This window comes from Thermoplasma sp. (assembly GCF_008709555.1).
GTDB lineage: Archaea > Thermoplasmatota > Thermoplasmata > Thermoplasmatales > Thermoplasmataceae > Thermoplasma.
Map to the genome: position 1 here is coordinate 1 of NZ_VYIJ01000012.1, position 42,549 is coordinate 42,549.

Annotated in this window: 37 protein-coding genes and 1 riboswitch; of the genes, 14 read left to right on the top strand and 23 right to left on the bottom strand. The window is 46.8% G+C overall.

The window, feature by feature from the left end:
- Nucleotides 1-78 precede the first annotated feature (78 nt).
- The 3 genes from F6Q11_RS05355 to F6Q11_RS05365 are packed head-to-tail and all read right to left on the bottom strand — an operon-like array spanning nt 79 to nt 4,329.
- Entirely contained in the window at nt 79-678 is a 600-nt protein-coding gene (locus F6Q11_RS05355) for an ArsR family transcriptional regulator (RefSeq protein WP_297026929.1), read from the bottom strand.
- Nucleotides 675-1,214, bottom strand: coding sequence for an archaeal heat shock protein Hsp20 (gene hsp20 / locus F6Q11_RS05360; protein WP_297026930.1), 540 nt, complete (start codon nt 1,212-1,214; stop codon nt 675-677). Before hsp20 ends, F6Q11_RS05355 begins: the two co-directional genes overlap by 4 nt.
- Nucleotides 1,215-1,269: 55 nt before the next feature.
- Complete coding sequence (locus tag F6Q11_RS05365) at nt 1,270-4,329, bottom strand: MMPL family transporter (RefSeq protein ID WP_297026932.1); 3,060 nt, start codon at nt 4,327-4,329, stop codon at nt 1,270-1,272.
- Between the two features lie 80 nt (nt 4,330-4,409).
- On the opposite strand from F6Q11_RS05365, the gene F6Q11_RS05370 reads away from it, so the two are divergent.
- Nucleotides 4,410-5,642: an adenosylhomocysteinase gene (locus F6Q11_RS05370; RefSeq protein WP_297026934.1), complete on the top strand. Its 1,233-nt coding sequence runs from the start codon at nt 4,410-4,412 to the stop codon at nt 5,640-5,642.
- Between the two features lie 2 nt (nt 5,643-5,644).
- Here F6Q11_RS05370 and serS read toward each other — a convergent pair whose 3' ends face one another.
- Together serS and F6Q11_RS05380 are read right to left on the bottom strand one after the other, a co-directional pair.
- Nucleotides 5,645-6,970 carry a serine--tRNA ligase gene (gene serS, locus F6Q11_RS05375; RefSeq protein ID WP_297026936.1) on the bottom strand — a complete coding sequence of 442 codons (1,326 nt, stop codon included), beginning with the start codon at nt 6,968-6,970 and terminating at the stop codon, nt 5,645-5,647.
- An 88-nt stretch (nt 6,971-7,058) separates the two neighbouring features.
- On the bottom strand, nt 7,059-8,270 hold the full coding sequence (locus F6Q11_RS05380; protein WP_297026938.1) for a YeeE/YedE thiosulfate transporter family protein: 1,212 nt from the start codon (nt 8,268-8,270) through the stop codon (nt 7,059-7,061).
- A 363-nt stretch (nt 8,271-8,633) separates the two neighbouring features.
- On the opposite strand from F6Q11_RS05380, the gene F6Q11_RS05385 reads away from it, so the two are divergent.
- Complete coding sequence (locus F6Q11_RS05385; RefSeq protein WP_297026940.1) at nt 8,634-9,539, top strand: AbrB/MazE/SpoVT family DNA-binding domain-containing protein; 906 nt, start codon at nt 8,634-8,636, stop codon at nt 9,537-9,539.
- Between the two features lie 17 nt (nt 9,540-9,556).
- Here the strand turns inward: F6Q11_RS05385 and F6Q11_RS05390 are convergent, their stop codons facing one another.
- The 4 genes from F6Q11_RS05390 to F6Q11_RS05405 all read right to left on the bottom strand — a co-directional run bounded on the left by F6Q11_RS05390 (nt 9,557) and on the right by F6Q11_RS05405 (nt 13,330).
- Nucleotides 9,557-10,117, bottom strand: coding sequence for a DJ-1/PfpI family protein (locus tag F6Q11_RS05390; RefSeq protein WP_297026941.1), 561 nt, complete (start codon nt 10,115-10,117; stop codon nt 9,557-9,559).
- 140 nt (nt 10,118-10,257) lie between these two features.
- Complete coding sequence (gene meaB / locus F6Q11_RS05395) at nt 10,258-11,223, bottom strand: methylmalonyl Co-A mutase-associated GTPase MeaB (protein ID WP_297026943.1); 966 nt, start codon at nt 11,221-11,223, stop codon at nt 10,258-10,260.
- Nucleotides 11,224-11,664: a cobalamin B12-binding domain-containing protein gene (locus F6Q11_RS05400; RefSeq protein WP_297026945.1), complete on the bottom strand. Its 441-nt coding sequence runs from the start codon at nt 11,662-11,664 to the stop codon at nt 11,224-11,226.
- Nucleotides 11,633-13,330 (bottom strand): methylmalonyl-CoA mutase family protein, encoded by a 1,698-nt coding sequence (locus F6Q11_RS05405; protein ID WP_297026946.1) that lies wholly within the window; start codon nt 13,328-13,330, stop codon nt 11,633-11,635. The genes F6Q11_RS05400 and F6Q11_RS05405 overlap by 32 nt, the downstream gene beginning before the upstream one ends.
- A gap of 152 nt (nt 13,331-13,482) precedes the next feature.
- On the opposite strand from F6Q11_RS05405, the gene F6Q11_RS05410 reads away from it, so the two are divergent.
- Complete coding sequence (locus F6Q11_RS05410; RefSeq protein ID WP_297026948.1) at nt 13,483-14,565, top strand: hypothetical protein; 1,083 nt, start codon at nt 13,483-13,485, stop codon at nt 14,563-14,565.
- A gap of 31 nt (nt 14,566-14,596) precedes the next feature.
- On the opposite strand, the gene F6Q11_RS05415 is transcribed toward F6Q11_RS05410, so the two are convergent.
- Complete coding sequence (locus tag F6Q11_RS05415; RefSeq protein ID WP_297026949.1) at nt 14,597-15,535, bottom strand: endonuclease V; 939 nt, start codon at nt 15,533-15,535, stop codon at nt 14,597-14,599.
- Between the two features lie 88 nt (nt 15,536-15,623).
- On the opposite strand from F6Q11_RS05415, the gene F6Q11_RS05420 reads away from it, so the two are divergent.
- Nucleotides 15,624-16,106, top strand: a complete 483-nt coding sequence (locus F6Q11_RS05420) for a DUF2240 family protein (RefSeq protein WP_297026950.1) — start codon at nt 15,624-15,626, stop codon at nt 16,104-16,106.
- Nucleotides 16,107-16,112: 6 nt separating this feature from the next.
- On the opposite strand, the gene F6Q11_RS05425 is transcribed toward F6Q11_RS05420, so the two are convergent.
- Together F6Q11_RS05425 and F6Q11_RS05430 are read right to left on the bottom strand one after the other, a co-directional pair.
- Nucleotides 16,113-16,844: a hypothetical protein gene (locus tag F6Q11_RS05425; RefSeq protein WP_297026952.1), complete on the bottom strand. Its 732-nt coding sequence runs from the start codon at nt 16,842-16,844 to the stop codon at nt 16,113-16,115.
- 310 nt (nt 16,845-17,154) lie between these two features.
- Complete coding sequence (locus tag F6Q11_RS05430; RefSeq protein ID WP_297026954.1) at nt 17,155-18,048, bottom strand: N-acetyltransferase; 894 nt, start codon at nt 18,046-18,048, stop codon at nt 17,155-17,157.
- Between the two features lie 112 nt (nt 18,049-18,160).
- Here F6Q11_RS05430 and F6Q11_RS05435 point away from each other — a divergent pair, with 112 nt between their 5' ends.
- From F6Q11_RS05435 to F6Q11_RS05445, 3 genes are all read left to right on the top strand, one after another.
- Nucleotides 18,161-19,507, top strand: a complete 1,347-nt coding sequence (locus F6Q11_RS05435) for an NADP-dependent malic enzyme (RefSeq protein ID WP_297026956.1) — start codon at nt 18,161-18,163, stop codon at nt 19,505-19,507.
- Entirely contained in the window at nt 19,488-19,976 is a 489-nt protein-coding gene (locus F6Q11_RS05440; RefSeq protein WP_297026958.1) for a GNAT family N-acetyltransferase, read from the top strand. The genes F6Q11_RS05435 and F6Q11_RS05440 overlap by 20 nt, the downstream gene beginning before the upstream one ends.
- A 98-nt stretch (nt 19,977-20,074) precedes the next feature.
- Nucleotides 20,075-20,623, top strand: a complete 549-nt coding sequence (locus F6Q11_RS05445; RefSeq protein ID WP_297026960.1) for a cysteine hydrolase family protein — start codon at nt 20,075-20,077, stop codon at nt 20,621-20,623.
- Here the strand turns inward: F6Q11_RS05445 and F6Q11_RS05450 are convergent.
- Nucleotides 20,608-21,867 carry a glycerate kinase gene (locus F6Q11_RS05450; protein ID WP_297026962.1) on the bottom strand — a complete coding sequence of 420 codons (1,260 nt, stop codon included), beginning with the start codon at nt 21,865-21,867 and terminating at the stop codon, nt 20,608-20,610. The genes F6Q11_RS05445 and F6Q11_RS05450 overlap by 16 nt on opposite strands.
- 201 nt (nt 21,868-22,068) lie before the next feature.
- On the opposite strand from F6Q11_RS05450, the gene F6Q11_RS05455 reads away from it, so the two are divergent.
- Complete coding sequence (locus F6Q11_RS05455) at nt 22,069-23,400, top strand: MFS transporter (RefSeq protein WP_297026964.1); 1,332 nt, start codon at nt 22,069-22,071, stop codon at nt 23,398-23,400.
- Between the two features lie 30 nt (nt 23,401-23,430).
- On the top strand, nt 23,431-24,531 hold the full coding sequence (locus F6Q11_RS05460) for a Cdc6/Cdc18 family protein (RefSeq protein ID WP_297026966.1): 1,101 nt from the start codon (nt 23,431-23,433) through the stop codon (nt 24,529-24,531).
- Here F6Q11_RS05460 and F6Q11_RS05465 read toward each other — a convergent pair.
- The 3 genes from F6Q11_RS05465 to F6Q11_RS05475 are packed head-to-tail and all read right to left on the bottom strand — an operon-like array spanning nt 24,497 to nt 26,956.
- Entirely contained in the window at nt 24,497-26,347 is a 1,851-nt protein-coding gene (locus F6Q11_RS05465; RefSeq protein ID WP_297026968.1) for a type B DNA-directed DNA polymerase, read from the bottom strand. The genes F6Q11_RS05460 and F6Q11_RS05465 overlap by 35 nt on opposite strands.
- Nucleotides 26,344-26,583 (bottom strand): hypothetical protein, encoded by a 240-nt coding sequence (locus F6Q11_RS05470; protein WP_297026970.1) that lies wholly within the window; start codon nt 26,581-26,583, stop codon nt 26,344-26,346. Before F6Q11_RS05470 ends, F6Q11_RS05465 begins: the two co-directional genes overlap by 4 nt.
- Nucleotides 26,558-26,956, bottom strand: a complete 399-nt coding sequence (locus F6Q11_RS05475; RefSeq protein WP_297026972.1) for a hypothetical protein — start codon at nt 26,954-26,956, stop codon at nt 26,558-26,560. Before F6Q11_RS05475 ends, F6Q11_RS05470 begins: the two co-directional genes overlap by 26 nt.
- 149 nt (nt 26,957-27,105) lie before the next feature.
- On the opposite strand from F6Q11_RS05475, the gene F6Q11_RS05480 reads away from it, so the two are divergent.
- Entirely contained in the window at nt 27,106-27,897 is a 792-nt protein-coding gene (locus tag F6Q11_RS05480; protein ID WP_297026974.1) for an ABC transporter substrate-binding protein, read from the top strand.
- Here the strand turns inward: F6Q11_RS05480 and F6Q11_RS05485 are convergent.
- Genes F6Q11_RS05485 through tuf form a run of 3 tightly spaced genes read right to left on the bottom strand, consistent with a single transcriptional unit; the run spans nt 27,882 to nt 31,713 of the window.
- Entirely contained in the window at nt 27,882-30,080 is a 2,199-nt protein-coding gene (locus F6Q11_RS05485; RefSeq protein ID WP_297026976.1) for an elongation factor EF-2, read from the bottom strand. The two genes, F6Q11_RS05480 and F6Q11_RS05485, sit on opposite strands and share 16 nt — an antisense overlap.
- A 39-nt stretch (nt 30,081-30,119) precedes the next feature.
- A complete protein-coding gene (gene rpsJ / locus F6Q11_RS05490) occupies nt 30,120-30,434 on the bottom strand; it encodes a 30S ribosomal protein S10 (protein ID WP_010900872.1) in 315 nt (104 codons plus the stop codon).
- Nucleotides 30,435-30,438: 4 nt separating this feature from the next.
- The gene (gene tuf, locus F6Q11_RS05495; RefSeq protein ID WP_297026980.1) at nt 30,439-31,713 is read right to left on the bottom strand and encodes a translation elongation factor EF-1 subunit alpha; all 1,275 of its coding nucleotides are present in this window, start codon (nt 31,711-31,713) and stop codon (nt 30,439-30,441) included.
- 252 nt (nt 31,714-31,965) lie between these two features.
- On the opposite strand from tuf, the gene moaA reads away from it, so the two are divergent.
- Nucleotides 31,966-32,937, top strand: a complete 972-nt coding sequence (moaA, locus tag F6Q11_RS05500) for a GTP 3',8-cyclase MoaA (RefSeq protein WP_297026982.1) — start codon at nt 31,966-31,968, stop codon at nt 32,935-32,937.
- 526 nt (nt 32,938-33,463) lie between these two features.
- A riboswitch (TPP riboswitch) is annotated at nt 33,464-33,569 on the top strand.
- A complete protein-coding gene (locus F6Q11_RS05505) occupies nt 33,558-34,781 on the top strand; it encodes an MFS transporter (protein WP_297026984.1) in 1,224 nt (407 codons plus the stop codon). Its footprint overlaps the riboswitch before it by 12 nt.
- 194 nt (nt 34,782-34,975) lie before the next feature.
- Here the strand turns inward: F6Q11_RS05505 and F6Q11_RS05510 are convergent, their stop codons facing one another.
- Nucleotides 34,976-35,551: a hypothetical protein gene (locus F6Q11_RS05510; RefSeq protein ID WP_297026985.1), complete on the bottom strand. Its 576-nt coding sequence runs from the start codon at nt 35,549-35,551 to the stop codon at nt 34,976-34,978.
- A 486-nt stretch (nt 35,552-36,037) separates the two neighbouring features.
- Here F6Q11_RS05510 and F6Q11_RS05515 point away from each other — a divergent pair, with 486 nt between their 5' ends.
- The gene (locus F6Q11_RS05515) at nt 36,038-37,105 is read left to right on the top strand and encodes an alcohol dehydrogenase catalytic domain-containing protein (protein WP_297026986.1); all 1,068 of its coding nucleotides are present in this window, start codon (nt 36,038-36,040) and stop codon (nt 37,103-37,105) included.
- Between the two features lie 69 nt (nt 37,106-37,174).
- On the opposite strand, the gene F6Q11_RS05520 is transcribed toward F6Q11_RS05515, so the two are convergent.
- Nucleotides 37,175-38,776: a fatty acid--CoA ligase gene (locus tag F6Q11_RS05520; RefSeq protein ID WP_297026988.1), complete on the bottom strand. Its 1,602-nt coding sequence runs from the start codon at nt 38,774-38,776 to the stop codon at nt 37,175-37,177.
- Nucleotides 38,777-38,976: 200 nt separating this feature from the next.
- Here F6Q11_RS05520 and F6Q11_RS05525 point away from each other — a divergent pair, with 200 nt between their 5' ends.
- The gene (locus F6Q11_RS05525; RefSeq protein ID WP_297026989.1) at nt 38,977-39,753 is read left to right on the top strand and encodes an SDR family NAD(P)-dependent oxidoreductase; all 777 of its coding nucleotides are present in this window, start codon (nt 38,977-38,979) and stop codon (nt 39,751-39,753) included.
- Nucleotides 39,754-40,299: 546 nt separating this feature from the next.
- Here F6Q11_RS05525 and F6Q11_RS05530 read toward each other — a convergent pair.
- Both F6Q11_RS05530 and F6Q11_RS05535 read right to left on the bottom strand, forming a co-directional pair.
- Entirely contained in the window at nt 40,300-41,346 is a 1,047-nt protein-coding gene (locus F6Q11_RS05530; RefSeq protein ID WP_297026991.1) for an acyl-CoA dehydrogenase family protein, read from the bottom strand.
- Nucleotides 41,330-42,463, bottom strand: coding sequence for an acyl-CoA dehydrogenase family protein (locus tag F6Q11_RS05535; RefSeq protein ID WP_297026993.1), 1,134 nt, complete (start codon nt 42,461-42,463; stop codon nt 41,330-41,332). The genes F6Q11_RS05530 and F6Q11_RS05535 overlap by 17 nt, the downstream gene beginning before the upstream one ends.
- Between the last annotated feature and the right edge of the window lie 86 nt (nt 42,464-42,549).

Below are 42,549 nucleotides of genomic sequence, written 5' to 3' on the forward strand. Positions count from 1 at the left end.
CTAAATCGAGACGTATTGAAAAAACGCTGAATCATGGATTGAATATTATCCGCAGCTTATCTTTTTGTAAATGAAAAATCATTCTTCTATACTGTCTTCAATAAGGCCCAGGCTGACAAGTATATCCATAACCTCAGATTCGTTCAATCCTGTATTCTTGGCCGTTTCGCTGACGCTCAGCGTGTCAAGGTATACGGTGACGATCTCCCTGATGAGTTCGTCGTCATCATCGATACTTTCCTTTATGGCACTTATAAGTCCATCCTTCTCCCTTATGAGATCCGTCCGTCTCCTGGTGAGATCATCGATCTGCCTGTTGATCTCCCTGAGGCGTCTCATGGCATCTGACAGCCCATCGATTTTTGCCTCCGTATTCTCAATAGGTAACCTCCTTATATCGAAGAAATTGCGGCCATAGTCGATGAAGACCGATGAGAAACCTGACGGCAGATAGACCTTCCGCTTGGCACCAAGATCACTAGGAACAAACCCTATACTGGTCACAAGGTTAGCCTTCTCTAGAAGTTCAAGCTGCTTGAGAATGGCCTGTTGACTCAAACCGATGCTCTTGCTCAGCTCAAGAGCATAGGATCTCTCGAGCTGGGTAAGCATCCTTATGATCTCTCGCCTGGTCGAATTTTCAATGGCAGATATAAAAAGATCTATGTCGTCCATCATTCTATCGAAACTTTCCTGCCACTGCCTTCCTTGCTGGTCGCCTTCTCAACAGTAACGTCGAGCAGACCGTTGTTGAATTTCGCTGTGGCTGTCTCTGGCTTGAGCTTGTAATCGAAGTCTATGCTCTTGTAGTATTTCCTCTGGTCCTCGTCCACGTTGAGCGTTATGTTGTATTCAGATATCTTGAGATCTATGCTGTCTTTGCTGACGCCAGGAAGCTCGAATGTCACGTAGACCTTCTTGTCATCGTCGTTAATGTCGGTTATCGGTTCCCTAACTCCGCGCTCTATAGGCCTCGCCCCCCTGGTTATACCAGGTACATTACCGAATTCCTGGAATATAGGTTTTCCGTCGGAGCCAATTCTGTATGTAAATCCGTACACGTATGGTTCAGACATGGTCATGTTCGGATCGTTAAGTATCCTGTTCCATATCCTCATGAGCCTGTTGTTCAGGGATTTTATGTCGATGCCGAAGTCCTTGAAGAACTCGTCAAACATGTCGTCCCAATCATCAAATTCATCCTTCTTCGCCATATTCACCACCCACTTGTCAACCTTTGGTTGACAACCTAATATTAAAAATTAGTATTTAAGCTTTTCTGATCTTCGATGGCCACCAGTTCCACTTCTTCATCAGGAGCATAACTGCAGGTACAAAGAATGGCCAGCTCAGGAAGGTATCTATGAGAACGCCTATGGCAAGGCCTCCTCCGATCTCCTCTATCAGCTGAAGATCACTGAAGTAAAGCGAACCAAATGTGACGAAGAGCAGCGAACCGAGCGTCACTATTATTCCACCGTTCTCTCTGATGCTGGTGGTTATAGCCTCCTCATCAGTCATGCCCTTCATTACGCCCTCTCTGGCACGGGTTATCATGAATATATCATAATCCAGGCCCACGGCCAGCAGTGTCACGAAGGTGAACATGGGCATGAATATTATTATGGGCAGATGATATATATAATACACGATCCAGTATATGATCATAAGGCCAACGATGACCGAGGCAAGGACCATAAGTATCAGCCTGAGTGGCGTGAATACGGAGCTCAGCTGTATCGCCAGTATCACAAAGATCGAGGCTGCAAGTATCGGTATCATCTCCTCAAACGTTCTCAGTGTATGGCTGTAGGCCGCATCCAGACCCGCTGTGAGTCCGCCAACGTAGAACGTGATCGAGTTCCCCATATATGATGAGATCTTTGACGGCAATGAATTTATGAAGGATGCTGCAGCGTTTGACCAGCTTATATTCGATAGCTCGAATTCAACCATGACGTAGTGCGGATCGCTGCCTATGTAGGTGTTTATCTGCGATCTGTACGTGGAAACATAGTTGGAAGGAAGTCTATCGATGTTGACGTACTGGCCGTATGGATACGTCGGCCCGTACACCTTGGCAACACCTCTCAGACCTGCCATCATGCTCTCCAACTTTGTGATCTGGTTCATCTCCGATACGTTGTAAGTGCCGTTAACGATCACTGGGCTGTTGAATTTCAGTATTACGAAGCTCTCAAAGAAAAGATCGCGATGGAAGCTCTGATTGACGACCACGGCAGACTGTATTCCGCTGCTTGGCGGTATCAGGCTGAACACGTTCATATTGGTCGGCGTTGATGCATAAACATAAAGTGCACCGAACGCCACGACAATGAATATTACAACGATCTTCTTCTTGTTCCTGAGTACGGTGTTTGATATTTTCTCCATGGTGCCTTCCATTGGTATCTTCTTGTTCCTTGCCGGCCAGAACGTGCGGTAGCCGAGCCTCTTGAACAATGCTATGAGGAACGTGTTTGCAAGCATTATGGAGACCACGACGCCGACAGCATTGGTTATACCAGCATCGCTGAATATTGGCACTTTGAAAAGGTAAAGCACTATGTATGAAAGTGCCACGGTTATACCGGAAGTGAACACGGCATGCCCAGCCCATTTAGATGATTCCGGTATCGGATCGCCGCCGTTTCTGTAGAGCTCCCTCCTATATCTTGACATGATGTAGACGACGTAATCGCTGGTCAAGCCGAGGAGAAGTATCAACAACAGCGTTGGCGTGACAAATGATACGGTGGCATGCAAAGCATAGCGGTACAGGAGATCATTCAGTCCGAATGATATTATGGATGACATGACGAAAAGACCGAATGGAAGGAACGCCGCAACCGGGGACCTGAAGAACAGCCCAACTATGAGTATGGAGAGGACGATGCCTATTATCAGCGCTCGGACAAGGCCCGTCATCACTTCCTGCTCTATCTGCTGGCTGAGAACGTCAGTTCCGGCCGTGTAGTATATACCATTTACCGGTTTAACAGCAACATACGAAGCTGCAATCTTGTTCACCGAATTCAGTGTCGATATGGTGTAATTTTTGTTGAGAGTAAAGGAAAATATCTCCGTTGTATTTCCGTACCCAACAAGTGATCCCATAACGTACTGCGATGGAAGAACAGGATACTGCAGAAAAGTCTCATCATAGATGGTGCTGTTTACCGTGCTGTTAATATACGAATCGCTCGTGTTTCCTGAATTAAGCAAATCGCTTAGATAAGGTTCAAGATATCTGAGGTTTAATGAAACAAGGGGATTTCCATTAAACTGGTATATGGTACCATTATAGACCTCCGTTGATGTCAGATGGGGGATAGCGGCATAATTTCCTGCGAACGAAACATTGACTATTGCGGTTACAAATCTATTTATGGTTGTATTGAGCCCAGAGATTAGGGAAGAATAGCTGGAGAGGCCTGGAGCTATCGTATTTACCGTGAATTGCTCTGCAAAGGACGTATATTTTGACAGATTTGAGAAATCCATTATGGTGAGATTGCTGTCTACAGCCAGTATCTCAGAGGAAAAAAGCTGATTGCTTGATGAGATGTATTTGGAAAGTGCAAGTGAAGTCTTATTGACGGCTGAATTTGCTATCTCAAGAGCATCTTTTATGTTAGTATTATTCAAGGTCTTATTCATGTAGGCAGAAAAATCGGATAGATAAACGGGAGAAAGAACCCCATAAGGTGTGCTTGAGAATTCTCCCTCTAAGAAGCTAGCGCTTTGGTACCCGGCTTCCTCTGCCCTTGATAAATTATATTCGCTCACTTTAAATTCATTACTGAAATTCTGGACATAGACCACTGCGGGCACAAACAGGAAACTCGCGGTTAGATACAGGCTCTGATTCAGCTTATTGCTCTCACCATAAAGATTGACATTGATCTTGTAGATACCGGAAAGCTCCTTTCCAAGGGATAGCGACACGGATCTGAGAGTATCATTCTCAATGGTGATTATGCTCGAGGCATTTGCACTGAAACCGTTTCTGTCGAGATATGATATTATTGCGCCTTGCATGCTCATCAATGCGTGTAGAGAGGTAAGAGTGTCAATGCTGGTATTGTTCGTAACGATGACAAAGGACGAATCATTCGATGAATTGAAGTACTGCGATTGCAGGTTTGACGCGATATTGGCAGGCGAATTTGGCGGCACTATATCACTCGCTATATTGTAACTGGTATCAGAAAACAATGCAGGCGCAAAGGGAGCAACAACGACGATAACTATGATCCAGGCAACAATGACCGCGGCGCTGTGCCTAGCTGAAAATGTACCGATCCTCCGGAAAGTATTCTCAAACACAACGCCTGAATTTCATTTAACTAATTAAGAATTTAGTCATAAAGATCAACCTTTATCAACGTCAGCGTTATATTCGATGCATGGCAGAGAGTAAGGGTTTTCTCAGACTGGCATGGGCAAGGGACCACATGCCAGTCATGGCGGAGATAAGGAAGAGATTTCAGGCTGAAAAACCGTTTAAGGGAATAAGGGTTGCAATGGCGCTTCATGTGGAAGCGAAGACGGGCATATTCGCGCTTCTGCTCAAGGAAGGCGGGGCCGAAGTCAAGATGGCTTCCTGCAATCCCCTAAGTTCAGATGATTCTGTCGTCCAGAGCCTCAAGGAAGATTATGGGATGCCCGTGTTCGCAAGGAAGGGCGAAACCAACGAAGAGTACTATGAATACCTTTACCGCACGCTTGATGTTCAACCCGATATAATAATAGATGATGGAGGGGATCTTACTAAGATCGTGCACACCGAGAGAAAGGATCTTGCGAAGAACATATTCGGCGGAAACGAAGAGACCACCACTGGCGTCCAGAGACTAAAGGCAATGGAGAGATCCGGTGTTCTGCTCTTCCCCATGTTCGATGTCAACGATGCAAACATGAAACATCTGTTCGATAACAGGTACGGAACCGGACAGAGCACGCTTGATGGCATAATGAATGCGACGAACCTTCTCATCGCTGGAAGAACCGTGGTTGTTGCTGGCTATGGCTATTGCGGCCGTGGCATAGCAATGAGGCTAAAGGGCATGGGGGCAAACGTGGTCGTCACCGAAATAGATCCGATAAAGGCAAACGAGGCTATAATGGACGGTTTCCAGGTCAGAAAAATGAATAATGCCATAAGGGACGCAGACATGGTCATCACTGCGACAGGGATGAAGGACGTCGTCAAATACGAGGATGCACTTGTTGCGAAGAAGAATGTGGTGCTCGCCAACGCCGGCCATTTCAACAACGAAGTCGCAGTTTCCGAAATAGAAAAGAGATCGCTGGAAAAGAAAGACGTTCGCGAATTCGTCAAGAGATACAGGCTTGAAAATGGGAATACCGTTGACGTTATAGCGGATGGCCGCCTGGTCAATTTGGCAGCTGGACAGGGCCATCCAGTGGAGATCATGGATCTCAGCTTCGCGCTTCAGGCCCTGACAGCCGAATACCTGGTGAAGAACCATGATAAACTGGAGCGGAAGGTTTATCCTGTCCCTGCCGACATAGACAGGTATGTTGCCGAAATAAGGCTGAAGCAGTTCGGAGGCGAACTGGATCAGCTTAACGAAGATCAGATAAGATACCTGAACTCATGGGATGAGGGAACGTAACCTCATTCCCTCTCTATGTACTGGAATCCTGTGTACGGTACCAGAACATCGGGTATTCTTATCCTGTCTCCTTCCTGGAAATTCTCCATTATAGCTACCAATATCCTGGTCGTTGCAATTGCGGTGCTGTTCAGCGTGTGAACGAATTTGTTACCTTCGCTTGTTCTGTACTTTATGTTAAGTGATCTTGCCTGATAGTCTGTATCGTTTGATGCCGATACAATCTCCCTGAACTTACCCTGCGCCGGGAACCACGCCTCTATATCATACTTCTTTGCCGCAAGCCTCCCGAGCTCACCAGAACATACGTTGACGATCCTGTATGGGATCCCGAGACTCCTGTATATTGCCTCAGCGTTGCCTAATATTTCCTCAAGGAAATCCCACGAATCCTCTGGCCTGCAGAATACGAACTGCTCTATCTTGTTGAACTGATGCACCCTGAATATGCCCTTTGTGTCCTTTCCATGTGCACCGGCCTCTCTCCTGAAGCAGGCCGATATACCGGCTACCCTCACCGGCAGTTCCCTCTCCTCTAGGAACTGATTCGAGAGCATGGCCGCTATTGAATGCTCAGATGTCGCGATGAGATAGAGATCTTCACCCTCTATCTTGTACAGCGTATCCTTGAACGTTTCCAGATCCGTAGCGCCACGCATGCTCTCCAGATTCAGCATGTACGGAGGTTCAACTATTGAGAATCCACGCTGCGATAGAAAATCAACAGCGTAGTTCTCCAGAGCCATCTCCAGCTTTAGCAATCTGTTCTTTATGAAGTAGAAGCGCGATCCTGATATACGCGCTGCGCTCTCAAGATCGATTATGTCCAGATCCTGACCGAGATCGACATGGCTCTTCGGCCTCTCATCCACTATTTCGTAATCATCGCTATTTCCTGAATTCTTCCTGAACTCCTCCAGGTCGTCTCTGAATACCTTCGCATGGCCGACGTACCTTACCAGCCTGTTGTTTTCATCGCCAAAGCATATAGGAACGCTTTCATGCACGAGATTTGGTATGGTCCACAGTATCCGGTCGCGTTCCTCCTCTATCTTTCTCAGCCTGTTTTCCAGATCCGCGATCCTGACATTGATCTCTTCAACATTCTTCTTTTCAGCTGAAGCGTCATTATTGCCCTTTATAAGATCTGCTATCTTCTTGGTCTCCTTATTTTTCTGTGATCTAAGGGTGTTCAGTTCCCTGTTGATACTTCTCCATTCCTCGTCAAGCCTGAAGAACTCCTCTATGGGTGCCTTATCTACACCCCTGTATTCACAGTTTTTTTCAAACAGTTCTCTATTGGACCTCAGGAGCTTTACGTCTATCATTGCAAACTATATTTGAATTATATATATAATGGAAATCGTCGGCCTCTCAATGAATAGTTCCGTCGGCTGCATCTTCAGTCCAAATATATCAGTGCACGATCTTTTCCGTCGACTCCTTCGATCTTTCCGAAGATCTGAAATTCGATCTTGGTTTCCTGTAGCCGAACACCAGAAGCCAGACCACGGGGAACAGATCAATGACCAGGGCGCCGGGAACCCCATACCTGTATATGGAGAACTGCCAGTATGGTGCCGGAGCGACAACCACAGGTATGAACGAATGCCAGAATGAATACGACACGGCGTATAGGGGCGCACCTATGAACGTGAGACCTACAAATGTTATCAGCGCCTGAACGTTGCCGGATCCCATCCTCCATTCCATGCTGTATGTGCAGTTAAAGGAAAGTCCCATCCCAATACCGAATATGAATCCACCGAGGATCTGATAGAGGACACTCTGATTCTGATCGAAGAAGAAGTTGGTGCGCATATGAAGTACGAGTATGGTAATCTGTGCGAGAATGGACACTGCGAGGAGTGATATGGCAATGGCTCTGATCATCTGCCTCTCCTTTGATACACCGATCGTTTCACGGAATGATGTCTGGAAACAAAGTGTTCCGAGATATCCGACAGATCCGATGATAAGGCCGAAGATGAGCCATATCCTGACCATCGCATCCTGAAAGAAGTAGATCAGTATCGCAACGACAATTATAACGCCGGAGAGAACGGCATATTGCGTCTTCCGAGATGGCCAGATGAAAGATGATGTTGGCTTCGCGGATATAAAGAATCCTGACGTGGGCCTGTATCTGGACAACTGAATCACTAGGTATATCCCTGAAACCATGGACAGAAAGAATGGAAAAGCCCAGAAACTTCCGGTAGCGAATCCTGTGTAGAAGTCACCTATGTTGCAGCCACCAGCCATCCTAGTTCCGTATCCTATGAGTATGCCACCCGCAAGGGCCTGTATGGCAAGATTGCGGTTCGGCACTTGCCTTATGGAGAACTCGCCCCTGGCAAGAGAAGCGGCGAAGGACCCAAGTATTATGCCAAAGACCAGAAACCATGTGAATGCACTTCCTATCTTCGGTATGGGATAAACATGGTAGTATGCCAGGTTGGAAACATGCAGGCCAAACAGGCTCCAGAATACCCCACCCATCTGGCTCTCTGCACCAGTGACACCCCACCATAGGGCCTGCCCGCTTACGATGTAAGAAATGACGGCAAGGGCGAAAGTCGCAACCGCCAGCGTGATCGCATAGAGGTATATCGTGTTGAATTTCATAAAGATAAATTCGAAACAAAGAGAACAATCTTTCCTTATATGCAAAAATTGCACAGATAATACTATTTTTATACGAAAATGATCACATCATACTGGACATATAGCGGAAATTCTCCCGATTATGATCTGATAGACATGATCATGAAGTCGCTATTTCTCCAGATTATATGATATATAATATAAAGCTATCCATAGCGCAATCTGCTTGAGAGATGCAACCCTGAATTGTAAATATCTTTATACTAAAATATTATAAATGGATCATTGATTATGATTTATTTCAAAAATTTAACTAATATTTCCTTACGAATTTCGATCAATGATGGCAAAAGGTTTATATAAATTATAAATCTCCCCATTGAAATGTCAACTAATCTCAGAAGAATTCAGAAGATAAAGGGAGGAAGCTACATAGTGTCTCTGCCTTCAGACTGGGTAAGAGACAACGGCCTCGACGTTACCAGGGAGGTCGAGGTCTTTGAGTCTTCAGGGATAATAAAGATAAGGCCGAAGAAGGATTTCAATTCAGAGAGGATTATAGAATATACAGACGAGGAGACAGCTGAATATCTAATCTCCGTTTACTATATGCAGGGCATGACAAAGATATCGCTGCAGTCGAAGGATGTGATCTCCAGAGATGTTAAGGACAGGATAAAGATGCTGCAGCTTGAGCTGCCCGGCCTGAACCTCAAGGAGGAAACCTTCAACTCTCTGATCTTCGAGGTGGATGAAGACATACTGAAGGTTCAGGATTCATTCTTCGATTTTTCTAACAAGGCGCTTTCCATACTCAAGGACGTCACAAAGGTGATAGAAACACCAAGGGAGGACATGAAGCAGGATCTCACGTCAAGATGCCTCGCGCTGAACTCGGATTACTACAAACTGATCAGGAGCATAGCCCTGACTGTCCAGCGTGACGACAAGTACAAGCTGGATGTCCCGATAAAGGACATAATCCTCTATGCCGTGGCCTCCAGGGACCTCGGAAGGTTCATAACACACACCAGACTGCTCATCAACAACATAAAGCAGGAAGATATGAAACTGAGGGATGAGATACTGCTGCTCATAAACACGATGGAAAACATCATAAGCATGTTCAAATCCGAGGACATCAACATGGCGCCGAGGATAAGAAGGAATGCACACGAGATCCTGCAGAACCTAAAGAGTTCATCAGAATCCAACAAGGAACTCGAGAGGATGACCGGCTACGCACTTGCTCTGATGGACGATGCAGTGCACAAGGCCGTCCATATATAAAAATATATATACTTTTTTTATTTTTTAACTTTCTCCTTTAGTAGCTTTATGAATGCCCTCATCCATTCCGGGTGATCGGGCCATGCACGTGCTGAAACTAGATTTCCATCTATGACCGCAGCTCCATCCACGAAACGCCCACCGGCACCGATGACGTCCGGTTCCAGCGCAGGATATGCCGCCGTCGTTCTTCCCTTCAGCACACCAGCAGCTGCAAGCGCAAGCGGGGCGTGGCAGAGCTCCGCCACTGGGCTATTCTTCTCAAAGAAGTATCTGACTATGCGGATGAAATCCTTATTGTTCCTGATGTACTCCGGCGCTCTACCTCCGGGAATTATGAGTGCATCGTACTTCGATGGATCGACATCCTTGAATGCCAGATCGGCCTGCAGCTTGTATCCCAGCTTCTCGGTATAGGTGTCGAAACCTTCTTCGAAGTCATGGACAACGAGCTGAATCTTCTTCTTCTCCGGCGCGGCAACATCCACTTCAAAACCCTCTTCCTTCATTCTCTGTAGGGGATACATGACCTCAAGCGATTCACCAGCATCTCCCGTAAGAATTAGAACTCGAACCATTTCTATCACTAAAGACATGGGACCACGTTATTTATAGATAGCGCTTGGTCCCAATCCATGTATCCAGTATGCTGACTATGGTGTAGAACAGAGGTGCGCTGACTAAAATACTAGCCATGGGAATGCTGATTGATTTATGATCAGAATTCTACTCTTCTTTCCACAGAATTTCCCTGGGACAAACCGTTGTTCTGCGCGAATATCTCGGTTGCGACGGTATTTGGATCCAGGTGTTCATCATAGTAGGAATCCATTTCCCCGCTCTCCAGAAGCTTTCCAAACTCCTTCCAGACATGCCTTTCAACGATCCTGGAGAGCGCAAGCCTGACCTCCTCCCTGTACCTTATTCTTCTCTTTCCACCATGTGCCACGGAAAAAGTGCGATGATCATCGATGGCCCTTATGAGATCATCGTAACCCTCACCCTTAAGCGAGTTTGTTCCCACGACGCGTGGCATCCAGCCGTTCCTCTCGTAAACGTTGTCCATGATGTCCTTGAGCGCGAAAAATGAGTCCTCGCGATCCATCTTGTTTATAACGAAGATGTCGCCGATCTCCATCATCCCTGATTTTATGGCCTGGATGCTGTCCCCGAGGCCAGGAGCCAAGGTCACTATGACTGTATCAGCTAGGTAAACGATATCTATGTCCGATTGCCCTGCACCCACTGTTTCGATTATTATGAAATCGCTTCCAGCTGCATCAAGCACCTTCACTATGTTCCATGTCGATCGTGACAGGCCGCCGGTCATGCCACGGTTAGAAACGCTCCTCATGTATATGCCATATCTTGACAGCGTATCCTGCATCCTTATCCTGTTTCCAAGTATCGTACCTCCGCTGAAGGGACTGCTGGCATCCACCGCGAGTATTGATACCTTCTTTCCCATCTCCGTAAGCTTTCTGGAGAGCACCCCGATCATCGTGCTCTTTCCGACACCCGGTGGACCAGTTATACCTATTATATGTGCGTGGCCAGTCATGCCGTATATCGATCTTATTATCTCGTAGGAGCGATCGTTGTCCTCCTCGATTATAGATATGGCTCTGGCCACTATCCGCTGATCGCCTGCAGTTATGCCCCTGACGATGGAAAGCGTGTCCATTCACATCTCCTTCTTCTTTCTTGCTTCCTCTCCACGCTTGCGTATGTGTTCTATTATGGTGGATAGAGGGGTTCCAGGGCCATAGTTGCCCGTGACTCCTATGGCTTCCAGTTTCGGCTTGTCATCGTCTGGTATTATACCGCCGCCAACGACTGCGATATCCTCCACACCCCGCTCCTTGAGCAGATCAACAACCTTCTTGAAAGCGGTCATATGCGCACCGTTGAGAAGGCTGAGCCCTATGACATCCACGTCCTCGCTTATGGCTATATCCACAACCTGCTCAGGCGTCGGGAGAAGACCAGCATAGATGACATCCATGCCAGCGTCCCTAAGCGCCCTCGCAAGCACGAAAATGCCCCTATCATGGCCATCTATAGCTGGCTTGGCAAGAAGCACCTTTATGGGCCTAGACGATGACAGGTTCTTTCCAGCTTCCAAATATCTCCCTCCCTACGTCTGATATCTCCTGAACAGTCGCGTATGATTCAACAGCCCTGATGTAGTAAGGCATCAGGTTCTCGTTATCGTCCAGCATCGCTCTCCTGAGATCCTCAAGCGCCTTCTTAACCTTTGCCTCGTCCCTTGTCCTCTTGATCTCCCTTAACCTGGCAATTTGAGCCTCCTCAGCCTTCTTGTCTATCTTCAGGTAATTGATTGGCTCCTCACCCTCCTCCACGTACTTGTTCACGCCAACCATTATCTCATCGCCGCTTTCAAGGCGCTTCTGTCTCTTGTATGAAGTGTCAGCTATCTCCTTCTGTATGTATCCCTTCTTTATGGCCTCTAATATGCCACCCATACTCTCTATCCTGTCGAAGTACCTGTATGCCTCCTCTTCCATTTTGTCCGTCAACCATTCAACGTAATATGATCCTCCAAGGGGATCTATCACATCCGGTATACCGCTCTCCTCAGCTATGATCTGCTGCGTCCTCAGAGCGACCTTAACGGCTCCGTCAGACGGAAGAGCCCATGCCTCGTCATACGAATTCGTGTGTAGGCTCTGCGTACCACCGAGGACTGCAGCCATGGCCTCTATGGTCGTGCGTATTATATTGTTGAGCGGTTGCTGCCAGGTGAGCGTGTAACCCGATGTCTGCGTGTGGAACCTGAGCATCATCGATCTCGGATTTTTTGCTCCGTATTTTTCCTTCATGACCGTGGCCCATATGCGCCTTGCGGCCCTCATCTTGGCGATCTCTTCGAAGAAGTTTATGGAAGAATTGAAGAAAAAGGACAGACGCGGCGCGAAGTCATCAACGTTGAGGCCGGCCTTGATACCCAGATCAACATAATAGAAGCCGTCTGCAAGCGTGAATGCCAGCTCCTGTACAGCGCTTGAACCAGCCTCCCTGATGTGATAACCGGATATACTTATGTAGTTCCATTTTGGAACGTTTTTTGTGCAGTAAACCATCATATCCCTTATTATCCTGATGTGCGCCTCAGGGGGATACATCCACTCCTTCTGGGCTATGTACTCTTTGAGTATATCCGCCTGAACGGTACCTGAAACCTTGTCGAAAGGTACACCCTGTTTCTTGGCAATTGCAAGGTACATGGCAGTTAAAATGGCCGCTGGTGCATTGATGGTCATCGATGTTGAAACTTTGCTCAGGTCGATGCCCTTGAAGATGGTTTCCATGTCCCTCAAAGTTGAAACGTTGACCCCGCATTTTCCTATTTCGCCCTCGGATCTGGGGTTGTCCGCGTCATAGCCGTAAAGGGTTGGCATATCAAAGGCTATACTGAGCCCGGTTTCTCCGTTTTCAATGAGATAATGCAGACGCCTGTTGGTATCCTCCGGCGTGCCGAAACCCGAGAACATCCTCATCGTCCACAGTTTGCCCCGGTACATGTTGGGATATATGCCTCTGGTAAAGGGGTATTCACCAGGCATGCCCAGCTTTTTCTCCAGGTCTTGGACATCCTCTTTTGTGTATACCTCCTTGATCGTGATCTCTGATGAATTCTGATATTTTCTTTCCCTATAGCCTGTCTGCCTGTTCCATGGTGCAAGGGTGCTGGCAACCCATCTTTCATATTCTTCATTCTTTCTCTCTGTATTGAATCCTTCCAGCTTCTTCTTCCAGAAACTATCCATATGTAGCATAATAATACATAATAGATTAAAGTTATGTTATGATCCGTCGATTCATTTATTTAGCAGCTTCGAGGTAAAGGGTGCTGTTCGCGTACTTTATATCGAAGGCATGGCATGCGTGACAGTATTAATAAAGGATCGGATATTATATCATGAAAGATGCCGAATCACTCGATCTTGTTAAGAAAATTGGTATGGATCGAGTGCCTGGTGGGCACGCCGTTAGGCCAGTGTACAGAAGGATATCATTCGGTGCTGCCTATCCGGCCACAGGCATAATAAAGTTTCTCGGCTATTATGACAGCACCTTCAACATAGCTAACATGCCATCCGTCTCAATGGTAACGGACTTTTCTGAAGCATATGCTGCATTCGTTCTGACCGAGGAATCTGGAAACGATAGCGTTGTATTCAATGGCATTGAAGATGAAAGGCTGATGGCCAGATCAATGAGGGCCATACACCTGTTCAGGAGCATATATTCCATCAATGGGTCATTCCATCTATACGTTGAGATCAGGAAAAAATATCAGAGAGCAACAGGGCTGGGGGAATCTGCTGCCATCTCTGCTGCCGCAGCCAGGTCAGTTGCCAGATCGGTATTCGATGGATCTGCAAATGAAGATGCTCCGTTCCTCTCCAGGATAGCCAGATTGGCATCTGGATACGGCGCGGCCTCTGTCACTGGACCAATATCAGTATGGATTTCTGGACCTGGCTTGGTGCATGACACATCTTTTGCGGCTGGACTATCCGTGCCAGATACCGGCATGGCGATATGTGCTGTCCCGATTGAGATGGATCTTGGATCTCTGGACATTCATGCCGCCGCAATGAGATCGCCTTTCTACAATATCTTCGCTTCATATCAGAGGCGCGCTGTCTCTGATTTTCTCAGCGCACAGATCGATGCGGACGCTCTGATCAGGGTAGCAACAAACAACACGCTACTGACCCATTCCGTTCTCATGTCTTCATATATGTTGCTTTGGACAGAGGAAACCATAGAGATCGTGCGAAGGATCCTGGAAATGCGTTCCAAGGGTTATCCAGTGGGCATTTCTATTGATGGCGGTCCGTCAGTGGTAGTCATGGCAAGAAACGCGGCTGAACTCGAGAAGATCGAGAAGTATATAAGCGGAAGATGCGTCCATGGCAAGATCGCTAGTGGAGAACCTGAGTTGCCTAGGGATTTCGCGAGAATAGCCGAAGAAAATCTTGGCCATTATCTCTGACCATCGGACGTTCTGGATGCGTCAAGGAAGATCATATATACGGTTCGATATCGTATTCGGTGACGATGCCGCCAGTTTCAACGTGCATGGTGCTCAGCTGATGGGCTAGTTTTAGAGGCCAGGGATAGCGATCATCCCAGTTCCTGCTGACAAAGGTGGCTGCGCCCATCACATCTATGAAATTGCCGGGGCTGACTATGAGATTCTTCTTCAGCATAACGCCAACAGGCCTTTCTCTGACGTATATAATATCATCATGCCTTGTGGAACTGGTGAGGTGCTTTGCCACACCTATGGCAGCACGCTGGAGCACAACGCCAGCGTGCGTTGCCAGTCCAGCGTATCTCGGATGCAGAATGCCATTGCCGTCAACAAGGAGAAGATCAGCTCCCCTGAAAAGCTTCCTTATGAACCTGAATTCTCTGAACGCCAAATATCCAGGTATATAGGGAAAGTCTATACGATCGCTCAGAACATAGCCTTCAATATCCGATCCATCGAGCAGAATCATCGCGGCAAATGCCCTCCTATCTCCATAAGAAACATCAAAGGCCGCAATGGTCCTGAAATCGTATGCACCTCTATCTACGTACTTTTCTGATATCTCCTGCTGGTACCTCTGCATCTTCTTCAGGGGCCTGTCTGTCCTGAAGTCTCTGAATCTGTAGCGCTCTAAATTCTCTATCTTACCGGAGACGACCGGTATTCCATCAGCAAGAATGCGCCTGACCTTTTCTTGTGGACCAAGCGGATGCGTGTAATTTCCTACGGTGCCGTCATGCATCACGACCCTATAGCACGGTATCCTGTCTGGGTCCTCATTTATGGAAAGCATGTAGCCGACAGCCCTTGCTGCAACAGGATCTCCAAGGGCCTCGGCGAGATCACCGTATGTCGTCACATATCCGTCAGGTATCTGCCTGACAAGACCATAAAAGTAAGAATAGAGATCGAAGGTCTCCAGTTCCATCCAAAGCACAATGTGTCAGATGATAAATAGTTGATCACGTGGCATCACCACATGAAAAATATTTGTATGGAACTCGCATGGACACCGCATGGATAAGGATGCCGCCAGGAAGATTATCGCGATCGTATCCGCTGACATGAAGCGGCCCGATTCTCTCACGGTTCAGGATTTCATAAATGTCGTGTCATTCAGAAGGAAGATGCTTCCACCTGATTCTGCGAGAAAGTTTGTTGATATGGCAACCGCTGAAGGCCTCCTTGTAAAGAAGGGAGACAGGTATTCACCCAACTTCAGCACCGGTGGCGTTGTCGTTCCTCTTGACTTCACGGTGGATGAGAAGACCCTCTTCTCAAGCAACGCCGATAAGCCCATAATTGACAGGATACTCGACGCGGCCGCAGCATCAGGGAGAATAACTAAGAAGGAGGCCATAACGAGGGCCAGATCCCTTATGGAGAATACCAAATACCTATCCTTTCAGACAGTGCTGCTGAGCGTACTTGTAGATGAGAATATAGACGTATCCGATTTCATTAGAGAGATAGAGGAAAAGAAGGCCTACACATCCTGAAAATGATCAGGACGTGATCCTCTGAAGCCTCTTCGCTATCTCCATGGCCTGGTCCACATCGCCTATGGACATCGCTATGTCTGAAGCGGTATCATACAGATATGAAAATGAATCGGCAACGTCCTTTTTCTCCTTCTTGCTCTTTATACTGGCGATGTAGTTTTCCAGCTCCTCTATTGCCTTCATTATCATTTCAAATGCTCTTTGCTCGTCTTCCTCTCTCACCACGTTGACTATGCCCTGAACTGCGTCGAAGTAATCTTCTATATCCCCGATCTCTTGGCTCTTCTTCATTACCTCCTGGTATAGCTTAAGTGCCTCTTCCCTGTTTTCTCCGGCTATCATGCTGGCCTTCGATGACATCGCTATGAGCTGTACCTCATCGTCGCCTATCTGCTTTGCCTTCTGAATGGCCTCATCCAATTTCTGCACAGCACCTATCTTATCGCCGGCATCCATGATTATTGATGCTATATTTATCAGATCAAGCACGATAAGATCATCCTCACCAAGCTTCGTATGCAGATCCATGGACATCTGAGCGTACTTCAGCGCGTTCTGCGGATCATCCTTCTGTAGATAGTGATATATCTGCGATACCTTATAGCAGATCTCCGCCTTCATGTTCTCGTCATCAACCTTATCTAGAACTGCCAGGTAGCCCCGCAGAGAATCTATGTACTTCTCCTTCTCGAAATTTTTATCGGCACTCTTGATCAGATCTTCGACCTCGCCCATCTATTCACCACTGGAACATTGTTGGGTCTGACGGCAAAGGCCAACCCCATGGCCTTACAGACAACCTGATACGTCTTCTTCAACCAAACGTATCTCCGTCCAATCCGGACATCGCCGGATCGTCCTGCGATTACGCAGCATACCCATATACCTATTATGCCTTTAGTCTATCCGTTTGCACACAGGTTTTGTGTACTTAAACGTAATAGGGCAAACAGACTTAAAGATATTTCTCTTCCCCTGGACAAGCATAGGACACGCCTCCAAATGCTATAGAAGCCTCAGGCACATGACATGCGCTCATACAGGATCATTCACGGATCCGGTAATGGATCGTGTATTTCCTCTGGCCTGATGCAGAGAACCCCATCTTTCTATAGAGATCCATAGCAGGGTTACTCTCTGAAACGATGAGTGATACCGATCTGTAGCCCAGATCCTGCAGCTTCCTCGCAGCCAGTGACATCATTGCCGATGCTATGCCCTTCCTGCGGTACTGAGGATCGACAAAAATATCTGAGAAGTATGGATCATCCGATCCCTCGTATTTCACAGATATTAGACCGGATCTTATGCGATCTTCCATGAGCACCAGGCTTGCCTCCCTTATCAGGCTTGTCTCTGAACCCATGATCTCATCTGCCAGGTATTTTATCCGCATCTCCCTCGATTTAGGAAGGAGAACCTGATCCTCCGTTCCGGAGAAGGCCAGGAACTCAGCATCAGAGAATTCTGGGATCAACCTCTCTTCGAATTTGGAAAATGAAAGGTCGGAACGCTTTTCTGGGATCGATGCAAGATCGGCCTTCATGCGTATCCGCGACATGGTGGAATAGCCCCTGATCTTCAGTACGCTCTCTGCAACGCCTCCGCCGTTGAATATTTCGTCAAGGAAAACGCTCCTGCCGTCGCCGTTGATCTCGATCCATGAGATCAGGTTTGACAGCCTGGCCTCATTGCAGTATTTTGGGTCAAGAAAACCGATGTTTCCGATGATCCTGTCACCATAAACAGAATCAACGTAGAAGGCATAGGCGACAACATCGTTGTCATGAAGGAGAACGCGGTTCTTTATTTCGTTGTTCGTCAATCTATCCACAAGGATCCTGAATTTGGACTCATTTGTTATGTCAGGATAGTTCTTTTCAACGAAATCTATATATGGCTTGAGTATCAGGTCCCACCTGAGCTTTACATTTTCCATATATATTCCCTATCATGATTTCCTTTTAAGATAAAACGATGATCTTCATTCGTCATTGCTATACGGTGTTTGTCGTAGAAAGCATTTAATAATTGACGGTTATCTTTCTGCGATGATAATGGAAGATCAGGAAAGAACCGAGCGATACAATGAAGACGCGCTCAGGTACTCTGAGTACTTCAAGGGAAAGATACAGACAATATCAAAGGTTCCTGTTCGAAGTCTGGATGATTTTTCAATATGGTACACGCCGGGTGTAGCTGCTGTTTCAAAGAAGATAGCTTCCGACCCGGATCTATCCTTTGAACTTACAGGCAGATGGAATTCTATCGCCATACTCACGGATGGTACAAGGGTCCTTGGCCTGGGAAACATAGGGCCAGAGGCTGCCATGCCCGTTATGGAGGGGAAGGCGCTCATATTCAACTATCTCGGAGGCGTTAACGCCATACCGGTACCCATAAGGGTCAAATCAAGAGAGGAGTTTGTAGGTGTTGCCAAGGCGCTCGAGCCATCCTTTGGCGGAATAAACCTTGAGGATATAGAGAGCCCGAAATGCTTCTTCCTTCTCGAGACACTGCAGAAGGAGATGAACATACCTGTCTGGCATGACGATCAGCTTGGAACGGCGTCAATAACGCTGGCAGGCGTGATAAATTCCCTTAGGATCGTTGGGAAGAAGATTGATCAGGTCAAGGTAGTCTTCAACGGCGCAGGTGCTGCTAACATTGCAGCGGCCTACCTGTTCAAGGCTGCCGGTTTCAAAATGAAGAACATGATCCTAGTGGATTCGAAGGGGATACTGCATCCAGAACGCGAAGACATAGACTCTCTTATGATAAACAACCCATGGAAGTACCAGCTGGCCATAGAGACAAACGGAGAGAGGGTAAAGGGAGACCTTTCAAACGCAATAGAGGGTGCTGACCTGCTTATATCGGCGGCAAAATCCGGACCAGATACCATAGACAGCAGGCTGGTGAAGCGTATGAACAGCGATGCCATAGTATTCGTTCTGGCAAATCCGATACCAGAGATGTGGCCTCAGGAAGCCAAGGAGAACGGGGCAAGGATAGTCGCCACCGGAAGAGGCGATTTTCCAAACCAGATAAACAACAGCCTTGTATTTCCTGGGGTTTTCCGTGGGGTTCTGGATGCCAGGGCTAAGGGTGTTAACTTCGATGTCATGGTGGCTGCTTCGTACGAGATAGCAAACTTCGTCGAGGATCCGACTGAAGAAAAGATAGTGCCGACGATGGAGGAATGGGAGCTGTATCCCCGCCTTGCTTCCGCAGTTGCGTCCAAGACCGTAGAGCTTGGACTTGCCAGGAAAAACGACAGCAAGGAGGGTTTCTACAGGCGTGCTAGAGAGATTATTGAAAGCAACAGGAATATCTATTCGAAGCTTATGGATCTGGGTCTAATAAAGAGGATGCCAAATGGTGAACACAAAGATTAGAAGGATGAAAAAGGAAGACCTCCCCGAGGTCATGGACGAACTGCTTAGGCTCAAGAGGTTGAATTCTGAGTTCGACTGCTCATTCACAGTATCAGAGGAAGCCCGGCCGGACATAGAGAATTACCTGATGAAGATACTGAACGACGAGTCGCATGTTCTGCTGGTGGCCGAATACTCATCCAAGGTTGTCGGGATACTGATAGCAGACATTCTGTTCAGGATTTACTACACACCAAAATACGAAGCAAGAATAAGAGAGTTCTACGTCATGCCGGAATACAGGAGGAAGGGTATAGGCCGGATGCTCATAGACGAACTCAGGAACACGCTGAAGGAGAAGGACATAATACTCATAACCGCTGAGTTTCCGTCGCTGAACCTAATAGCGCAGGACTTCTACAAGAAGATGGGTTACCGTGAGATAGTATCCATATATGGTCAGACATCAACAAATGGGCCATGTCCCTGATCTGGCAGGAATTACCTGCATAATTTTGCCGAACATATGTTCGGCATATTTTTCTTCAAATACATAAATTATTTAACTGGATATTTGATATTCAATGTATGAAGCCAGCGTTGATAGTCGTCGATATGGTCAACGAATTCGTTCATGGAAGGCTCGCGACGCCTGAAGCGGTCAGCACTGTTGATCCTGCAAGAACGGTCGTACAGTCGTTCAGGAAATTCCGTCTTCCTGTGATATACGTCAGCGATGGCCATTATCCCGATGATCCTGAGATTCGGATCTGGGGCCGGCACTCGATGAAGGGGGACGAAGGATCAGCCGTGATAGATGACCTGAAGCCCTCTCCAGCTGACTACATCATTGAAAAACATGCCTACAGCGGCTTCTACGGAACAAATCTCGACATGGTGCTGAGATCGCATGGAATTGATACGGTTGTCCTGATCGGGCTAGATGCCGACATATGCGTGAGGCATACCGCGGCAGATGCACTCTACAGAAACTATGGCATAGTCGTCGTGGAGGACGCGGTGGCCGCCAGGATTGACAGGAACTGGCGGGACTATTTCACAAGGGTGTACGGCGCAACCATAGTAAGATCTGATGAAATAGAAGATATTCTATCCCATGTTCATATAGAGACATAAGCAATGATGAGATCAGATACGTTGTTTCCTGTTCTTCCGGTCATGATCGCAGATCCATACTTCGACAGTAGAGTGTAGCTGTCGTTGTTGCTTAGGGCTTCTTCTATCTCTTCCTTGCTTATTTTTGTTCTCAACGTGGAATCCACTATACCTCCGGCGGCGGGACTGATCCCGTCTATCCCGTCCGTTCCTATGCTTATGAAGAGGAAGTCTCTGAACGTGCATTTCTTCAGGAATAGCAGCGAGAGTTCAAGGTTCCTCCCACCTATGCCCTTACCTCTCACATTGACCGTCGTCTCTCCGCCCATCACCATCCAGAATGATCTTCCCTTTATCTTAGATATCGAACCTGCCATTTCCAGTATGCTATCCGAGACCTTCTCCACGTCTCCACTTATGCCCGATCCGATCGAGACGATGGGTTCTCCAACGTATGATTCTATCCTCCTTACGAAGTCCCTGTTTGAGAGAATGATCTTCATCTGAACCTTTCTGAAGTACTCATCCTCTATCTGTGTAGTCTTGAGGAAGCGTTTAATATCGATCCCTATGACGTCCTTGAACTTTTCGTACACAGCTCCAGGATCTATCTTGTTCTCAGATAGCGGCCCAGACGCTATTATGGAAACGTCATCACCTGGAACATCCGATATTATGTATGCAAAGACGCTGGCGGGGTATAGCAGTTTCGCAAGCTTTCCGCCCTTAACCGCGGACAGGCAGGATCTTATCGTATTCAGCTCATATATATCCGCAGAGGCCTGCATCATCTTCTTTGATATCTCTGATATCTGATCTATTGTTATTCCATCCTCAGGCACCTCAAAGAGCGATGATCCGCCTCCAGATATCAAAACGATGACCGCATCATTTGGCCCGGGTTTTATCCTTGAAAGCAGCGTACGCGATGAAGATACCGACAGGCTCGACGTGTATGGATGGGTACCACGCAGTATCTCAAGCTCAGGGAAACCACTGACATCCTGATCTGCAGGTATTATTATTCCCGCGTATGCCAGTCTGCTCTTCACATGATCGCGTACGCCCTCGTACATCTCGTATGAGGCTTTTCCGAATCCCATGACGAAGATCCGTGAATACCTTGATATATCTAGATCCTCAACGGATCTGCCCATCACCTTTGCGGGATCCAGATCCTCGAACGTGCGCTTCAGTATATCTAGTATGAACTGCCTCCTGTCGTTTGTGTAGATCTCCCTTGCATTCCTGAAGGTGAAGGCCATGATTCGTCAGTATTTCGCCGTAAATAATGATTCCCTTTTATGATGTGCGGGTCTATGCTATCTATTATACATTGACGGATTCTTAACGAGTTTCCATGACTTTCCAATTCTCCCACAGTATTGTCTGATGGAGTACGGCCAGACGATGGTTCGACTTGAATTTTGAAAAAGTATATCATTCGCTTAAGCATTAATGGTTTTATGGTCGAATTCAAGAGCAGCCATCCTGCTTTTGACCAGATGAAGATAACGCCCACATTCGTCGAAATCACTATTTTGTCTTCCATGGGCGTCTTCATGGATGGCTTCAGCCTTTCCATCTTCTCGGCCGCGCTAACCTATCTCCAGTCATACATACTCGTAAGGGCAATATTCGTATCGCTGGCGGCCTCCGCCATATACATCGGAATGTTCCTCGGTAGCTTCACGATGGGGCATCTCTCAGACAGGATCGGGAGAAAGAGGATGTACACCTATGACCTGGCCATCACAAGCATTTTCCTGGTTTTGACTGCTTTATCGGCAAACTTCTATGAGTTCTTCATATTCGAGTTGCTGGCGGGCATAGGCATAGGCGCGGATTATCCGCTCAGCTCTTCGATCGAGGCGGAATTTTCTCCAAGGAGATCCAGAGGGCGTTTCCTCGTCTTCAACATATTCATGTGGACCATCGGATCCATAGTGTTCTATGTCATATCGATACCACTCATCTACAGGTTTGGTTCCGACTCCTGGCGCTGGATGTACGGCGTGGGCGCCATAGTCCCGGTTATAGTGATACTTGCAAGGCGTGCCCTCCCCGAGAGCCCGTACTGGCTGGTGAAAGAGGGCAAGGATAGCGAAGCGAAGAAGATAGCGGACGACATGGGAAGGGAAGCCGGCTATACGGACGTCGATCTTCCAAAGGTTGAGAAGGGATCGAGCTCCTTCAGATCAGTTTTCTCCGGGTCATATCTCCCGCTGATAATATTCGCAAGCATAGCATGGTTTTCGTACGATGTTTCAAGCTATGGCGTCTGGAATTACACTCCATCGATATTCGTGTCCGTTGGCGTTTCAGCCGTTAACAGTATTCTTTCAACGTTGCTGGAGGATCTGCCTGTCATAGTCGGATTCATAATATGCCTCATACTCATAGAGCGTGTTGGACGCAAGATACTGCAGTCCGTTGGTTTCGGCCTGGCTGGCGTATCCCTGCTCTCCTTCGCGCTCTACGCCGACCACAGGACGCTGCCGTTCATAATGCTCTTCACCGCTTTCGCCATGATGCACCTTTTCCACAACATAGGCCCTACAAACCTAACTTACGTGTATCCAGTGGAGATATTCCCGACAAGGATAAGGGGAACGGCCATGGGCATAGCCACAGCAGCATCCAGGATCGGTGCGATACTGGGCGTATTCGCGTTTCCGCTTATAACACAGAGCATGGGCATGTCAGCAAGCCTGATGTTCTTCGCAATCTTCGAGTTCGTGGGCTTCATCGTGACGGTTATGCTTGCTCCGGAAACTAAGGCGAAGCCGATAGCATAACCGATAAATATAATATCCTGATCTTGGCACGTGGTGATACTGGTAAATCCGTCCATACTGGAGTCTTCCTTCATACCAGACAGACTCATAGCCAGGGACGGTGAGATAGACAGGATAATGGAGACCGTTATCAAGCCTACCAGGAATGGGATAACAACAAACCTCATTCTCTACGGTGATTCAGGTACGGGCAAGACGGTCACCATGCGGTACCTGGCCAGGGAGATCAGGGATCCTTACGTCATTTACGTGAACGCCATAGCATACAGGTACGTGAAGAACGTGCTCATAGATTTTCTTTCAAAATTTGGCATAATCGTTCCAGAGAGATCGTCATACGCGAGCCTGTTCACGAGGATCGAGAGCCTCATGAAGGATCAGGGGAAGAACGTGATCCTGGTAATAGACGAGGCAGCAAACATATTGAAGAGCGATTATGATGGCCTCTATTACCTCTTCAGATCCAAGGACTCGTTCGACGTTAATATATCCACGATATTCGTCGTCATGGAGGATCCAACCATACTCTTCGATGCCAAGATCAGGAAATCCTACGGCATGTTCGGTGAGATAAAGTTCAGGAGATACACGAAGGCAGAGATATACCAGATAGTGATGAACCGTGCGGTGCAATCCCTCACGGATGGTGGATACGATGATGACGTGCTTGACTACATTGCAGAGGTATCGGCCGAATACGGAAGCGCACGTGTTGGCATCGATATACTTGCGAAGGCCGCTCATATCGCAGAATACAGGAGATCACCAAAGATAAGCTTCGACGATGTCCGGGCTGCGAGATCCATGATAAGCCCATTCGTCACGGAGAGCAAGCTTGCATCCATGGACTATGAAGACCTGATTGTGCTACTCGCGGTATGCAGATGCCTCTCCACTGCAAGATTCACGGATGTGGAGTGTGTTTCCAGGAATCTTGGGGTTATATCGGAACAGTACGGAAAGAAAGACATAAATCTGTACGAGAGAATAAGGCGACTGGAAAACAACGGCATAATAAGTTCATCCATAGAGGGGCAGGGCCGTGGCGAGGGCGTGAAGAAGGTCATAAGTATCTACGACATTCCCATCAGCGTGCTCACCGAGAAGATTGAAAATCTTCTAAACGCCTGACCTTGCTGTCCTGTGGGAACAGGAAGTTGATCTCATCAAATGCGCGCTTCAGGCACCTTGTATAGTACCCGTAATCTATATCACTTTCTTCGTTTGTGTCCACGATCTTTCTCCTTTCATCAACGACGTAGTAGTTTATCATCTGGCCAGGCGCCGCTTCATCTCCGTTAAGAAGATCAAGCGCCGACCTTGTCAGGTTTCTTACATGGTATTCGTCTGGCCTCCTTGTTACCCTCCTGGAAACAAGGAAGTAGGAACGCGGGAAATGCCTGATGTTCCTCAGGTAACTGGATTCCAGATCCATTATCTCCCTGCGTTTCTCCACTATACAGTGTATATCCGTGCATTCGGACAAAATTTTCAGGGCATCCATCTGAAAGACCTTGCACAGATCCGGCACATCTGAACGCCTGATCATGATCCCGCGTATCTTGTATCTCCCGGAAATATCGAGACCGAAGTATCTGGATGGAGACCCAGTGCCGTCACGTTCTGGAAGAAATGCTATCCACCTGTAATGCCCGCTCAGGACTATGTCTATACGGGTGCGCCGCCTTATCTCTGAAAGGACCCTATCTATGCTGCCAGATCCTCTTATCCAGAGGGAGTCCACTATGCCATGTATCATCTCAAAGCCATTTTCGTGCGCAACTGCTATGGCCTCGGCCAGGACCTTCCTTCCAAGTTCCGTTATCCTCTCATGCACCTCTATCTTTCCGAACTTTGCGTTCTTGTATCCTGTGTATCCAAACGACGTCAGGAGAAGCCATTTCAGAGCAACGTTCCTACTGTGGTATACATCGCTGTCGCCGTCCATTCCCTTGTAGAAAAGTCTCCTGTTCAGCAGGCCTTCCAGGGCCTCCGGAAGGAAACTTATGTGACCTGGCGTCAGATCGTACCTGACTATTATGCTGGGATACATCGAGGAAAAATCGATCTCATAGACGTCATCATAAACGCCCGGAATCGGCTGGAATATCAGGCCACCCCTATCCTTCTCCATCATCTCATCCTTGGTCTTCGGGCTCTCATGATCGTCCTTCTTGAACGGGACAAGCATGCCCTTCCTGATTGCTTCCGCGAGCTCCATGGATGATACCGCTGTTCCAGGCGTCACTATTGACACGTACAGCGGCGGGAGGTATGATACCCTTGAAACCTCATATATACCGCTTAGGCCGCTTTCCGCATAGAAGAATGACCTTGAGTTTATGGCTATCTTGTCCGCTATGTCCAGGTATGCATCCCGGTATGATATCTGACCATACGATGTGTACGATCTTCCAGGGTAGTACCTCACACGAAAACCTAGGGCCATGATCTTCCTGTAGAATTCATCCGTACCATCGTAGACGATCACATGGGAATCCATCAATCGATCGTAGATCCTGCCATCGGCCATAGACTCCCCATCCACAGTACAGTGCCCATTTTTGCACTCAACTATCGCCACGTTCAGATCCGGATCAGGATCGTACAGGCTCTGCATATCAAAGAAAGAAAGCCCGCTGGAGGCCATGAACCTCAGCACGGGATCTATGTCCGCATTGTATACCCTGTACTTTCTGCCGTACCCTATGTAAGAGAATATTATCTCGCCTATACGCCTTGCACGTGATGGCCTGACCCATATCTTTATGCCATCCCTGTAACCGTATATATCCGGCATCGTGCTGTACTCGTACTTCAGTCTGGTCGAATCAAGCTGTGAGTAAAGAGCCTCAACATCGTATTCATCCCCAGTTACGAATATCCATGATGTGTTCTGGAATACCTTCTTCCTCACATGAATGCCGTCGTACTCGTACAGCGTCACCCTGTCCGATCCCCTGGCATTGATGTACGTTTTACCACCTCTATAAGTACCGATATCAGAAAACCAAGTTCCACATCAATGCCCGCATACGATATCTCTGCCGCATGCATCCTTCCGAGCTTTATCAGGTCCTGCAGGATCTCCGCGTCTCTGGTACGCATCACCTTCTTCATCTCCTCCATGCCGGAGATGAGGATGTCGAGAGACTGCCTAGTACTGGGCGTACTCCTCCCCATATAACTCACCATGCAGCATGTTCCTGAAGACCATCCTACCGCCCACAACCATGAGGATTATATCTGAACCTGCGTAGAACGTCTTCATCCTCATCGTATCGTACAGGTTGTCAAGATCCGGATAAGGCCAGGAATTTATCACGTCCGATCTGGCAATTATTATGTAAGGTGTGCCAGGCCCATCGACTATGGATCTTATGAGCTGATGAACGGTGAGTATGCGCTGTATCCTGACGCCATCAGGCAGATCGGTGAAATCCATCACTATACCATCAGTGATGAGCAGCGAATAATCTTCATAGGCCTCCAGGCTTTCTGAAACTATTGGATAGTCCAGATCCAGATTATCCATTATTATGAGGTTTCCTCTCATAATTTTTAAGATCCAGACATGAAAAAAACCATTTCTGATCAGATCAAAAATGAAAAAATATCTGAAAAAACGCATTCTGTTCAAACAGAGATAAGTTATACAGCATAATGCATGGAAAGGATGATTAGATCAACAGGTATGACCCTCCCATGGGAAGGTACAGAAGGATAATCTCCCTGAGCCCGGCAGTCACAGAGATACTTTATATGATAGGTGAGAGCGACAACATAGCCGGAACATCTGCATTCTGCGTACATCCTGAAGATGCCCGAAAGAAGAGGAAGGTGGGCAGCTATGGCACCGTGAGCTGGGATCTTGTCTCCCAGATAGATCCTGACGCCGTCTTCACAATATCTGGATACCCGCATGCGATCTACGAAAAACTCTCTGAAAAATACCACGTGGTTGAATTCGATCTTCCATCAACCGTCGCTGGAGTCCTTGATCTTGTGATGAAGGTGGGCTTCGAGGTAGATGAACCAGATGCTTCGAGATCCCTCTACCAGAAACTGCTGAGAAGCATACCCGATCCGGTGGACGGCGAGATGACAAGCTACATCGAGCTCGATCTGGGAGGGCCAGTATCCTTTGGGACGTACAGCTACATCACGGATGCGCTATCTCTGATGCGCATTCCCTCTATATACAGAAAAGAAAGAAAGGAATGGCTTCAACCGGATTTCGATTATGTTGAATCCATGGACCCAGACATCATAATATTCGAACCGAAGATGTTTAGAAGCCTGTCTCCAGACGATGTCGTCAGGGAAAGGGGATGGACAGATCTCAGGGCCTATAGGAACGGCAACGTTTACGTGACGCCATCAAAATACGATTTCTTTGCACATCATGGACCGTCGTTCATAACAGATGTTCTTCCGTGGATAAATAAAATTAAAGAAAATTCCATCAGAAATAAAAAAGATCACATCGATGCGTAATAGTCCGCATCGTATGGCTCCGGTCTCAGGCCCTTCCTTTCCCTTATGGACCTGACGATCGAATCCTGCAGTTCTGGAGGTACCTTCTGGTATCCCGCGTTTTCAAAGCTCCAGAGAACCTTTCCTCCTGTGGCTCCTCTGATGGCGGATGCGAAGCCGAACATCCCGGCTACGGGCACCTTGGCGGTAAGCGAGATCTCCTCACCCTCCTGCTTCATGTCCTCTATTATTCCGCGCCTCTGCTGTATCTCGTTTATTGCCGCACCCATCTCCTCCTGCGGTACGTTTATGAACACCCTCTGTACAGGTTCAAGGAGTACGCGCTTTGCCTCGCACATTGCTCCGTATATGGCATTTCTTCCCGCAGGTATGACCTGGGCTGGGCCACGGTGTATGCTGTCTTCGTGCAGCTTTGCGTCCACCAGTCTAGCCTTGACTCCGAATACCTTCTCGTTGGCAAGTGGGCCTCTGTTCATGACCTCTACGAATGCCTCGATCAGAAGCTCCATGGTCTCGTCCAGGTACTGTATACCCCTGGTCACATCGAACATCATGTTGGTGCCCTCAACGCACACAAGGCCTTTTGCCTCGTCCCTGTCTATACCCTTGCTGACCAGTAGCTCAACCAGTGATTTCTTGTCCTTGAACTTGGAACCCTGGGGTATGTCTCCATCCTCTATGGCCTGTATGACTTCAGGCTTCAGCGGTTCGACCTCGAAGTAGAAGCGGTTATGTTTGTTCGGGGATTTTCCTTCGAACGGACCTCCCTTCTTCTCTACTGTCTCCCTGTAAACCACGATCGGATCCGATGTCTCGACCTCAACCTTGTAGTCGTTCTTTATCCTGTAAAGCGTGACATCAAGGTGGAGTTCTCCCATACCAGATATGAGATGTTCTCCCGTCTCCTGGTTTATGTCCACCTGGATCGAGGGATCTGCCTTTGATATGTCCCGCAGAACCTCTATGAGTCTCGGCAGATCAGCGGTGTGCTTGGCCTCTATTGCAAGAGTCACCACTGGCTCTGAATAGTGTATCATCGGTTCGAAAGGCACCATGTTCTCAAGGGATGACACCGTGGCACCGGCTATTGCACCCTTGAGCCCCACTATAGCGGCTATGTTTCCGGCGGTGACCTCTTCAACTGGTATCCTGTCAGGGCCGACCATCATGGCCAACGTCTGGACCTTACCTTTGCCAGCACCAGATATGTAGAGATCCGTACCTTTTTTGACTGTCCCGCTGAAAAGCCTTCCTATGGCGATCTCACCGGCATGTGGATCTATGATTATCTTTGTGACCATCATAGCTACTGGGCCTTTGTAATCGCATGTCATCATGGCCTTGCCTACCTCGGAATCCAGATCTCCCTTCCATATCTGCTTTATCCTGTAGGACTGGGCTGTCTTTGGGTCAGGCAGATGCCTTATGACCATGTTCAGTATGATCTTGTGAAGCTGGTTCTTTTGTGCAAGCTCCTTCTGCTTTCCATTCTTCACGTATTCAACTATATCCTTGAATGTTATCTTCGTCTCAGCCATGGCTGGTATTGATATTGCCCAGTTGTTGTAAGCGGAACCGAATGCGACACGGCCATCCTGAACCGAGACCTGCCAGTCCTTGGTGAACTGCTGCGGTGCATACTTCGCGATCAGCCTGTTGACATCCGTTATGATCTTGGTGAAGCGCTTCTGCATCTCATCGCTGTTCAGCCTGAGTTCGTTGATCAGCCTGTCTATCTTGTTTATGAACAGAACAGGCTTCACGTGTTCTCTGAGCGCCTGCCTTATCACGGTCTCCGTCTGTGGCATCACACCTTCAACGGAATCAACGACAACGATTACCCCGTCGACAGCCCTCATCGCTCTTGTAACGTCACCGCCGAAGTCAACATGTCCAGGCGTATCGATGAGGTTGATGAGGTACTCCTTACCTTGAAAAGTGTGAACCATGGAGGCGACGGCTGCATTGATGGTTATGCCTCTCGCCTGCTCCTGCTCATCATAATCGAGTACAAGCTGTTTGCCCGCAAGCTCTTCACTCATCATACCGGCGCCAGCGATCAGGTTATCGCTGAGCGTTGTCTTACCGTGATCAATATGGGCAACAATACCTATATTCCTTACAAGTTCCGTATGCTCTACAATTTTAAGAGCCTTCTCAATATTATCTTCCTTTCTTCCCATAAATAAACACCCGAATTCAATTTATTGAAAATAAAAAAATTAACTTTTGATCTGTATCTCAATCTGTACTCCATCAGGGATTGGGATCCTCATAAGCTGACGGAGCGTTCTCTCGTCAGCGTCAACATCGATCAATCTCTTGTGTATCCTCATTTCCCAGTGATCCCAAGTGTTGGTACCCTCACCGTCCGGGCTTTTCCTCACGGGTACCACCAGCCTCTTTGTTGGCAGCGGCATGGGACCGTGTATCTCAACGCCGGTCCTGCTGGCTATCTCCTTGATCTCATTGCATACTCTGTCAACCACTCTGTGTTCAGTGCCACTCAGTGAGATCCTTGCCTTGTAGGAGACCATAAGATTACCTCTTTTCGAGATCTATACACTGACCAGCGGCTACTGTTTGCCCCATATCACGGACGGCAAACCTGCCAAGCTGTGGAATTTCTGAAACTTTTTCGATTACGAGAGGCTTATCAGGTATGACTTTCACTATTGCAACGTCACCGTTCTTGATGAAGTCCGGCTTCTCCTTCAGGGTTGTTCCATCCTTGGGGTTAAGCGTCTTGACGATTTCATCAATCCTGCATGCGACCTGGGCTGTGTGGACATGGAATACTGGCTTGTAACCTGGCGCTATTACACTTGGGTGGTTCAACACTATTATCTGAGCTGTGAATGCCTTGACCACCGTGGGCGGCGTGTCCAGATGACCGCAGACATCTCCCCTCTTTATATCGTTCTTGGCTATGCCTCTTACGTTGAATCCTATGTTGTCTCCGGGTTCAGCCTGCTGGAGTGGCTCATGGTGCATTTCTATTGATTTGACATCACCCTGCTTGTCTGCAGGCAGGAATATGACCTTGTCTCCTGGCTTAAGTACACCTGTCTCAACCCTGCCGACCGGAACTGTTCCTATACCTGTTATGGAATACACATCCTCTACCGGTATCCTGAGTGGCTTATTTATCGGCTTCTCTGGAACCTTGAAGGCGTCAAGTGCCTGCAGGAGCGTGGGACCCTTGTACCATGGCATGTTCGGGCTAGGCTTTGTGACGTTATCACCTTTGTAACCGCTTATCGGCACAAAGGATATGTCCTTGAAGCCTATGGATCTCAGGAGTTTTTCAGCATCCGCCTTAACCTCATTGTATCTCTTCTCGCTGTATGGCGGGCTGGTTGCATCTATCTTGTTTATCGCAACAACCATCTGTGGCACACCGAGAGTCCTTGCGAGGAACGCGTGCTCTCTGGTCTGCTCCATCACACCCTCTCCTTCCCTTGCTGATATGACGAGAATTGCCGCATCTGCCTGGCTTGTACCTGTTATCATGTTCTTGACGAAGTCCCTGTGACCTGGGGCATCTATCAACGTGAAGTAGTACTTATCCGTCTCGAACTTCCTATGGGCCAGGTCAATGGTAACTCCTCTTTCCCTCTCTTCCTTGAACCTGTCCATAACCCAGGCAAATTCGAAGGTTGCCTTACCCTTCTGCTCAGCTTCCTTTCTATACTCTTCTATAATATGTGCCGGAATCTCGCCATGTTCGTACAGCAGCCGTCCTACCAATGTAGATTTTCCATGATCTACATGACCTATCGTTATCAGATTCAGGTGTGGTTTCTGACTTGCCATTATTTTCACCTTTTTTCTATTAGTACTCGAGAATTATCAATATCTCGCAGTTTGAACCCTAATATATTGATCCTTATTTAGCTTTTTCGTGGGCTTGATGCCTTAACGATCTGGACTGTCCTTTCGCTCAATAACTGGATCTAATCTCTACCATTATATAGGGGTATTGCTGACTTCCACTTGAGCACCATCAAGGTTTGTCCAGAGAATAACAGGATAAGGTTATTAACCATCAATTACTGTATATTCTGAATGCCACTCTTCGACAGATACGGAAGACCAGTACTCAGTCTTAGGATACAGCTCAATACAACATGCAATTTCAAATGCTTCTTCTGCCACATGGAGGGTACAGACATAAATGGAGAAGAGCTTACGCCAGAGGAGATCGAAAAGGTAGTGAAGATAGCGCATGATTTCGGCGTCAACAAGGTCAAGATAACAGGAGGAGAACCAACACTCAGAGAGGACATCGTTGAGATAATCAGCAGGATAAGGAGGCATATAACAGGGAACATATCGATGACAACCAACGGTACGATGCTTCCCAAGATAGCAAAGGATCTTAAGATGGCCGGCCTTGACAGAGTCAACATATCGCTTCATTCTCCGGATGATGAAAGATTTCAATTCATAACCGGTACCAGGATGATAGGACGTGTTCTGGAGGCAGTGAGATCCGCCAATCAGGCCGGTCTTACACCGGTTAAAATCAACTTCGTGGTGCTGAAGGATCTCAATGTGAATGATATCCCAAGGATGCTTGAGATGGCGGCCGAGAACAACGCAATACTGCAACTTATAGAGTATGAGACGGATCGCGAGGGTGAGAATTCAGAAGAATACAGGAAATACCATATCAGCCTCACGCCAATAGAGGACGATATAAAGAGAAGATCCATCGGTGTGGAGTACAACGATCTGCATAACAGGCCAAGGTACCTTATGAAAAATGACCATGGGATTGTGAAGGTTGAATTCGTAAAACCGCAGAGGAATCCAGATTTCTGCGCACACTGCACACGTCTCAGGATCACGTCACGCGGTGAATTCAAAACATGCTTAATGAGATCGGACACGAACATACCGTTCAAGGGTGTATCGGATGAAGAAAAACTGAAGGAACTTTTCAAGATGGCCGTCTCTTTGCGTGAACCATACTGGAAACCGGGTGATGAACAGGCGGAAGAGACCTATGGAACCGCAGTGTTCGATTCAAAATGACTAAATTGGAATGATCATGTTCTTGTGGATGCGGGAAGGACATTGTCAGCTACTCCTCGCTAAAGCTTCGGAGCTTGCTGCTGGTCTCCCCTCACCCGTAGGTGAGGCTTCATCGAACCGCAACGATTGGCTGGCTGACTTTCCCTTGCCAGGGGAAGGGGGCTATTCATTATCCCTTTCGGGCATCGCTCCACAGCCTGATTCCAGCAGAGGGCTTAAGGCGTATATCCCTTCTCCTTGCGGAGAACGTGCCACTGGAACCGATGCTCATTATGCCCAACTTCAACCGTTTTACTCCCCGCAGGGCGGGAGTGCCTTACCATTTCAGGTGTGGGCACAGTATGAGATATCTTTCCTTCAATGTAAACCTTTCCATTGGGGGAAGCCCATGTATTTCATGTCCGAAGAGGAGTTTTACTGCTTCCCCCAAACCCCTAACATTACTCATAATACATTATATCTCCCGCATTGCACATATACAATCGGTCAATCCTGACATAACATTCTAATATGGGATGAAAATCTCCCCATAAGTTGGGGGAGCTCCTGAAGGGGCTGAGAGGATCCAAGTGGATCGACCCCTGGAACCTGATCCGGGTAATACCGGCGGAGGGAAAAAAATGGAAAAGGATATTCGCTTCTCAGACTATGGACAGGTAAGGAGTTTTCTGGATAGCGCAAGATGGAGCAAAACGCATACTGCGATGGCACTGACGATGATCTCTGGCTTCTTCGTCTGGGGCCTCCTACTTGTTACGGCACCGCTTGTAACAGAATGGCCGTTGGTTAAACCTTCCGAGGACATATACGTGCTGGTGTCATCTCCTGCCGGCCTTCTTACGGGCAACATGGTACTTGGTTATCTATCGGATCGAATCGGCCGGAAGAAGCTCTTCATCACTACCATAACTGCTGGCATTACCGGCATAGTTGGGATAATTCTGTCCTTGAACTTCACTGAGATACTTCTATCCATATTCGTGGCAGAGTTTGGATTTGGAGGAGAAGAGACAGTATCCCTTGCGTTTCTTGCGGAGCAATTTCCCATAAGGTACAGGGGAAAAGTTCTTGTACTGGTATCAAACAGCGCAAATATGGGTGTGGCGGCCATATCTGCTGTCTTTTTGGTCGCAGGATACAACGTGTTCATCGAAAAGGTCGTATTCCTTGCCATGAGCCTTGCGGGTGTTGCCATAGCTATTATAACGCGCATGAAGTTGCCGGAGAGCCTTAGATGGTCATTCGTGTCCTCGCATTCAGATACGCTTGCCGAACAGAGATTCGGTTCACCCATACCTATAATTGTGCTCATGCTATTTGCGATAACAATAGTGCTAACCTTTGCCCTGGTTGCCGATATACTTGGCCCTTTTGAATACCCAGGGTATACATCGGTGATACCATTCATCTACGGACTGGGCGAGGCCATATTCGGTTACATGATCCTCGCGTTCATAGACAGGATAGGCCGCAGGGTCATGTCCGTCGTGGCTTATGCTGGTGGGACAATATCTATGGCGATATTCCTTCTCTATATATATTACAGGCTCCCCTTCCTCGTATTCGTGATGCTGCTTATCATAAACGCCTTCTTTGGAGAACTGGGATGGGCTGTCAGAGAGATCCTTCAGCCGGAGCTCTTCGTTACAAGATATCGTGGCCTGGGCATAGCAACGGTCCGTGGGATCGCTTATTCTCTGTATATCTTGTCCATATTCGCTCTTTCCGGCATCTCGGTCTACAACTATATGGTATTTGCCACTGCGGCATGGGCTGTCGGCTTCCTTGGTTCTGTCGTATGGTATCTAAGAGGTAGAGAAACACTAAACGAAAGCATAACATAGCATCATTATCGAGTAAGAAGGTCATATGAATTTTTATATCTTCATATCAACTTTTTTGGCTTTCATCCAAATCAAAAGAAAGCTGATCAAAGGCATGTCATCTATAGAATAAAAATCTTTACATAAGTAATCCTCTGAACTCATGACGACCTACAGCTATAAGATAAAATTCTAAAAAAATATTTTTAAGTATTCTATCTGAGAGGAAGCAGTAGCTTCTTGTATACAGTATTGACCACTGTAGCCGATGTCAGGTACCAGTTGTAGAAGCCCTGCAGGAATGACACCACACCAGCCACAAATTCAACAAGTAGATTCCCGTATCCCGCAGCAGCAAACAGAGCGAATGTTACAGCAAGCCAGTATAGGTTTATCTCAAACATCCTCCCTAGTGGATGCAGGAGAACCCCGGAAAGCACGGAAATGAACATCCAGAATATCCAGAAGACCAGTAAATCCGTAGGTGTGGGCGGATAGAATAAACGCATCCCGTAACTGAAGAAGTACACGGACCAAAGTATAAAACCGAAGAGGCTGTATGCAAGCACCACGAAACCCGTCTGAATCTGTCCGTTCCGAACTTCTACTATACCGGCAATGAAGTAGCCAATGCCGACTATCCAGAACAGATTAAAGACAAGCATGCCAAGGGAATCGTTTAATGGGACTATACCGGTATATATGAACCCGTCCAGGAAGAGCATGAAGCCGAAGCCCATATTAGCCAGCGCAACAACCGAGGCAAACTGAGCATGACCACCTGTTTCCATACATCATCACCTTTGCCAGATCATAACAATGCATGGATATATAATTATTTTTGGGTCTTCATACTATCGTATGGGTAAAATGGATCATTATGAGTTTCTCAAATGAGTAAAATCCCAGAAATATGAGTAATCGACTTAATATGAAGCAGGTAAAAATACAACACCCTCAAGAAAGCATTGGAAGGATAGGGTTGAATGATCTTATTTTAGAATTCTACCCACATGAAAGTCGGATGACTATATTTTTTTCATATTGATTATATCATTATTTATATGTATTAATCTTACAATATATCATTAATTAGTCATATCAAAATATAAAAATTATTCGAATTATTTTCAATTTATTTTTGTTAAAGATTTCTGCTATATAAATTGAATTTGATGATCGAAGATCTCATATTATCCCCTATCGTTTTGTCGTAATTTATAACTAGCCAGCAAATATTAAATATATACAATATGTTAAGATTTATGATGGGATAGATGGAAAGCGAATTCCATAATGCGGCTTATATGAAACAGTTTAAAGCACCTCTTGAGCTTGACAAGGCGAAAACTCAGCATCCAGTCCGTGATCAGGTTCTTATAAGGGTGGCCGGGGCAGGCATATGCCACAGCGATGTACATGTATGGGAGGGGGTATGGCAGAGAGGTGGTGCACCTGAGAAACTCCCGCACATACTATCGCACGAGATCTCAGGTACGGTGGTAGAAAAGGGAGAAGATGTGCCTGAAACGATCAAGATCGGCAGCAAGGTGTTAGTCTACGCATGGCAGTGGAAATTCGATGATCATTATACAGTTAGGGGATTGACAAACGTCGCGAATACACCATCGGTTCCGGGTATAAACATCGATGGTGGCTTCCAAGAATATTTCCTCGTGAGCCATTACAAATACCTGATCGATGCCAATGGAATAGATGATTTGCCAGCGATAGCACCGCTATCATGCGGTGGCCTCACAACTTACAGAGCTGTGAAGAAAGCTGCATCATACATAGAACCAGACGATTTTGTGGCAGTTGTTGGTTTAGGAGGACTTGGTTCATACGCAGTTCAGTATATCAGACTCATTGCCCCATTTGCAAACATAATCGGCATTGATACAAGGGACGAGTCCATAGAGTTCGTCAGCAAGATATCCAGGATAGATCATTCCGTTAACGCCAAGAAAACCGATGTATCATCCGAAATAAAAAAGATAACTGGAAGGAGGGGGCTGAAGGCCGTCATAGATCTCGTGGGAAAAGGGACTTTGACAACCTACAGCGATCTAATGGGAAAGGAGAGCATATACGTAATAGTTGGTCTCATGGGCACAGATCGCGAACAGATTACCTCGCTAAACACAGTGCTCTTCGAAAAGACAGTCACCGGTTCATACGTGGGCACCATAGGCGAACAGATGGAGGTGATAAATCTAGCTAGGAAGGGTCTCATAGATTACAGGAGTCCTGTGAGCCGTAGATTGAACCTATCAGAAGCCTCCGAGGGAATACTCAACCTTGAAAATCAGAAGGCATTGGGCAGGCAGGTAGTGATACCATGATTGGAGGACCATCGTGACGTTTGGAAAAATTTCATTTATAAAACGATATTCAAAGTTGAAAAATAAGAATCAGATCATCTTTCTTAGCTCTTTCTTATCTATCTTATTTGTGCTTGTCCTTGGCATGCTTTCAAGGAATATAACGTCATCCGGTATCCACCATTTCTGTATAAGTCCTGCCTCAACCTGGTTGTTCAGAAAATCAAGTACTTTTTCCTTGTTGAGTTTGACCTTCGGAACGATGAAGGCCACTGGCCTTTCGCCCCATTTTGGATCCGGCTTGCCAACAACTGCCACCTCACCAACTTGTGGTAAATTTGATATGAGGTTCTCAAGCAGGAGTGATGGTATGAATTCTCCTCCACTCTTGATCGCATCCTTCTCCCTGTCAACGATGTGGATATATCCCAGGTGATCAACTACGGCAAGGTCCCCCGTGTGAAGCCATCCGCCTTTCCACAGTTCCTCCGTCTTCTGCGGATCCTTGTAATATCTCTTAGTTAGCCATGGGGCTCTCACAACTATTTCACCGACCGATGTTCCATCCCTTGGAACATCCTTCCAGTTGCTGTCAACAACCCTGAGATTCACAAACGGAATCGGTATTCCGGTGCTTATCCTGTAATAACGTCGCTCATCTTCGTTTCTCATAGCCTTAACCCTTGAATTGAACACAGCCGTTGTCAGCACAGGGCAGGTCTCTGAAAGGCCATAACCACCTATCGCTGTTATACCAAAGCTTTCTGCAAGCTTTGCCAGTCCTTCAGGCAGCGCGGATCCGCCAACGGAAACTTTCCATCCTTTCAAGTATTCACGGTATTTATCTACCTCCGAGTATGTAAGGAGCATGTAAAGTATGGCCGGAACCATAAATGAATAAGTTACATGCTCATTCTTGATCAGTTCAAGTATATTCTTTGGATCATAACGGCCTGGTAGCACATACTTATTTCCTGTTATAACTATAAAGTATGGCATGGTCCATGAATGAACGTGAAACATCGGTACGAGGCTCATGTAGACGTCATCTTCGTTTAGATGGAATGGCGCCTTATTACCAACAAGGGCGTTCGAAGTCGCCTGCAGGAACAGTTGCCTATGGGTGAAAGTGACGCCTTTTGGAAGCCCCGTCGTTCCTGATGTGTAGAACAAAGTCGCGGTCGCGTTCTCATCGATGTCTGGAAAATCGTAACCACCAGATTTAGCAACTATATCCTCGAAGGAATATGATCTAGGAAGACTCGTTTCAACTTTTTCACCATTGTCTGCATGAACAATCCACCCCTTGATGAAATCAAATGTCTTGGCATACTTTTCTATTATTGGAACAAACTCCTTGTTGATGATGGCGTACTTATCACCGGCATGCTGCATCGTATAGAACACGAGATCAGGAGGATATCTGACATTTACGGTATGTAGAATAGCTCCCATCATGGGTATGGCGAAATAACTCATCATATACCGATCCGTATCCCAGTCAAGTACTGCAACGACATCACCCTTCTTCACACCGAGATCGCTAAGAGCTCCAGCAAGCTTTGATATCCTCTCATAGAATGATTCCAGGGTATATCTGTTCTTCTTATAAACTATCTCTTGATCTGGATGTCCCCAGAGCGCCGACGGGAAAAGATTTTTTAGATTTAATTGATATTCATATGCCTCCATATATGTAATAATCCATATCATTATTTAAATCTTTTTTACAATATCTTAGTATGGCTTGACCGATAATTTCATTTTATCTGACATCTATCTGAATGATCGTTAATGGCATTGAAGCTCATAAAGGAAAATGATGCGATCGGATCATAATCTATATAGATAAACTATTAAGCACATAAACGTTAATAATGAAGGTGATACGAATGCCCGGAGTTTTGGATGGCAAGATCAGTGTAGTTACTGGATCTGGAAACGGCATAGGGAAGGAGATAGCGTTGCTTTTTTCAAAAAACGGTTCAAAAGTTATCTTAGCTGAATACGATGAGTCTTCTGGCAGATCCGTGGAAACAGAGATTAGGAAGAGCGGAGGGATTGCTGAATTTATTAAGACCGATGTCTCCAATGAGGATAGCTGTAGGAATACCGTAGATCAAGTGATCAGGAAATACGGGGGAATAGACGTACTGGTAAATAATGCAGGAGTTGATGGCAAGAATCCGCGGCTACTTGCAGATCTGACACAGGCTGATTTTGATAGTGTTTACAATGTTAACTTCAAAGGATCTTGGTTCATGGCAAAATACGTGATACCGCACATGATCGAGAAAGGTAGCGGAAACATAGTGAATATAGCGTCGCTTGGGGGAATAATGCCAATAGCAACTGGAATGCCCTATTCTGTTTCAAAGGCTTCCCTCATAATGCTGACAAAGATGATCGCTCTGGAATACGGAAAGAAAGGGATAAGGTCAAATGCCATTGCCCCGGGATGGATAGAAACTAGCATGCCGAGGAGATTCACAGATCTCAGTGGTATAAGATTCGAGGATTTTGTTCGATCAATAAGCGAAAGGGCGCCTCTCTCTAGGCTCGGAAAACCCGAGGAGATAGCGGAAATGGCTCTTTACCTAGCATCTGATGATTCTTCTTATGTCACAGGACAGACATTTATCATTGACGGCGGACTCTCAATAACCTGAAAATGTTTCTACAGAGGAATAATGGGAGCAGATCACGGTAAGCTCCAACTATTTATTCACCGTAAGCCTGGCATGCGAATTTACTCCTAATTCAACGATTTTTTTTTCTAGACATATACCCACCGGTTATCGTAATTTATGTTTTACCGACTTGAAGAAATACTATTTATAGAAAAGTTAGAGGTTTGGGGGAAGTAGTAAAACTCTCCTCGGACATGAGATACACGGACTTCCTCCAATGGAAAGATCTTTAAAGTATGTATTTATATTTTCTTTGTATCCTCCAGGATAGCCAAGTGGTGTGATGCACAAGTAGGGCTGGTGCGTTCCGAATTCTGGCCTGTGGAGATCGTATATACGGTGTACAGCATATACCCGTACAGGCAGATGTCTCTTCGTTGAAAGGAAGCTCCGAAGCTTCAGCTGAGGAGTAGCTCACAAATATATTCCCCGGGGAAAATTGCTGCATCTGATACCTAAAGCAATTGACTTCTAAAGCTTCCCGGGCCATTTACCTTTCTATAAAAGTTATTCCGTATTTCGTGTTTATATTCTCTTCACCGTCTCTCCGAATATCAGATCTGAAAGCCGTTCCATATCTCTCATATGATCCCCGCTGATATTCTTGAGAAACATGGCATCGCGGTAAAATCTCTCTACCCCGAAATCCACAAAGTAACCATATCCTCCATGGATTTGTATCGCTGATCTGGAGATGGATATGGCAAGATCGAGGGCCTTTGCCTTTATGAAGTTTTCATGGAACGCGTCCTTTGGACCTGAAGCCAAGGACATGAGATACTCATTGGTTATATCGAGATCCATATAATGACTGGCAAGCGTGAATGCTACTGGCTGGAATTCTCTGAGGTAATGTCCGAAAGCCTTCCTCTCTCCGGAATAGCTGATAGCCCTGTTCAGAGCGCCATATGAGATACCTATAGCTATGGCCGCTATGCCTATCGCTGAATCTTCTAAGAGATCTTTGGCCCTATGCTCCACATGTATAGAAGATGCGACATCAAAATCATAGGACACGCTTGAGAATTTCATGCCTCTAAAACCGAGCTGCTCAAGAAATGAGGACACCTTGTATCCACCATCGACCACGTAAAAGCTGTCAGGGGATATACAGACAACATGTATTCGAGCACTTGGGTTTAGAATACCGTAGATCGTGCCAGATATTCTTCCGGCTTTCGCTTCCAGAGATCCCATACCTGCGATACCAAGCATCGTTGGAATAGTTACAGTACCAGTCTCTGATCCTGCTGCAATTTTCTTTATTATATCATTACCAGATTCTGCTTTTTCCAGGACACGCATGACATAAGAATTTTCCATCAAGATAAGAAAGGCCAGCGAAGGCGATTCCATGGCGATCTGTTTTAAAAGGATCACGTATCCGAGCCTATCAAGATCAGATCCGCCAAGATCCTGCGGTACCGTTGCACCTATGAGACCCTGCCTGGCCATCTTCGATAGCAGCTCCTGCGGTATTCCTTGAGTCTCTATCGCCTTTGAAACTGGAGAGACTTCCCTCTGCACGAAATCAGATACCATACTTTCTAGTATCTTATGCTCCTCGTCCATCTTTATCACCGATTTTCTTCATCATGGTCCTGTAGATCACAAGCTTTTCAACCTCGCTTGAACCCTCCCATATCTCCATTATCTTCGCGTCCCTGTACAATCTCTCAAGCGATGTAACGGATGCGGGAAGCCCCAAAAATCGGAGGGCAACGTCCGTCGCGTATACGGCCGTATCAGCAGAGTAATACTTCGCCATGCTCGTGTATACCGGATCCGGCTTGAAATCAAACAGCAGCGAAGCTGCCCTGTATGTCAACAACCTGGCTGCATCCACTCTTGTGGAAAGCTCCGCAACTGCAAACTGGATGCTCTCGCTAGAAGCAATGTCTGGATCAGCCGATGCCCTGTTTATGAGCGAGTCCAGCGCGCCCTGCGCTATGCCAACCGACTGAGCTGATATATAAACTCTAGATATATCAAAGAATGTCATGACATAGTAGAAGCCTTTACCTGGTTCTCCGACAACATTCTCATCTGGTATATGGATATCATCAAAGTTAAGCTGTGCAGTATCCGTGGCGCGCACTCCTAACTTGCCATACATCTTTACCCTAGAGAACCCTGGCATTGTAGGCTCTACAATCGAAAGTGTCATATTCTGGTGTGATTTCTTCGACAGTGGTGGATCGTTCTTTGCAAGGATGAGAAAGAAGTCCGCCACCATACCGTTCGTAATGAATATCTTTGAGCCGTTCAGTATCCATCCTCCTTTGGGATTCTTGCTCAACCTGGACGCTATCCCCGCAACATCGCTCCCTGCAACTGGCTCAGTCACTCCAAGCCCCATGATCTTTTCCCCCCTAAGAACAGGATCAAGGTATTTCTTCTTCTGAAAATCTGAACCGTACATCTTAAGGATCTCGGATCCGAAGGAATAGGATATTATTGAGTTGCCCATACCTGGATCAACTCGAAACAGCTCCTCAATAGCAACCATGAGTTTCCATGGATCGTCGAAATCGACAAGCTTAAGACTCAGCGCCTTTTTCATCTCTTCCATCGGGAATTTCTCATGCTCATCGTAGTACCTTCTCCTTTCATCCGTGAACTCTAAGACCGCAAATTCCCTTATCTTTTTCCTGTAGTCCTCTATATATTTTGGAAGCTCAAAATCCATATCATCACCTCAAACATTTTCAAGTATGGTGGTGTATCCCTGTCCTCCACCAACACACAGTGTTGCGGCACCATATCTTCCATGTT

What these genes read in the sequence shown, in the direction of transcription:
- moaA (WP_297026982.1), top strand. Translation starts at nt 31,966, where the DNA reads ATGCCACTCTTCGACAGATACGGAAGACCAGTACTCAGTCTTAGGATA.
- F6Q11_RS05475 (WP_297026972.1), bottom strand. Translation starts at nt 26,956, where the DNA reads ATGAGAGGAAACCTCATAATAATGGATAATCTGGATCTGGACTATCCA.
- F6Q11_RS05505 (WP_297026984.1), top strand. Translation starts at nt 33,558, where the DNA reads ATGGAAAAGGATATTCGCTTCTCAGACTATGGACAGGTAAGGAGTTTT.
- F6Q11_RS05415 (WP_297026949.1), bottom strand. Translation starts at nt 15,535, where the DNA reads ATGGAACTGGAGACCTTCGATCTCTATTCTTACTTTTATGGTCTTGTC.
- F6Q11_RS05405 (WP_297026946.1), bottom strand. Translation starts at nt 13,330, where the DNA reads ATGGATAGTTTCTGGAAGAAGAAGCTGGAAGGATTCAATACAGAGAGA.
- F6Q11_RS05425 (WP_297026952.1), bottom strand. Translation starts at nt 16,844, where the DNA reads ATGGGCGAGGTCGAAGATCTGATCAAGAGTGCCGATAAAAATTTCGAG.
- F6Q11_RS05430 (WP_297026954.1), bottom strand. Translation starts at nt 18,048, where the DNA reads ATGGAAAATGTAAAGCTCAGGTGGGACCTGATACTCAAGCCATATATA.
- meaB (WP_297026943.1), bottom strand. Translation starts at nt 11,223, where the DNA reads ATGGACACGCTTTCCATCGTCAGGGGCATAACTGCAGGCGATCAGCGG.
- F6Q11_RS05440 (WP_297026958.1), top strand. Translation starts at nt 19,488, where the DNA reads ATGGTGAACACAAAGATTAGAAGGATGAAAAAGGAAGACCTCCCCGAG.
- F6Q11_RS05385 (WP_297026940.1), top strand. Translation starts at nt 8,634, where the DNA reads ATGTCAACTAATCTCAGAAGAATTCAGAAGATAAAGGGAGGAAGCTAC.
- F6Q11_RS05420 (WP_297026950.1), top strand. Translation starts at nt 15,624, where the DNA reads ATGGATAAGGATGCCGCCAGGAAGATTATCGCGATCGTATCCGCTGAC.
- hsp20 (WP_297026930.1), bottom strand. Translation starts at nt 1,214, where the DNA reads ATGGCGAAGAAGGATGAATTTGATGATTGGGACGACATGTTTGACGAG.
- F6Q11_RS05380 (WP_297026938.1), bottom strand. Translation starts at nt 8,270, where the DNA reads ATGAAATTCAACACGATATACCTCTATGCGATCACGCTGGCGGTTGCG.
- F6Q11_RS05355 (WP_297026929.1), bottom strand. Translation starts at nt 678, where the DNA reads ATGATGGACGACATAGATCTTTTTATATCTGCCATTGAAAATTCGACC.
- F6Q11_RS05520 (WP_297026988.1), bottom strand. Translation starts at nt 38,776, where the DNA reads ATGGAGGCATATGAATATCAATTAAATCTAAAAAATCTTTTCCCGTCG.
- F6Q11_RS05535 (WP_297026993.1), bottom strand. Translation starts at nt 42,463, where the DNA reads ATGGATTTTGAGCTTCCAAAATATATAGAGGACTACAGGAAAAAGATA.
- serS (WP_297026936.1), bottom strand. Translation starts at nt 6,970, where the DNA reads ATGATAGACGTAAAGCTCCTGAGGTCCAATAGAGAACTGTTTGAAAAA.
- F6Q11_RS05390 (WP_297026941.1), bottom strand. Translation starts at nt 10,117, where the DNA reads ATGGTTCGAGTTCTAATTCTTACGGGAGATGCTGGTGAATCGCTTGAG.
- F6Q11_RS05435 (WP_297026956.1), top strand. Translation starts at nt 18,161, where the DNA reads ATGATAATGGAAGATCAGGAAAGAACCGAGCGATACAATGAAGACGCG.
- rpsJ (WP_010900872.1), bottom strand. Translation starts at nt 30,434, where the DNA reads ATGGTCTCCTACAAGGCAAGGATCTCACTGAGTGGCACTGAACACAGA.
- F6Q11_RS05370 (WP_297026934.1), top strand. Translation starts at nt 4,410, where the DNA reads ATGGCAGAGAGTAAGGGTTTTCTCAGACTGGCATGGGCAAGGGACCAC.
- F6Q11_RS05530 (WP_297026991.1), bottom strand. Translation starts at nt 41,346, where the DNA reads ATGGACGAGGAGCATAAGATACTAGAAAGTATGGTATCTGATTTCGTG.
- F6Q11_RS05510 (WP_297026985.1), bottom strand. Translation starts at nt 35,551, where the DNA reads ATGGAAACAGGTGGTCATGCTCAGTTTGCCTCGGTTGTTGCGCTGGCT.
- tuf (WP_297026980.1), bottom strand. Translation starts at nt 31,713, where the DNA reads ATGGCAAGTCAGAAACCACACCTGAATCTGATAACGATAGGTCATGTA.
- F6Q11_RS05525 (WP_297026989.1), top strand. Translation starts at nt 38,977, where the DNA reads ATGCCCGGAGTTTTGGATGGCAAGATCAGTGTAGTTACTGGATCTGGA.
- F6Q11_RS05455 (WP_297026964.1), top strand. Translation starts at nt 22,069, where the DNA reads ATGGTCGAATTCAAGAGCAGCCATCCTGCTTTTGACCAGATGAAGATA.
- F6Q11_RS05515 (WP_297026986.1), top strand. Translation starts at nt 36,038, where the DNA reads ATGGAAAGCGAATTCCATAATGCGGCTTATATGAAACAGTTTAAAGCA.
- F6Q11_RS05480 (WP_297026974.1), top strand. Translation starts at nt 27,106, where the DNA reads ATGGGAAGGTACAGAAGGATAATCTCCCTGAGCCCGGCAGTCACAGAG.
- F6Q11_RS05450 (WP_297026962.1), bottom strand. Translation starts at nt 21,867, where the DNA reads ATGGCCTTCACCTTCAGGAATGCAAGGGAGATCTACACAAACGACAGG.
- F6Q11_RS05445 (WP_297026960.1), top strand. Translation starts at nt 20,075, where the DNA reads ATGAAGCCAGCGTTGATAGTCGTCGATATGGTCAACGAATTCGTTCAT.
- F6Q11_RS05410 (WP_297026948.1), top strand. Translation starts at nt 13,483, where the DNA reads ATGAAAGATGCCGAATCACTCGATCTTGTTAAGAAAATTGGTATGGAT.
- F6Q11_RS05470 (WP_297026970.1), bottom strand. Translation starts at nt 26,583, where the DNA reads ATGGGGAGGAGTACGCCCAGTACTAGGCAGTCTCTCGACATCCTCATC.
- F6Q11_RS05485 (WP_297026976.1), bottom strand. Translation starts at nt 30,080, where the DNA reads ATGGGAAGAAAGGAAGATAATATTGAGAAGGCTCTTAAAATTGTAGAG.